This is a genomic window from Psychrobacter sp. TAE2020 (assembly GCF_018919485.1).
In the GTDB taxonomy this organism is placed as follows: Bacteria; Pseudomonadota; Gammaproteobacteria; order Pseudomonadales; family Moraxellaceae; genus Psychrobacter.
The window spans coordinates 1,444,076-1,496,792 of the sequence record NZ_JAHLMU010000001.1 but is presented as its reverse complement, the minus strand read 5'-3'; the positions used below and the strand labels follow the sequence as shown (position 1 = coordinate 1,496,792).

Below are 52,717 nucleotides of genomic sequence, written 5' to 3'. Positions count from 1 at the left end.
GTCTTCGCTTCGCTATTCGTGAAGGCGGCCGTACTGTAGGCGCTGGTGTTGTTGCTAACGTAAACGTTTAAGACTTAACCTCTGGGTTAACGCTTAATCAGTTAGTCAAAAGCCACTCTCTTTATTGCGGGTGGCTTTTTTTGTGGGATAGAAAAATGTTAAACTAATTGCTTTAGCTTTATTATTCGCCATAAAAGCTCAAATGGATAATATAGTCAATCCTATTTATAAATAGTATATTGCGAGTTGTTGATATAAATTTTCTGGCTAGAAGTATAATATAACTGACGCAGGCGCAATCTTATGCCAGTGACTCTGTGCCAAATCTTGAGTGGACTGACTGTATTTGAATGATAACAATAAGAAAGGAAGGTCAATGCTGACTATGAAGCAGTTATCAGGCGCTAGCACTGAAAACCAAGCTGATATACGAGCAGTCGCTGCTATTGAAGGCATTATCCAAGCGCAAGATGCTTGGGACTATCAGGTATTAAGCGATCTGCTTGCACAACCAAGTATTAGCTTGTTAGTTGTCACTAGAGCAGACGACAATAAGGTCGTAGTCGTAGGATACTGTCTGTATCAAGTGGTGTTTGAGCAAGCAGAGATATTGCGGATAGGTACTCACCTAGAGTATCAGCGCCAAGGCATAGCTTCACAGCTGTTTATTAGATTAAATAAGCAGCTACAACAGCAGCAAGCTGAAAGCTTATTATTAGAAGTCAGAGCTGATAATGGAGCAGCAATAGCTTTATATCAGCAGCAAGGGTTTAAGGTAATTCATCAGCGCCAAGGCTATTATCAACAGCCTCAGCAGCCAGCTATAGATGCATTAATAATGCAGCTTCAGTTATAGTTATAGAAAAATGAGGTAGGTTTTGTTATAAGACCTATTCTATTACAGTGCCTATTCTATTATGAGACAGAGTGATAGCAACAGCTTAACAAGGAGGCAGTGATAGAGGTGAGTTTTTACTTTTTTTAGTATTAAAAATATAACTGTCATCTTCCTTCATCTGCTGAAGTGTAGTAATGCGCTGGGACAACAGCTCAACCATCAGGTTGACAGTGTCTTGTTGTTTTTTAACTTGCTCAAGCTTTTGTTCAGTAAGCAAAAGTTGCTCATTAAGATTAAGATAACCGTCATAATAATCATTAAGACTATCTTTGATTTCAGTCAAAGTAAACCCAATTGCTTGCGCACTTTTGATCAACTCAATACGCTCGATACATTCAGGATGGAACTCAGTATAAAACCGCGATCCTGCTTGGCGCTTGCGGGATTTTAGCAGGCCGAGTTCATCATAATGACGCACAGTATCTTTGGTAGTATTAGCTTGGCTAGCTAATTTACCGATGAGTAAAAATGAGGTATCTGCTGTCATGTGCGAACCTTATTATCATAATAGTTTATGCAAAAGTCATACAACTAGCTATAAAAAGCTCATTTAAAACTTCAATAATGGCAAGTAATGTAAATAACTAGCTTCTTTAAAACCGCAACTTCAGTCCTGCAACTGCCAAGGTGCAGCAGTATCTAACTGAGTAACGGCTAATGGCTTATGCGAGCTGCGCTGCCATTTTACTGAAGGACTAGCGATCAAGTCATCCAGCTGAGTCAAGAAGTCTTTACGTGTCATTGTTATAGCTCCTAAGCTCAGTAAATGATCATTAGGTAACTGACAATCTACTAATGCCACCTCGCTTTGTTCGCATAAACGCATCAGGCCCCAAAAGGCTATTTTAGAAGCATTAGAGGCGGTATGAAACATTGATTCACCGAAGTAAATGTTACCAATCTTCAAGCCATATAGGCCACCAATCAGCTGTCTATCGGCATCCCAAACTTCAATACTATGAGCGAACCCATAGTCGTGTAGCTGGTTATAAGCCTCAATCATCTCAGCGTGAATCCAAGTGTGCTCGCCTTCAGGCTGCTGGTCATTGAAGCCATCACAGCGTGGTAAGCTACAAGCCTGTATAACTTCATCAAAAGCTTGATTAACCGTTAATTGCCAGCGCTCACGTTTGGCTTGCTTAAGTAACGATTTACTTGGCTGATAATCAGATGGCACTATCACGCAACGAGGGTCAGGACACCACCAAGCAATAGGTTCATCTTCATTAAACCACGGGAATAATCCACGCGCATAAGCAGATATAAGGGTTTCAGGCGCTAAATCAGCGCCCACAGCTATGATACCGATACCGTCAGGATCGACAGCTATCGGATTTGGAAAGTCATAGCGCCCAAGATTTTTGAGAGTATTAGTAACCGTCTCAGGGGTAAAATGCCCATTATTGTCAGCGTGACCAACAATGCTAGCGGACGATTCGCGCACTTTTAAACCTCTGATTCTTTATCAGCAGTCTCTTTATCAGCGGTTAAAGTTGAAGCATAAGTATGATCGGTAGCAACAGCTTCACCTATAGCATCTAAATACTTTTCGGCATCAAGCGCGGCCATACAACCAGTGCCTGATGAAGTGATCGCTTGACGATAGACATGATCAGCGACGTCACCTGCAGCAAATACTCCTTCCACACTAGTTTGGGTCGCATTGCCATTAAGACCGCTATTCACTACGATATAACCATCTTTCATCTTCAGTTGATCTTTAAACAGCTCAGTATTGGGCTTGTGACCGATAGCGACGAACATACCGAAAACGTCTAGTTGCTTAGTGCTACCATCAATAGTAGATTCGATAATAACGCCGTTAACGCCCATATCATCACCCACAACTTCTTTTACGCTATGATTCCACTCAATCTTGATGTTGCCATTTTTAGCTTTTTCAAACAGTTTGTCTTGTAAAATCTTTTCAGAACGCAGACCATCACGGCGATGTACTAAAGTCACTTCAGCAGCGATGTTGGATAAATAAAGTGCCTCTTCAACCGCAGTATTACCACCACCGATCACCGCTACTTTTTGATCTTTATAAAAGAAACCATCGCAAGTAGCACAAGCAGAAACCCCTAAGCCTCTGAATTTTTGTTCTGATTCGAGGCCTAAATACTGGGCAGAAGCACCCGTTGAGATAATTAATGCATCACAAGTATAGCTGCCATTGTCACCCGTTAACTTAAAGGGACGCTCGCTAAGGTCAACGGCATTGATATGATCATAAACTAGGACTGTACCGAAACGCTCAGCGTGGGACTTCATCCGCTCCATCAGTGCAGGACCTGTCAAATCGTAAGCATCACCAGGCCAGTTATCGACTTCAGTCGTTGTAGTCAGCTGCCCACCGACTTCTAAACCAGTAACCATTACTGGCTTTAGGTTGGCACGAGCGGCATAAACAGCAGCAGCATAGCCTGCAGGGCCTGACCCTAGAATGATAAGTTTTTCGTGACGTGGGCCTTTTTCATTATCTTTATTGGCATTATCTACAGTTGAATCAGTGGTCATAGTATTTCCTTGTTGGGATGAAGAATGATAATTGGGATGTATAGTCTAGATTTATAGCCAAAATTTATAGTTAGAATTTATAATTGTAGGCAAGTTAGACTAAATGCAAGTTAGCACTAACATAAGCGCTGTAAGCAAAAAGTGCAAGTTTGCTAAAATAAACATAGGTATTGTTATAATCAAAGCCTAGGGCGCTCAGTAGACTATCAAGGGGCAAGGCTAGTTTCTTAAACGATTTTACTACCCTTAATACTGTAATTAACTGTTATAAATGAGTTATTTTTAAAAGTTAATCAGTTTATTATCAACACAGTCGCCACCTACCTCAGGTATTTGTTATTATAAGCAGTTATGCCGCAGCTGACCTAAGTTTAGGTGGAAAAGCTTAGGCTGAGCAGTAATTATTTGTGACCGTTGAACCCACTTTAGTAATAGTAGGTTCGACCCGTTTTAAGCAGCACTTGACCATTATCCAGCATCAATTATACAACAAGGCAGATTTTACGTGATATCAGCAGCGACTATCGATTATTTAAAAAAAGGGATATTTACTATTTTAGGTCTAATGGTGGCAGTTTATCTGTTTGTCATTTTGTTGACTTATACTGGTAACGATCCTAGCTGGTCACATATCAGTAGCGATATGACCACCATCAACAATATGGGTGGGGCGATGGGCGCTTGGTTATCTGACTTATTGTATAGCTTTTTTGGCTTTGGCGCGTGGTGGTTACTAGCGTTTTTAGTGTATGAGTCTATCTTGATTTGGTGGGATAACAAACCGACGTTTTGGTTATTGCGTTTAGTGGCTTACGTATTCTTGCTGTTAAGCGCTAGTGCCTTGTTTGCACAGTTGATCGCATTGATTCAGCAAGTAGTAGATCCTATATCTACTGGTCTACAAGGGGTAGCTGGTGGCATCATAGGTCTAGAGCTACAAGCCCGTTTAGCGCACCTACTATCAAAGTGGGGCAGCATGGCATTCTTGACGGTATTCGTTATTATTACCGCCACTTTTGCCTTTAATATTCATTGGCAAGCGCTTTATTATAAATTAACTCGTCTGTCTTGGTTAGGTTCGGGGTTGAGAGTGACAGCGAGTTCTCAGTCGTCTATTACTGTAGCTGACGATCTGCCACAACAAGGCACTAACCTTGGCGATAAGTCTGTAACGGCTAAAGATGATTTAGTGACTAGCAAGATGAAGCGTAGTAAACTAGATTTCGGTCAGTTGCCACTTGAGCTGGATGCTACTCAGCTATCCACAGCGCCAGAGACGCATAAGCAAAGTCGCTTTGGTAATGTATTAACCGACTTCTTAACTAAGTCAGGATTGGGCGAGAGTGTTAAGGCCTCTATGGCAGCAGCTACAGAAGCAGCAGCCAATAGTAGAATGCGGAATGATAATTTGCAAACGGCAACGGTTATGCCTAACAGCAATGCTAATACAAAGGCTAGCAACAGTATTAGTAAAGAGAATGCTAGCAACGATAATTTCAGTAACAACAATACTAATTTAAATCCAACGGTCGCCAGCTCTTCAGTCGCACCTCTACGCAAAGTTGAGCCAAGCTTTGCTTGGAACGATCCGAATATGGTCGATGATTTATTGACCAATCAATTCGCCACCGACCAGCAGGCAATGGAGTCTTTAACAGTTCCCTCAAGCCCCGAGTTTTTGAATTCTGGATTTGCTGATGCTAGTCAATCAGCACCGGTCGAGTCAGTGTCGGATCAAGCAATGCCAGTCGATGATCTGGCTGAGTATAACTCTGTAGAAGAAAGCTATGTAGAACCAAGCTATGTAGAACAAGGCTCGGCAGCAACAGATAGCACCGATACCTTCAGCAACTCGTCAGCGATAGATAGTGCAGTTGTAAGCAGTCCAGCTGCTATTAGCGCCGCCGCTATTAACACCGTAGAGAGTGCCAGTACTACGGCGTTAGAGCAGGAGATCACAGCAGCTCTAGTGCAGCCAACTGTAGCAAGAAAAGTGCGAATCATAGTACCATCAGAAACTGAGGCGCAAATAAAGTCAGCAGCTCTTAGCACTGAGCAACATTCAACAACCGTTGATATGACACCGACTAATACGCCACCATCCGATCCAAAAGCTGCGCCTACGGCTGACGTTAAGCCAACTTTCAGCTTTGCGGTACCTGATGGAGATTCTAGTAATCATATCGAGGATATGATGCCTGAAGACTACAGCACAGTTGATGATATGCCGGTGCCAACGATGGCAGCTATCCATGATGATGCGGCTTTTACTACGCGCTCAAGATCAATGCAAACAGCTGCGTATCGCGCTAGCTTGTCACCTATTCCCTCGATAGCTATCCTTGATAAACCTGATCCTAACCGTCAGCCTAGCTATACTGAGGCTGAGCTTGAGCAGTTATCAGAGTTGTTAGAGATTAAGCTACAAGAGTTCAATGTCAAAGCCAACGTAGTCAATGCTATTCCGGGGCCAGTAGTGACTCGCTTTGAGGTTGATTTGGCTGCTGGCATAAAAGCTAGCAAAGTCACTGGTATCTCACGCGACTTAGCACGTTCATTATCGATGGCGTCGCTACGAGTAGTCGAAGTTATTCCAGGTAAGCCGTACATTGGTATTGAAGTACCGAATAAACAGCGTGAAATGGTACGCTTGATTGAACTACTAGACACCGAAAAGTTCAAAGACTCTAGCGCTCAAATCAGTATGGCTATGGGTAAAGACATCGGGGGCAAGGCGATTATTACTGATTTGGCACGCGCGCCACATATGCTAGTTGCTGGGACGACTGGCTCTGGTAAATCAGTACTAGTCAACGCTATGCTACTATCGATGCTGCTCAAATATACCCCTAATGAGCTGCGCCTTATCTTAATTGACCCTAAGCAGCTGGAGCTGGCTAATTATAATGATATTCCGCATTTATTGACTCCTGTAGTCACCGATATGACCGAAGCCGCTAGTAGCTTGTCATGGTGTGTGGCCGAGATGGAGCGCCGTTATCAGCTGATGAGTTTGCTCAAAGTGCGTAAGCTTAACGAGTTCAATAAAAAAGTCATTGCCGCTGAACAGGCCGGCAACCCGATGTTAGATCCGTTATGGCGACCTAACGATAATGTGAGTATCAGCCAAGCTCCTAAGCTGAAGACTCTACCGATGATCGTAATCGTCGCTGACGAATTTGCTGATATGATTATGCAAGTTGGTAAGCAAGCCGAAGAACTAATCACCCGCTTGGCGCAAAAGTCGCGGGCAGCAGGTATTCACTTAATTCTAGCGACTCAGCGTCCCTCTGTTGATGTCATTACTGGTTTGATTAAAGCGAATATTCCGGTGCGTGCCGCTTTGCGAGTGAACTCAAAAGTCGATTCTCGTACTATCCTCGATAGCGGTGGCGCTGAGGACATGCTAGGTAATGGTGATATGTTATTCTTAGGGCCAGGACAGATCGAGCCGGATCGGGTACATGGCGCTTATGTTAGTGATGAAGAGGTTAATAGTGTCTGTGATGCTTGGCGCGAGCGTGGTGCCCCAGATTATATCGATAATATGGCTGGCAATTTTGAACTGTCTAGTCCTGGTGGCGGTAGCACTGGTAGTCCATCCGGCGAAGATGATGATCTGTATAATGAGGCAGTAGGTTTTATTATGGAAACCCGCAAAGTGTCAGCTTCGAGCATCCAACGCAAATTTAGCATTGGTTATAACCGTGCCGCCCGCATCGTTGACTCAATGGAAGAGGCTGGACTAGTCAGCTCGATGGGCAAAAGTGGTAAACGTGAATTACTAATGTAGTGTTTTAGCGAACTTTTATTTGCTACTGTTAAGGCGAATTACGATTAGATAATTTGCCTTTTCATTAATTTCTCATTATGGCTGGTTTTTAATCAATAGACTTTTCCCCTTTGTGTGCATAGAGGAGTTCGATTAGCCTACATCATTTTTTATATTATCAAACACCTTAGTTTTTAAGGCGGGTAAATCAATAAAGGTCATTAATTTGTCGCCATCTTGCCAACACCATTTCAAAATAAAAGAAACTTAATAATCCGGATTGAGGAAGGTGTTGAGCATACGCATCTACTCGTGGTATTTTAGCCAAGTTTAGTTACCCAATCAAAAGATAATGAGTCGCCTTCGGAGTTTTTGGTACCCTCTTCCTAAAAGCCATAAACGATTCGAAAATCTAGCAAAGCTTGGTTAAAGCCGCAGCCTACAAAAGCTAAACCTTACCTAGATTAAGCAAGTTTGCGTAGGCTGGATTTTTAACCCTGCACTGTCTAAGATTACCCTTCTTGCATCTGCTCAGTAAGCGCAATCGCCTGATCCACCAACTCACTAATGAAGCCAATAGTATCAATCAAAGTGGCTTTGTCGGTTATATCCACGCCAACCATTTGCGTCAGCTCGGCTGGAGTTTTGCTGCCGCCTGCACGAAGTACCGCTAACCAGTCATCGATGATATTGTCATTCAATGAGTCACCGCTACGCAGCTTTTTAAACAGTTGGGTGGCGATACTGAGACCAGCACTGTAAGTATAAGAGTATAAACCCAAATAATAGTGCGGTTGGCGCATCCAAGTGAGGGCGGCATCGTCATCAATCTCTACCGTATCACCCCAAAACTGTTGCAAGGTGGCTTTTTTTAGGGCATGTAAGTCTTCGGTGCTTAGATTTTTGCCACCATCGACAGCGCGGTAGACTTCACGCTGAAAGTGCGCTTCTAGGTAATGGGTAACGAAATTGTGATAGTAGGTGTTGGATAGCAGCGAGGCGATGACGTAACGCTGGTAGGCGCTGTCTTGCTTTTGTTCTAATAAGTGATGACCAAGCAGTAGCTCATTGCAGGTGGAGGGGGCTTCGATAAAGTAGAGCGAGGGCTCGTAGCTTAAGTAATTTTGCTGCTGACCTGCATTATAGAAGTGCCCTGCGTGACCGATTTCGTGAATGAGGGTGAAGACGTCGCCTAGGTTTTCGGTCCAAGATAGTAAGATATAAGAGTGCTCACCATAAGGGGAGGCGCAAAATCCGCCGGTGCTTTTGCCTTGGTTTTGTGCAAAGTCATACCAGCGCTCGCTAAATGAGCGCTTGACCATGTCAGTATAATCATCGCCCAATAGCGTTAAGGCATCCACGCAATAGTCACGGGCCTCGTCAATGCTGACTTTGGCGACGAAGTTGGCATCTAGTGGCACTTTTAGATCAGAAAAGGTCATTTTATCGATGCCATTGGCCGTTTGTAGCAGGCGGGCATAGCGGCGCATCGGCTCAGCTAGATGAGTCATAATCGTGTCGATGTGTTCATCATACATAGCGCGCGGGACTTTTTGCTCGTGCAATAGATAGTCAAATACCGAGTCAAATCCGCGCATGTCCGCGAGGATTTTCTCTTTTTTGACCTGAGCTAGATAGTCGCTGGCGATGGTGTGCTGCGATTGACGTAAACGTGATGAAAAAGCTTTGAAAGCAGCGCGGCGAAAGTCGGTGCGCGGATCACTTTCGTATTCGTTTTCGAAGGCTGAAAAGCTAAGCGGATAGGTTTTAGTATTACCTTCAGAGTCATTAACTTTGAAGTCAGGAAAGCTCATGTCGGCCAGCTTACATTGCTCATAATTGTTATAAGGTAAGTCTAACACTGGTGATAAGGAGACTAATGCTGTCTCGACCTCTAAGCTTAGGGTGTAGGGCTTTTGCGCTAGTAAGTCGGTCAAAAAGGCCTTGTACTTGGCATTAAGGTCAATGGCTTGGGTTAATAAGGTCTCATCGGCCTGTTTGAGGGTTTGCAGCACAATAGTGGTTTGGCTATTAAGCTTAGCCACGGTTGAGTCAAAGTCGCGGGCGCGGATTTGTAGCTCGCTGTCGGTCATGTCAACCGCGCTTTGTGCCCCAGCATAAGTACCCGCTTTAGATAGAATGATAAGATAGCGCTCATACAGCTCTAGCAAACGAATGATACTGGCGGCATCGCCTAAGCTTAGCATTTGAGTACTGCTAAGCTGCTCAGCAAGTTGGCTTGCTTGCTCTAGCTCAGCATAAAAGTCATCAGGCGTGGCATAAAGGGCTGTCATGTCCCACGTTAGATGGGTGGGCACGTCTTTACGTAGTGGTAGGGCTTGCGGTTTGGCTGTGGTATGGGCTGTGGTTTGGTTCATGATTGTCCTTAGTATTATCGTTTGGATCATTTGTAGTTTTAATAAGTTTATGGCTTTGATTAACTTACCGCTTTGATGACTTTATAGTTTGGCTGATAGGTTGGCTGATAGGTTGGTTAATAGTTTGTTGCTAAGTAGAGTTTTAGTCTTCTGCTTCCCACCAAGCCTCAGTAGGTAAGTTAACCAAAGTAAACCCTTCTCCAACTCTTGGTGATGCTAGTTTGATTTGCCAGTCCTCTAAGACCTTTTCATTGCCTTTAGCAACGGCTTGCTTAATCCGGCGCACCGGATCACGCCAATGATGCGTCGATAAGTCAAACTTGCCCCAATGAATGGGCAGCACCACTTTGGCTCGTAGATCAAATCCTGCTTGCGCTGATTCCTCGGGCAACATATGCACGTCACGCCAGCGCTCGTTATAAGCACCATCTTCCATAAAGGCGATATCAAACGGACCATAATGTTCGCCGATATTAGCAAACTCATTAGAGTAGCCGCCATCGCCACTAAAATAGACATTCAAGGGCGCTGATTGTACTACCCAGCTGCCCCACAGCGTGGTGCGATGGCCTTTAATGCGCCGACCACTAAAGTGACGGGTAGGAGTAAAGACTAGTCGCAGCTCATCGGTAGCAAGTGGCCGTTTGTTTTGTACCGAATTTTCTATTAACGCTGGATTGCTGGGCTTTAACTGGCTGGGCTTTAACTGGGTGAGGTCATTATCGCTAACGGTTATTTCTTCGTACCAATCAAACTCGGTGACGCTATCTGCGAGCACGCCCCAACGCATTAAATGGGCTTTCACGCCTAACGGCGCATAAAAGTGCCCTACTTTGTTTTGCTTGACCAGCTGCTTGATGACTTTGTGATCTAAATGGTCGTAGTGGTCATGCGAGATGAGCACTATATCAATGAAAGGTAAGTCGTCTACGCTTGGCATATGCGTCATGGCAAAGGGCTTGCCGCTAATGGGCACTGGGGAAGCTCGATGAAAGACGGGGTCGGTAATGATGATCTTACCTGCCATGCGAAAGATCACAGTAGAGTGACCGAGCCAGACAAACTCACCGTCTTTTAGGGTAGTGGTTAGCTTTTTGGCGTCATCAATGAGCGTCAAGCTGCGACTGGTAATGGGCTGGCTCGGATTTTTACCTTTTGGCGGGAATAAAAACTGCAAAAGCAAATGCCTTTCATCATCATTAACGCCATCGGTAATGTCAGCTATATCAAGGGTGCTGGCATGAGTGGGTATTAGATTAACAAAGGTCTCACCGTTAAAATGCTTTGATGCCTTAATTCTTGCTAAGGTGGTCGTATCAGGCCTGCCGCCAAAAGTAGGCGCAAACTTTAGAAATAATACCGTACCGACAGCACTCACTACCACTAGAATGACGAGAAAAATAAGCACCCATTTGACTAGCATCAACAGTAAATAAATCATCAATCAAGTTCCAATAGAATAAGTAAACTTGCGCGTATTAATCGGTTAATGAGGACGAAAGTCGTTATTTAAAACAGCAGCAATAGTTTTAGACAAGCTGCTCTATATTAAACCAGTGTAAGATAAAATTTGTATAACTTTAGGATGGCTTTGAGGTTAATAGGATGACGTTCCTATTGAAGCGTGATACTAGTAAACACTTCATGAATGGCAACGGTTTTATAAAGCTAACTAATTATTACTGCTTAAATTTTTATCTTTAACACAGAAAACTACTCAGTAAGACTGCTACTGTTCATAAGGGTAAAAAGCTATACTTTGCGATGACATACCACTAAGGAAGGTAAATTATGTTTAAAGAATATACTCAATACGATGCTTTGGGATTGGCAGGACTAGTTAATTCTGGACAAGTCAGTGCCAAAGAATTGCTCGATGCTGCGGTCGAGCAAGCCAATAAGTTGAATCCAAAACTCAATGCCATTATCCACCGCTTTGATCAGCGTGCTTATGAGGCAGCGCGAGCAGGACTGCCAGCAGGGGCTTTTACTGGGGTGCCTTATCTGCTCAAAGACTTATCATTTAGCTTAGCAGGTGAGCCGATAACTATGGGCAGCCGTAGTGTCAATATAATATCAGAGAGTGATAGCGAAATAGTCAAACGCATGAAAGCCAGTGGAGTCAATACGTTTGGTAAGACTAATACTCCTGAGTTTGGCCTGATCATCACTACTGAGCCTAAATCATCAGGCGCAGCGCATAATCCGTTTAAAAAAGGCTATAGCACGGGTGGCTCATCGGGGGGTAGTGCAGCGGCAGTGAGCAGTGGCATCGTACCGATGGCAGGGGCCGGTGATGGCGGTGGCTCAATACGCTTTCCAGCAGCTTGGTGCGGTGTATTCGGTATGAAGCCTAGCCGTGGCCGTAACCCGATGGGTCCAGCTTTTGGTGAGGGCTGGGATGGTGCAGTCGCCGATCACGTTATTACTCGTAGTGTGCGTGATAGTGCCGCTATGCTCGATGCTACTAGTGGCGCCGAAGTTGGCGCGCCTTATGTGATTGCGCCGCCTACAGGCAGCTTTTTGCAAGCGGCTATGCGTGCGCCTAGACCGTTGACAATAGCATTGCACACTCAGCCTTTGATAGCCAATACCGTAGTGGATAAAGAGGTATTGGCCGTGTTAGAGCAGACTGTCAAGCAGTTAGAGGCGATGGGTCATCGGGTAGTCGCTGCTGAACCTGCGATCAATATAGAGAAGTTTTGGCATGATTTTATAGTAGTAGTCTGCGCTCATACTGCTTTTACTATTGATAATATTGAGCGCAAATTTGGCGCAGAACACGTCCGAAATCTTGAACCGCAAACTTATAACATGGCGCTATTAGGACGCTCGCTATCAGCGGTAGATTTGGTACATGCTAAACATGGCTGGCACGACAGTCAGTATCAGACTGGTAAGCTGCTCGAGCAATACGATATGATCTTGTCCCCGACAGTGCCTAGTGCAGCCGTCAAGCACGGTATTCTACCGCCAAGCCGTATGGAGGAGATGTTGATGCGTAGCTCATCTGTGCTCAATAAAGGCTTTGATATGGGTAAGTTTGCTTTTAGTTCTGGAGCGATCGAGAAGCTTAGCCAACCAGTATTGGGTAAGATGGCCTTTACTTTATTAGGTAATATCACAGGACTACCAGCGATGTCGTTACCTTTGGGTATGAGCAAAAAGGGTTTGCCTATAGGCATACAGCTGATTGGGCGCATGAATGATGAGAGTACGTTATTTAGCTTAGCCGGAGAGATAGAGCGTGCAGGCTTGTTTAGCAAACCTGCTTTTGAGAAGTAGCTTTTATGGCTTAAAGGTTATTACTCAGCTAAGCTTAATAAATAGTAGCTATCTATTAATAATGACTAAAATTTAGAAATAATTACAGCGGCAGCTCAATTATTAGGCAAAGCATTAATCAAAGCGATAGATATCCATTCCTAGGCTATGATGCGCCATGCTCTGATGTACTACGCTGACTCGCTGGGCAGCACCTAAGGCGAAAAACAGCGGTAATAAGTGCTCATCACTAGGATGGATGTTTTGATAATCGGGGTATTGCTGCCAGTCCAAAGCAGTAGGGATATCTATTTTGAGCTGTTGCAGCAGCCACAGCTTGAAGTCTTTAGCGGTTTGATCAATGCTATCCGCTTGCCAGCGCATCGCTTGCAAGTTATGAGTGATATTGCCTGAGCCGATAATCATTATCTGCTCATTGCGCAATTGTGCCAACTGCGCGCCTAACTGGTAACAAGCCACGCTATCATAATTTTGCGGCAAAGATATCTGTACGATAGGGACATCAGCTTCAGGGTATAGATGGCGTAGTGGCGCCCAGACCCCATGATCACAAACCCTTATCGGATTGACTCGGCAAGTAATGCCACGTTCGCTTAACTGCTGCGCTAGAGACTCAGCCAGTAGGGTATGACCAGCCGCTGGGTACTGTATCTCATACAGCTCAGAGTCAAAACCTGAGAAATCATGCCAAGTTTTAGGTAGTGGGTTACTGCTGATCTCAAGCTTAGAGGATTGCCAATGGGCCGACATAATGACAATGGCGCGCGGCTTAGGTAAATTATGTCCTATGCGTGCTAGTGCACTAGTAGTCGCTGACTGTTCGATAGCTAAGGTAGGAGCACCATGCGAGATGAACAGCGCTGGCAGGCACGCCGCAGCAGTAAAGCTGGCAGGAGCATCGATCCAAGCCACTGAACCAGTAATCGGCAAGTTAGGCGTAAGCGCACTGTCAGTCTTACCTTGCGGTACTGGCAACGAGGGCGAAGAAAAGGCTTTAGTAGTACTTGATTTTGGGTAGCTCATGGTACATCTATTAGGGCACTTAAGGGTTTTTCAATCTATTTACTGTCCGATATTTCTAATGCTTCACCCTGATGTCTACTACGGCCATGCTTACCACTACAATAAGTATTAATAGGCACCCTATTACTGAGTTGACTAGTTACCACGGTGATAGGGATGGTTATTATTGATACTCATTGCACGGTATAGTTGCTCCATAAGCACTACCCGTACCAGCGGATGCGGGAGAGTCAAAGCCGACAATGACCACTTCATATCAGCTTGTGCCAATACTTCAGGCGAGACACCATCAGCGCCACCGATCACTAGCGCTACGTCATCACCTTGTTGCATAGCATCAGCCAGTTTTTCTGCTAAGCCTTCAGTCGATAGCATCTTACCTTTCACATCCAGTACCCATAGCTGTTCACGACCACTATTATTACGGGCAGCTAGAATAGTCTGACCTTCTTGCTCACGATACTGAGCTAAATTAGCGTCAGAAGGGTTTTTGGCGCGCTTAGCGGCAGCAAGTTCAACGATATCGGTAGTTAGCATTGGCTGAATACGTTTGTGATACTCATCAAAACCGCTTTGGACCCAACTAGGCATTTTATTACCTACGGTTAAAATTCTTATTTTCATAATAGCGACCATTTCTATAGATAAATGAAGTAATAAAACTTTTAAAATCAGTATTTTACTGAATAATTATTTTACAAATAAACAATTGTTTTTTATTTTAGTACCCTTAATAATAGCTTTATTACGGTTACAGCAAATTTTTTCTTTGCTTGCTGTTTTGCATTGCTGCTGTTAATTATTTTCTAATTGTTGTCTGTTATTTTTATATTTAATTACTATACTCATTGCTATAAGAAAGGAATCGACTATGAAGCGCATTATACCAAGCCTACTAACCGTTATCACTGGTAGTTTACTATCCACTGCTGTTTTTGCTGCTTCTTTGAATGGTAGCCAATGGCAAACTATAGATGATAAAACTGGCGAAAAAAAGGCTATTGTTCAGCTCAATGAAAATGCTGGTCAGGTCACAGGAAAAATCATAAAAGTAGCCGATAAAAAAGAGGCTAAAGCTAACTGTGAAAAATGTACAGGCAGTCTTAAAAATAAACCTATTGAGGGCTTACAAATATTGACAGGTATGAAAGCTGATGGTGAGAACCAGTGGAGTAACGGCAAACTGGTAGATCCTGAAACTGGCAAAATATACTCAGGTAAAATGACTTTGAGTGACAATGGGCAAAGCTTAAAACTTAGAGGCTATGTAGGCTCTCCAGTGTTTGGTCGATCGCAGACTTGGCAACGTATTAAATAGCTAGAAGGTCTTACTAGCACTCGTTATAAAAGCATTGCCAGTGCTTTATTTATAATAAAAGGGCAAGTTGCTATCTAATAGCAGCTTGCCCTTTTTGTGGTCGGTCAGATGGATTGTAGCTATAGTTTTACGGGCTTAATTCTGAATGATAGGGAGTAGAGTTTCAGGAACCACATCAGCTGGTACTTTCTCGTCCCTTTTTATTACCGTAAGCTTAGCATCAGATTCAAAAACAATGGCTTCAACCTCAGATAAGCTATGAATACCTTCGCTGCGCATGGCACATTCAAGCTCCTGACGATTCAAACGTTCAGCTTGCATAGCTTCCGGTAAAAACTGCCCTTGATAAAAGACAATACGTGGCTCTGATAAAATAACACTACTAAACTGCGGAGAAATAGAGGCATATTTGGTCACTAAATACTGCAGTAGATAAAGGATAACAATAGAGGAGGCGCCCTCAACTAGCGGTATGTCTTTGAGCAAAATAGTACTAGCGCCTAATGAACCAATCATCACCGTGACTATCCAATCAAAGTTATTAAGCTGGGAAGTTGAGCGCTTTCCTGAGACTTTAGTAACTAAGACGATAAGCAGATAAATTATCACTGTGGTTAAAGCAATGCGACCAAGCTTCTCGATACTATCAAAAAATATCATATCCATGATGCTTACTCCTATAGATGCTAGCTAACAAATGGCAATAAAGACAATTTGTATTAAAAGTGATTGCTGATAAAAGCTTATTACCTAAAACAGTTGGTCAGTTAATATAGCTACCTAACTAAAAACACTCACTCAAACTAAAAACAATCACTATTTAAAATAGCTTAACGGATTTTTCTATAAATAGTACAAAAGCTTTGTAGCTACTCTGAGTAGTAGCTAACACTCTTCCCTTAACCTAATAGTCATTTACGTTTAGGATCGAGCAGGCGATTAAATAATCCTAAGCTGAAACGGTTAATCAGCAAAGTAAATATAATCATCATCATTAAGGCGAACAGTAAGGGCAAGGGCTGCTGCTTAGTCATTTCTATCAGTACTTCACGATTAGCAGTATCGAATAGAAACAACCATAGTCCCAAAAAATACACCGCAGTCAACATCCATAGGACAGCGGTACTGCCTATAGTCAATCGATTGGTCTCCTCTTTAGTGAGCGCTCGCTGTTGATGCTTGATAAATTTATATACCGCAACATAAGCGCCTACTACTATAGACAGTCCCGTCACTAACTGCGCATTCAAGGCAAACTTGCTTTGTATCAGCATGAATAGAATACTAGCTATGATAAACCCTAAGGTAAAAAAACCGATATATAAGGTCAACTTGGCGGTACTTTTATTGGTAGTCAAGGTTGCTTGTTGATTAGCTTTGCTGCTGTTAGGGGTGATGCGCGCCATAATTTTACCTGTCCGTGGGTATAGCTATAAGTAGAGTAATAGTCCGTCTATTGTCCCATGCTAATGGATAACATAAGCGGCTATTCAAATAATAAAGTAGCTGAGGTCATCGGCAGCTTACTGTTGCGCGGTCCAATCAAGCATGGCATCTAGTACTGGTCTGGCATTATCAGCATTTATAGCTTGCTCAGTATTAATCAAGCCTACTACGGTATAGTCCTGTCCGGACTGCCCTTTGACATAGCCTGCCATTGCGGTGACGTTATTTAGAGTGCCGGTTTTTATCCAAGCGCGTCCAATAGCAGCCGAGTCCGGCAAGCGTTCGCTATGATGAGAAATGGTCCCACTAACGCCGGCGACTCCTAAAGAATCAACATAAGCGTTGAAGCTTGGGTGGCTATAAGCGTAGGTCAGCAGCTCGCTCAAATTAGCCGCCGTAACCGTACAATCGCGGCATAAGCCTGAGCCATTAGTCAAATAAGGGAGCGGAGTCTGCAAATGGCTTCGCCACCACTGGTTGATAGTGGTTAATGCTCGTGGATAGTCGCTAGTTTTGGGTTTATCGAACTGATACAAGCTAGTGCTATTATCCACATCTTTACTAAGCTTTACTTGCTCAGATGAAGTACTGGATACAGCAGCTTTAACCGTATTAACCGTATTGACCGTCTGATCATAAGACCCTATAGATAACGCCACTTGTTCAGTCATCACGTTATTGGAGAAGTGATTAATATCGTAAATCTGCTGGGTTAGATTTAGCGAAGGATAGCTGATAATAGGTAATGGTGATAATGGCAATGAAGCACGCTGGCGATAGGGTTGCTCATTATTAACGGCTAATGGGGGCTTAGAGGCGCTAGCAGTATTTATAGCGTTATAAGACATTTCTTGGTTAATGACTTTTCCGCTTAAGGTGTTGCCTAGCGCTTGCCATTTGGCAGCAACCACCCGAGTAGCAAAGTCCTTGGCGTCTGGATAAGCCACATAAAATATATGCTCACCGCAGCTTTCTGGTAGCTGGGTATTAAAGGTGAGCTTATCACTATGCCAATGCGGTGCTAGGCTATAGCTAGCATTTGAGCAACGTGAGGCTCGAGTATTAATCAGGGTTGGCAGTTGATAATTTGCTAGTTGTGGGGTGTAAGTTAATCGCGCTTGGCCATTATTTGGCAAATGGCTATTGATACTTATACTATTAAAATTAACCAAAAAGCCATCGGGACTAGCGTTATAAGGTTTCAAGGGTGCGTTATCAAAAGCAGCAGGGTTTTTACTGACCTTAGCAAAAATAGCGCTATCGATAATGATGTCGCCCTGAATATGATCAATACCTGATTTTTTTACTCGATAGAGCAGTTGCTCTAAGCGTTCATGAGTCATCTTTGGATCGCCACTACCCTGAATGATTAAGTCACCGTACAGACGGTTACCTATGATTATGCCGCTATGATAAACCCTAGTAAACCAAACAAAATCAGCACCCAAAGTATCCAAGGCGATAAAGGTAGGTATCAGTTTCATTGTGCTGGCAGGTGTGCGAGCGGTGGTAGGGTTGTGGCTAAACAGCGGCGCTCTTACAGGGTTGGCAGTAGCTAAGTTGGCAGCAGTAGCTACGTTAGAATGGTTACTAGTAGTTTTATTGGCGTCGCTGTTATCAGTAATAGAGGGATTAGCGCGGTTGGTGCTCGGCAATACAGGAGCCGTAGACTCTAGACTCTGATAAGTGTAAGGGTCATCAGTATAACTATTTAACACTCGCTGTTGCTGTTTGATAGTTTGTTTGTCTAGCGTAATCGAGGCTGGAGCTGACTCATCTTGACTGCTGTTTTTGACGACGCTGCTTTTAGGGCTGTTGCTAGGACTGCTATTAGAATGGCTGGTTTTAACAGGACTATCTATAGTTTTTGGGCTGTTTGAGCTGTTTGGATTATTAGTAGCGGTTAGCAGTTGGCTATTGGCAACTTTATTAGTAATGTTAGCACTTTTTGCGCTATCAATCACTACTACTATTGGCGGTAGACGACTAGTAGCTTTGTCCCCTACAGGGCTGATAATGATACTGATATTACTAGGCGTTAATGCGGCTTTATCCAGTGCTAGTTGTATAGGTTCTGGTAGCGCCGCTTGCACACTCACAGAGAGGCCCAGTGCGCTCGTCAAAATAACTAAGCGCCTACAGTAAACAGTATAATTACTATAAAGGGTACCAATAGGAGGGAGAATAGGAAAAATAGACATGACAATTCTGTGGTCGATTAACTAAAGCCAGCTATAGTAACATGAGTTGCAAACTAGGCGTAACTACAGCAGTATTGTCGAAACTATTTCAACGGCCTTATTGGCAAATTCAGTAACCTTATAAAATTATTTAAATAGTATTAGGCGCTTTAACTAGCGATGAAGTTTAACGGAGATGCATAAAAGCCATAGCTGTCATCACCGCATCATTATAAGCATCGTGATTACCAAGCTCGGGAATATCATAATGAGTCAGTATTTTGGCCAATTGCTGTGACTGCTTGGGAATATTAGGGTTATGATCACCCATCCGTTGACCATATAAGCGCCGCACATCGATGACTTCATTAGGTAGGGTAGTACCCATATACTGCTTAACTAAGGGGTTTAAAAATGCCATGTCTATTTGTGGACAGAAACCCACAATAGGTCGGTTGTTAATAAAAGGTAATAACAGCGCTAACATTTCCTCATAGCTCATACCTTGTGCCACATCGGCACTACGCAGACCATGAATGACAATAGTATCGCGCTCAGGCATCACTGGTGGACTACAAACCAAATGCAAGCCGTTACCAGTATCTACATAATCGCCATTAATATGAATAGCAGCTACCGACAATAAATAATGTTTTTTTGGATTGAGTCCAGTCATTTCACAGTCAATCGCCACCCACTGCTGCGCTACGGGCGCTTCGAACATCGATAGCAGCTCCGGGCGCTGGAGCTGCTTCTGCTGCCATGATGAGGATAATTGTTTAAACCAGCTCATAAGATTTCTCATTCCATTTTTCTGTCTTTTAGCCATTAGTTGACTACGATTATTTAACGGCTAATAGCTATCCAAGACGGTAGCTAACCAAGATCTAATTGATAGTGCTGGCGCAACTGGGTCTTAAAACTTTTGACTACAGCGAGACACTCTTTTAACACATCTCGTTCTAGAGCAGACAAAGTGGTTGGATCAACTTGATGGGCATACTTGTCTTCATTAATGAGGGCTACTGACAAGCGTTGGGCCATAAAAAACTCTAATGCTTCGCTCAAGGTATCGGCACGCTCTTGAGTCAAAGTGCGCGCATTAACTAGCAATTTGAGTCGGTTTTTAGTGCTAGGAGCTTCTAAGATATCGTGCTCAAGTGCCATAGCACGAATGCCATGCACTAATGGAAAAATACCGGCTTTTTTTAGGTCAATATCATTAGCTTTTGGCTTACCTAATAGTGGAACAAACTTTTGCCACCACTGATTGACTTCACCAAACTGTAAGGCTGCGCGTGCAAACTGACGGATAAGCATAGGGTCCGAGTGTTGATGGGCAAATTTTAGATGTTTGCGTATTTGGGTTAGCAGTGACTCGTCACCGCAGACATATTCACCGTCAAGAATAGCAGACAGATAAATACTATGCATAGGGTCAGTATTTCTAAACCACAAGCTAATCTGCGCTTTAAAAGGCTTGAGCTGTTGACGCCACATAGGATTAGTCATCATGATGTTGCCATTACATAATGGATAACCAAAATTAGCCAATTGATTATTAAAGGTTTCGGCAAACTCTGCTAATCTTTCATGACTATAACCATCACGAATAATAAGGGCATTGTCCTGATCAGTACGCATGATTTGCTCACCGCGACCCTCTGAGCCCATCACTATCACACAACTATTATTCATTACTTCTTCTGGCACAATAAGCTGCCACAGCTTAGTAAAAACTTGCGCATTTAAAGTCTGTACCATGCGACTAACGATACCGATCTTAACCCCATTCTGCTGTTGAGCACGAATATAGCGACCGATTAGCTCTACAGCTGTATCTAAGCTGGCTAAGTCTTTGGCTTGTTCGATCTGAATACTAATAAGTTGTGAGTGATGACCAATATGAGCCAACATATCGCTTTGACCTAATACGCCAATGGCCTTACCGTCGTCATCAATAACTGGCAGTCGATGGATACGATAGCGAGTCATAGTCAGCAGCGCATCGCCAATCTCATGATCAGCATCGATAGTGCGTAAATTGAAGCTAGCGTAGTGCTGGCAAGCAGTGTTTGCAGGATCACGCTGATCGCTGACCGCTCGGCAAATATCAGTATCAGTTAAGATACCTAAAGTACGGTCGGAGCGAGAGCCAAAGGTAGTAGAAGGGTTATTAGTAGAGGAACTATTATTGGAATAAGTATCGAAAGTAGCCATCGTTTCCGAATGTTCGGTAGGGCGCACTAATACGTGTTTGAGACCAGCTTTAGTCATAATCTGTGCCGCTTGATATAAGCTCTGCTCAGCATCGATAATATGGATAGGTAGCAAGGTCACATCAGTCACCGGCTGCAACATGATTTGCTGCACTTCTTGCTGTGCAGTATAACTAGTGGTTCCTAAACCTAGCGCTTGACCTTGGGCACTACGCCGCTGCTGTAAGGCTTTTAGGCGTTCTGGTAGCTTATCCGATAGTAATTGGCGTATTAGATGATTTTGGGCACTGATTCTATCGATAGCCGCACCGTCAACTTGTAGGAGCAAAGTATCTTCGCCAGCTCGGTATTGATAGCGTTCTGATAGCTGAGAGTATTGTGATGACTGAGGGTTATTAAAGTCAGAATCCGCAGTAGTGTTGCTAACTGATGCCATTGAAGATGTAGCTGTTAGCGGTCGCTCAGGGCTACGACGACTGTCAAACCAATCATTACTTTGTACATGATCAGTATGATTACCGCCTAAATAATTAGCCACAAACTCATCATTGTGGGTTTGTTCAACTTGGCCTTTTATCACCACAAAAAAACAGTTTAAATCCGTGGTCGGCAGAATTTCATCAGCGGCTAAATATCGTACTTGGGTATGCTTTTTCAGGCTTTGACGCTCAGCGAGGCTCAATACATCAAAGGGGGGCTGAGCAAAATCAAGATGGGGCATAGCATTATCCTTGACAGTATGACAAGTAAAGTTACTTTACTATAGCACCATCTACTAATTAATCCTTAATAACTTTGTGGTTATACTTTATAATAGCTCAAAGTCGCAGTTTGTAGCGACCGTTTGATTATAACAGTCACTAACCGCTGGCCAGTTGCAGGGAGTCAGTGATAGGAAAATATTAGTTAAATACTTTCATACTTACAGCAGCAATAGCTAGTAGCGGCAGTGGCTAGCTAAAAACACACTGCTTAATAGTAAAGGACTTAACAACTAAGTAGCTTGCGAATACGACTGATAGCCTCACGACTCTCAGCAACACTAGCTACTAGCGCAATACGCACGTAACCTTTACCAGGATTATGACCATTAACTTCACGAGATAAGTAACTGCCAGCTAAGGCATAAATATTAACTTGTTCATATAAAGCTTTGACAAAAATCTCATCATCGCCATTGAAACGGTCAGGGACTTTTATCCAAAAATAAAACCCAGCATCCGGCATACGCAGTTCTAATAGCTCACCGAGTTCCGCCATCCATAAGGCAAATTTTTCTTTATACAATGCTCGGTTTTGCACTACATGCTTTTCATCTTGCCAAGCAAGGATAGAAGCCAGCTGATGGGGTATCGGCATAGAACAGCCTTGATAAGTGCGGTATTGCAAGTAGCTTTGCAGGATCTTAGCATCACCAGCGATAAACCCCGAACGTAGACCTGGTAGGTTTGAGCGCTTAGATAAAGAATGAAAGACTACGCAGTTTTTGAAGTCATTACGACCAAGAGTAGCGCAAGCTTGTAACAGACCAATAGGGGGCTCATCAAAATATAGCTCACTATAACATTCGTCGCTGGCAAGGATGAAGTTGTATTGATCCGACAGACGAATGAGTAGCTCCCAATCTTCCATAGTCATGACAGTACCCGTTGGATTGTTCGGATTACAAACAAACAATAACTGTGTTTGCTCCCAAACCTTTTTAGGCACAGCACGGTAGTTTTCTTTAAAGTTATTCTCTAGGGTACAAGGAACAAAGTAAGGGGTTGCTTGGGCTAATATCGCGGCACCTTCATAAATTTGATAAAAAGGATTAGGCATAACTACTGTAGCATTACTGGGCGGTCGCTCACTACTATCTAAACCATCAGCACGGTCAACATTGTCAGTTAAACCGCTATCATCATGATTCACCACCGCTTGTACAAAGCTGAAGATAGCCTCACGCGTACCCATTACTGGTAGTACTTCAGTATTAGCATTGACATGATGCAGAAAAAACCGTCTCTCAAGCCAGTGAGCGATAGTCTGGCGTAGCTCAAACAGCCCATTAGTGGTCGGATAACGACATAGACTGTCCAAGTTTTCTCTTAGCTCGTCCAACACAAAAGCGGGTGGCGTGTGTTTTGGCTCACCAATACCAAGCTTGATCTCGTAGTAGGCGGGGTCTGGCGTACTATTAGCCAGTAGATTACTCATCTTGCTAAAAGGATAAGGATGCAGCTTTGCTAGATTGTGATTCATAAGTGGGCTGACTATAATAAGTAACGGTTAGTAAATATAAGGAGCTATCTGTATCTGTAATTGATAAACCTAAAAGATGGACAGTAATGACATTTTATTAATAGAGCTATACCGTCGCAGTGTAGCACTTCTTCTATTTATTGTCTTTTGGTAACGCTTATCTATAACTATAAAATAATAACCCTACAAGGGTTGCTACCCTAAGGATAGCTCATTGATATGCTGAATATTTCCAGTAGTAGTATGCAGGGCTCTAAAGTTTATAAGCAGTTAATACGCTGCGAGCAGCAGTGGTGGAAAACGCGTCAGCGTCTAGTGATACTTAAGGAGCGCCAGCTGTTTTGGTATGGTGATAATAGCCTGAAAATGTGGCTGCTCTGGCAATTACTCAGTTATATAGTAATAGCCATTGTGCTTATGATGTTGAGTAAACTATTACAACTGCACTTGACCTTATGGCAAGGGGTTATGGTGTTTGGTTTACAAACGCTATTTTTTGTAGGGATGTTGGTTTCTAAAACTAAGCTGTCTAAACACATGCAGCATAATATCGACCAACAAAGTTTAATACGTGAGCAAGCACTCACTGAAATGAATATCTTAGCTAGTGATAGCATTTTGCCAGATATTCATGCTAATACGCCAATCTCCCTACAACATATTTATGAACGCTATGACGCTCAGCTACGTAGAGCCAGTTTACAGCGTTTATTACAAATAGAGGTCGAAGCGGGGCGGATGATGTTAGGGGCTCAGAATCTGCTAGTGGAGATTTTACCACCAGAGTTTGCTGACAATGAGTTAATACCTTATGCCCGCAAGATGGTCTATACAAGCACATTGTAAAATAGACTAAAGTAAGGTTAGTTATCAGCAGTGTTTACTTGCGAATGTCCAACACCACCTAATAGACAGTTAGGGTGCCGATAGAAAAACTTTAATGTTTGTATCGGCAGCCCTTAACTGCTTACTGTTTTTTACTATAGCGGCTATTTTTAACCATAGCTACTATCAGCCAATACCGCCAAACAGTCTATCAAAGCTTGCTTTAACGCCTCAAGCTTAGCTTGGGTTAAGCGCTCATCATTACGATCACTGATATAGAACATATCTTCTGCACGCTCGCCTAGAGTAGTAATGCGAGCCGCATGTACTTCGATACTTTGTTGCAAAAATACTTGGCCTACGCGCGCGAGTAATCCTGGTTGATCTAAGGTTTGTAGGCTCATGATGTGTTGATCAGAAGCTTCGTTAAACTCAAAGCTAATCACCGTAGGCACATCAAAATGTCTGAGCTGGCGTGGTATGCGCTTATGAGTGAGCTTTGGTACTGTGGGGTTCTTAAAAGCATTGATTAGTTTTTGTTTAAGCTCATGCTGACTATCTTCATCAGCCAGTAGCGTCCCACTGCGGTCTAGCAATACATAAGAGTCTAGAGCGAAGTCACGAGTAGCGGTGATGATACGCGCATCTAGAACATCCAAGTTCATCTGGTCAAACACCGCCATAGTTACGGCGAACAGATTGACCTGATCTTGAGTATAAATAAAGACTTGCACAGCATCCAAAGCCAGCTCTCGATGCTCACGCAATACCACTAGCGGTGTACTATCAGCATTTGAGGCACGACCTATAGGGGGGTGATTCAAGATGGCCTCAGTATGCCATAAGATATCCTCAGCAATCTCGCGTAAAAAATACTCATCACCTAAGTCATCCCATAAGCTGAGCACCTCTTCACGATTCATACGCTGGTTATCGACATTATCGAGCATAATGAGGGCCTGTTTTCGAGTGGCACTGATCATATCTTGACGATTAGTTGGGGCATCAATATCGGCGCGCAAAATACGCCGAGTTTGTGAATACAACTGTTTCATGAGCGTCGCCCGCCAGCTATTCCAAAGCTGAGGATTAGTAGCATTCATATCAGCGACTGTTAGTACATATAAGTGATTAAGATGAGTGACGTTACCGATTAGATCGGCAAACACCGTGACTACTTCTGGGTCAGAGATATCTTTCTTCTGCGCAGTCATCGACATGAGCAAGTGATAGCGAGTCAACCACCCTACTAAATTTGCATCCGCCACACTCATACCATGAGCCAAACAAAAATCAATGGACTCGCTTTCGCCGAGCTGACTGTGATTACCACCGCGACCTTTGGCAATATCATGGAACATTGCGGCTAGCACTAAGATTTCTTTACGCTCGATCCGCTGATACAAGGCGCTAACTAACGGAAATTCATCCTGAAAACGAGGATCAGTGAAACGATGTAAAATCCGAATCAAAAATAGCGTATGCGCATCGACAGTATAGCGATGGAACAAGTCATATTGCATCAGCCCAGTAACTTGAGCAAAAGCGGGAATATAATTACCTAATACCCCATAGCGGTTCATGGCACGCAGACGATGGAATAGATAGTTTTGTTCTTTCAAGTTTTCTAAAAACAGCGCTTGGTGCTCGGGGTTGTCACGATAGTTTTGATCGATACCACGCGCAGCGATTTTCAGTGCACGTAAAGTATGAGTACGCACATTCTTAATGCCATACTGACCCATCAGCAAAAACATCTCTAAGATAGCTTCAGGGTGTTGCGCAAAAACTCGGTGATGCGCTACTGCTATTTGATTGCCGATTTGATTAAAATGAGCGTTTAAAGGGTGTTTGTTAGGACGCTCATCATCTGGCAGATCTGGCTCTATAATAGTTTCATAATAATGATTAGTCAGCATCTCGGACAAAGTCGATATCTGCATAGCACAGCGATAATAGTCGCGCATAAAGCGCTCAACTGCTGCATTTGGCTCGTCGTCTGGCTGAGTCTCATAACCCATAAGCTGGGCAATCTCACGCTGATAATCAAACAACAGCTTATTCTCGTTACGACCAGTCATCTCATGCAAGTAATGACGTATTTGCCATAAATAAGCTTCTGCAAAACTAAGCTCATCGAATTCTTTTTCAGTCAAAAAATCTTGCTGTACTAAGTCATAAAGTTTACTAACTCTAAAGTAGCGCTTAGTTACCCAGCCAATAATATGAATATCGCGCAGACCACCTGGTGCAGTCTTGATATTAGGCTCAAGGTTATATTCCGTAGCATTATGCTGCAGATAACGCAGCTTTGCTTCGTGTATTTTTACCTCAAAGAACTCACGCTGCGACCATAGCTGATTGACAATGTCACTGGGGGTATTGTGCAAAGTCTCATTGCCAATCAGTAGCCGCGCCTCTAATAAAGTACTAGCAACCGTATTGTCTTTTGCCGCCTCCAAGCAGTCCTCAACAGTACGGACAGACAATGAAGGCTCAAGACCTACATCCCATAATAATGCCACTAAACTGTCAATCCTGGCGCTAGTTTTACCATTAATAGCAGTAGGAGCTAGCAGTAAGATATCAATATCAGAATGCAGTGATAGCTCGCCACGTCCATAGCCACCAGTAGCAAACAGCGCTAAGTCAGTATCATCAAGTTGATACCAATTAAATAAAGCTATAAGTAAACTATCGATCGCACAGGCACGCGCTGCTACTAGCTGTCGAATAGTGACTCCACGCTCAAGCGCCCGACTAATATCATCCTTTATTTTTGCCAGCCACTCAGGGATACCCAGCAGTGGGTTATTGGCCGGGTTAGTTACCGTCAATGAAGGCGCAGCAGGTGCCATAGGCGTTGGCGAAAAGAGGGGTAATGGGGTGATATAAATAGAGGCGACATCGCAAGTAAACATGAGTATTATCCGGTTAAGCTAAGTAGTTAAGTTTATTGATTATTTAAAATCTAAATCTATCTTAGGTCGATAATAGTTATAGGAATTGGCCATATAAGGTAGCCTTTTTAAACGGCTTATGAACCTGTAATGAAAGCTTATCGCTATTGAATGATCATAAAACCAAATGATCACTCAACGCAAGGTGTTACTAAGCGTTCCATAAAAAAAGCCCTAAAACTTGTTTAAAATCTCTAAAAATTCTGTAAAAAAAAGACCGCCTAAGCGATCTTTTTTTTATTATTACTGAGTCAAGAAGCTTAAGTCTTCTTCAGGGCGAGTGGTAAACACCTCACAGCCATTATCAGTGACGACCATCGTATGCTCCCACTGTGCTGAGAGCTTACGGTCTTTAGTAATAGCGGTCCATTCATCCGGTAAGATTTTGGTCTGCCATTTACCTTCATTAATCATCGGCTCAATAGTAAAAGTCATACCAGTCTTGAGCTCAAAACCAGTACCCTTTTTACCATAGTGCATCACTTGGGGCTCGTGATGGAACTCATTACTGATACCGTGACCACAGAACTCACGTACGATACTGAAACGCTCGGGCTCGACTACTTCTTGAATAGCCGCCCCTACATCGCCTAAACGCGCGCCATTTTTGACAACGCTCATGCCTGCATAGAGTGCCTCTTGGGCCACTCTGCAAATGCGTTCAGCCATGATAGAGCCGTTGCCTACTATCCACATCTTAGAGGTATCGCCGTAGTAGCCATCTTTGATAACTGTCACATCAATATTAATGATGTCGCCGTCTTTGAGAAGTTTATTCTCAGTTGGGATACCGTGACAGACTACATGGTTGACTGAGGTACAGATTGACTTCGGAAAACCATTATAGTTAAGTGGAGCAGGGATAGCGTCTTGCACATTAACAATATAGTCATGAGCGATTTGATTCAACGCTTCGGTACTGATGCCTACCTTCACGTGCTGGTCTAACATAACCAGTAAATCGCTAGCAAGTTTACCGGCAATACGCATTTTTGCTATGGCTTCAGGGGATTGGATAAGGGATTTTTTAGTCATCATTATTGATCTTATAGTTATAAAATTATAGTAGGCAAATTATATCATAAATGAGCTAGCAACAGTTTTGCTATCATTAATGACTGTGATAAGTGTTTATCAACGTCAAAACTACTATTAAGATTATTTACATTAATGTCAGGGTAAATGCCAATAGCAACTATTAATACCAGCATTAACATAATTACTAATATAATTACCAACGCTAAAACTGCTAAATAAGGCTATTAATTAACCAAGCTTTATTGGCTTAACCTTGCGCCATTAAAAGCTGATCTATGACTAGTGGGTCATATAAGCGGTAGGCTTAACTGAAAAATAAGTTGAATGTTACACTATATAAAAGTAATGTAAATTTGATTGCTAAAGGAGATGGCAATTATTTTATAGCTTTTGGGTGGTTCGATTTTGGGTGGTTTGATATAGCCAAAAGTGGATAAAGCTCTTATTAGATCTTGTCGCTATACCTCAGGGCAACAGTTAAGATAACTCTTACAATGACAAGGATGTTGTTATGACCCTAAATACTCTCCTACGCGCTGCTACAACCCCAAGAAAATTTTTCCCAGCCTTTAGTGCTATCGGAGCTGGTATCCTGTTAATGACGCTACAGACTACGGCTGCCCAAGCTGCTGGATAGTATTATAACTGTGCCAATGCTAACGGCTGTCAAGTAGTGGAAAGTAGATATTTTACTACTAGCTATACTAAAACTCAGTACCCTGTAGTATTGGCTCATGGAGCGAGTGGCTTTACTAAACTGTTTGGAGCCGTAGACTACTTTTATGGTATCCCGCAAGACTTAATGAAAGGCGGTTCAACGGTATTTGCTACTAAAACTTCAGCTATTCATAATAGTGAGATTCGTGGAGAGCAATTATTAAAGCAAATCAAAACCATCATTGCGGTTTCGGGTGATGCTAAAGTCAATTTATTCGGACACAGTCAAGGCGGTATCGATATCCGCTATGTCGCGGGCGTGGCTCCACAATATGTGGCGTCGGTAACCGCAGTCGCTAGTCCAGAGCAAGGGTCAAAAACAGCAGATAAAGTGCTGGAAGAGTTTTAGCAAGACAGTCTAATCACTAAAGCTACCTTGAGTTTCGCTGAGCTGTTTGGAGGCTTTACCGATGTAGGTTCGGGCATTCCTTTAGCGCAAATCCAACAGCAAGATGGCTGGAAAGCTCTGATAGCCTTGTCTACTGATGGGGCAGCCAAGTTCAATGCAAAATTCCCAGCAGCGCTGCCAAGCCGTTACTGCGGTCAACCAGCTGATACTCAAGTCAATGGCATTAACTATTATTCATTCAGCGGTGTGGGTCAGATAACTAGCGTACTCAATCCTAGCGATTACTTACTAGCAGCCACTAGCATACCGTTTGCAGGTGAGCCGAGTGATGGCTTAGTCTCTGCTTGCTCGAGTCGATTAGGCTATGTGATTCGTGACGATTATAGGATGAACCATTTACACTCAGCGAACCAAGTTTTTGGCCTTACCTTTTGGGGAGAGTCTGAACCAAAATCTATCTATCGTAGCCAAGTGAATCGGTTAAAGAATGCCAATCTTTAAGCTAGCTGTTAAGCTGGTTTTTAAAGTAGAAGTTACTTATTAATAAATGATCAATAACACATCAATCAAGACATAAGGCTAATAATGGATGGCCGATAACCGTCGTTTGTTATATCTTATTTATCATTGCCGCAGTTATTAGCTTGACTGGGGCTGTTATTGTCTGCTTGATGCCTGACGATAAATATAGGGCGTAAACCACAGCTGCCAAGGTTAAAAAGGATAAGGGTGATAATGAGTAGCAGGTAATACTATAACTAGCAATAGACAGTAGCAAAACGCCTATACGGGAGAACAATATTTGAGTGAAGTCTATACATAAGGAGGGATGACAGTGATCGGCGTTAAGTCCATAATAGCCACACTATTTATTAAGACAGTTATTGATAAAGTTGATTAATCAGCTGTGGTTGTTGATTAAAAATAAAAAGACTAACAAGCTTAAGTACAGTAGTAACATAGATACTGTATAGTGTGCCAAGTTGATTAATGCAGCAGTTTTTAGATAATTGCTAAACTTTATAAAAGCAAAATCTTTTAACACTATTATCAATTAAAACCTTTTTTGATACCTCTAGGAGTTTATATGAAAAATTTGACTAAAGTAATGATGGCTAGCGTATTGGCAGTAGGTACCCTTGCAGGTTGCCAAACCAGTCCAACCGTTACTGCACAAACAACTCAAGCTATCAGTAACACTGAACTACAGTCTTATGACTGGCAGTTAGTTGATGCTAAGCGTACTAACGGTGTTAAGATTACTCAGTTATTCTTTGATCCAGCTAAGCCGTTAACTTTAAGCTTCAATAACTACAATGGCGAAAACCGCGTTACTTTCAAGAACACTTGTAACAATATGGGTGCTGAATACAGCGTAGTGAATAACAATGTACAGTTGAACAACGTACTGAGCACTATGATGGCTTGCCCTGAGCCACAAGCAAGCTTTGATACCGCTACTATGGCTACGGTTCAAGGTAGATATAGCTTGAGCAAAAGTGGTAACAATGCGCCTACGTTGACCATTACTAACGCTAATCAAGTTGCGCAATTTAAAGCCGTTGCTAAGTAATTTTTTATAAAAACAGACTATAAAAACATAAGCTGTCAGCTTTAGAGCTAATAGCTTTGATTTATAGCCAAAATGACAGTCGATTAATACTAGACTGCTATATAGAAAAGGCCTCACTACCTAGTGAGGCCTTTTTTTGTGTAAAAATCATCATGGTTTACGCTACACTAAGGTATTCATTAAATATTTCAAGCTTAGTCAAGCGAAAATAAAACGGCATCATTGCTAGTTAGATTCAACCGATAAAGGCAATTAATATAAAATTTGCTACCCTGCATTTATCGGTGTTTGCCTAACAGCAATTGCAAAAATATTATGGCAGCATGGCTATAGCAGTTCTAAAGCTTATGACTTTTAAATTAGACAGCTTTTAAATTAGACGGTCTTTAAATTATCGACCCCTCAAAGTAAATAAATAAAGGCTATAAGTTTTCCCTTTTTCTCCTTTTTCCCTAACGCTTGGCGAGATATTATTTTATGGTTAATCCTATTGGCTCTACGCATACTATCAGTAATGGTTATACGCTGAGGAACATAACCGCAGTGGTTATTACCATAACTTTGTTTGCTTTGAGCGGTTGTCAGACATTATCGACTTCTACTGGTTCTAATAAAAATAACTCTAGTAGTAATCCTCTCGCTGCAAAAATGCCAGCCATAGATCGACAAGGGCGTATTGCTTATGTAGAAGAGCAAGGCTTAGGTAGTGCCAAAATATCATCTTTATATAGTATCCGCCCTGATGGGAGTGACAGACAGCTGCTTGATCAGCTTAACGGTTATATTTATGCCCCTGCTTGGTCTGCCGATGGTCAACTTTTAGCTTATAGCAAACAAGCAGCACGCCAACATCCATTTATTTATATCTATGATCACCGCAAGCAAACTCGTAAGGTAGTGGTCGATGCTAGCGGTAGCAATCTATCGCCAGCGTTTTCACCAGATGGAAAAACCTTACTTTATAGCTCATCGGTTGCTGGCAATGCCGATATCTATCAGCTGTCCTTAACTGACGGGACTACTAAGCAGCTTACTACCTTGTCTAGTACTGAGGTACAGCCAAGTTATGCTGCTGATGGACAGAGCTTCCTGTATGTTAGTGATAAAGTTCGCGCTGGGCGGCCTAGTATTTATCGCTATAGCTTGACTACGGGTGGTGCCACGCAGATATCTTCTGGTGGCTACGCTGCCAGTCCGCAGTTGAGCTTAGATGGCCAGCTTATGAGTTATCTCAATGGTCGCCAAGCTGCGGTTATGACTTTAGCCAATAAGCAAGTGATTAACCTTGCAGAGACTGGCCTTGATGAGCCGGCCCGTCTTTCTCCAAGTGCTCAATACGTAGTTTATGCTATGCAAAACCGCAACATAAATGGTCAAGGCGGTAGCAGTCTAGTGATTCGCTCTTTAGCTGGCGGTAGTAGTTATACCATTAGCAGTAAGTCAGCTGGATTAATGCGTTCGCCAGTATGGAGTCGTTAACTAGCTGCTATTTTTTTTATAACTTTTATAGTCTTTATGATTTTTATTACGTCGACCTCAAGCTATCGATCTATTAATGGCGAATTAGATGTATTGGCTAATTATTTATATATATACTTAATACCAAATAGAGAAACATAAGTCGACCTTGTTAGATTAAGTTGTTATTAAGGTTTTGACGGTACTATGAAAGTATAAAAGTATAAAAGTTGGCTGCTATTGCTTAGTATTATTGTTTATATAGCCAAATAAATAGCTGGTGACCCTAGCGATTATTAGATTAGGGGGTCAAAAGGAGCGTGGGTACGATGCAAGAATCTTTTTTAATATTTATTACTAAAATTAGCTTATACCCTACGGTTATCTTTACTGGTCTAGTGATGTTTGTCACTTTATATTGGCTAGTCTCTTTGCTAGGCGTCACTGATATGGACAACGTAGAGATTGGGGACTCTGGCGCTGACTCTAACTTATCTAATCTAGCCTCCACAGGAGTTTTTACTGGGCTGGCGCTGAAGTTTGGTCTCTATGGCGTACCCTTAATAGTGATACTTAGCTTAGTGAGCTTGATTGGTTGGCCGCTTAGCTACTTATATAGCAGTTTGCTACACCAATGGTACGACTCAGGTCTACTCTATTATGTATTTGGCACGGGAGCACTAGTATTAGTGCTAATAGTGTCTATGTGGCTAACTGGCCTTATCATCGCTCCTATTCGTAAAAAAGTCACCAATGTCCCCAAACGTAATGCTTCTAGCAACTTGGGTAAGACGGCTATAGTGCGCACTCTTAGCGTTACTGATAAGCACGGCGAGGCTGAACTAAGCGATGGCGGAGCAGGATTGATACTTAGAATTCGACCTGATATGGATAGTAAGGCGCTGCCGCTTAAACAAGGCGATAAAGTAGTATTAGTAGAATATTTACAAGAGACTAATGCTTATCGGGTGGCGGTAGTCAAAGACCTATAACGGCTTAGGCGATTTACTAAATCATTATTAATAATAAATTGAACTAATAAGTATTTGCTGACTACTTAGCCGCTGATAAATGGCTAGCTATTTGTAGGCATAGCGTTAAATATTCTAAATTTGGTTGAACGGTTTACATTAAAGGAGTGAATATGGACATACTCATTATCGTTGGCGTAGTAGTAGTGCTGGCGTTTATTTTTATTATGGCAATGCTTTTAATGCTGAAAGCCTTTTATTATAAGGTTGAGCAAGGCACAGCACTAATTATTAATGGCGTTAGTAAAATTGACGTACGTTTCGACGGCGGTATTATTTGGCCGATCATTAATAAAAAAGAATTGATGAGAATCTCACTAATTACCTTAGAAGTAGATAGGCGAGGTAAAGAAGGGCTGATTTGTGCCGATAATATGCGCGCAGATATCACTGTAGCGTTTTATTTACGCGTCAATGAGACTGAAGAAGATGTCCTCAAAGTTGCTAAATCTGTTGGGGTTGAACGCGCTTCGGACAAAGTCGCTGTTAATGAGCTGTTCAATGCTAAGTTCTCTGAAGCGCTAAAAACAGTTGGTAAACAGATTGATTTCGTCAAACTTTTTGAAAATCGTAGCGAGTTTCGTGACAGTATTGTCAAAGAGATCGGCAATGATTTAAATGGTTATGTTCTAGAAGACGTGGCGATTGATTACTTAGAACAAACGCCAAAATCATCGTTAGATTCAAGCAATATCTTGGATGCTGAGGGTATCAAAAAGATCACTCAGTTAACGGCTGCTCAAAACATTATCACTAATGAGCTTGAGCGTGATGAAGAGTTAGCGGTTAAGAAGAAAAACGTTGAAACCAGAGAAGCTATGCTGGAGTTAGAGCGTCAACAAGCCGATGCAGAAGCCAAACAACGTCGTGAAATAGCTTCTGTCATCGCTCGTGAGACCGCAGAAACTCGTAAGATCGAAGAAGAAGAACGTAAGAAGTCTGAAACTGCGGTCATTATGGTTGAGCAGGACTTAGCCATACAACGCGAGAATCAACAGCGTGAGATTGAAGTGGCTGGCCAAAACCGCTTGCGTGCGGTAGTTATTGAAGAAGAGAAAGTGACTCGTGCTCGCGACTTAGAAATTGTCTCCCGTGAGCGTGAAGTGGATCTACAGCGTATCGAAGCCGAAAGAGCCATTGAGCTTGAGAAAAAAGAAATCGCTAACGTTATTCGTGAGCGTATTGCAGTAGATAAGACCGTTGCCCAAGAAGAAGAGCGTATTAAAGAAGTTCGTGAAGTTAGCGAAGCAGAGCGTTCTAAGCAAACGCGCGTATTAGCCGCTGAAGCGGATGCTGAAGAAATCAAGGTACGTCAAGTCAAAAAGGCTGAAGCAGATGAGATGGCGGCTAAGCATAAAGCTGTTGAGATCACCACTTTAGCTACTGCTAATCTAGAAGCTTCCGCTAAAGAGTCGGAAGCTAAAGTTAGACTGGCTGAAGGTATCAAAGCCGAAGAGTCGGCCCATGGCTTTGCAGAAGCAGCTATTCAAGAAGCCAAGGCGTCATCTTTAGAAAAAGAAGGTCTAGCCAAAGCCAATATCGTTAGAGCTACCGGACAAGCGCAAGCTCAGGCCGACCGTGAAAAAGGCATGGCAGATGCTGAAGTGATTGCCGCTCGCGGTGAGTCTAATGCTAAATCAGAGCGTGACATCGGTTTAGTCAATGCTGAAGTTATTGCTGCTATTGGTCAATCTAATGCACAAGCAGAGCGCGAAGTCGGACTGGCTAAAGCAGAAGTGACTCGTGAACACTTTAAGGCCGAAGCTGATGGCTTAGTTGAAAAGTTCAATGCTATGGGTAGCATGAGTAAAGAGGCGCGAGAGCACGAAGAATTCCGTATGGGTCTTGAAACCGCCCTGCAAGAAGCCATGGCATCGATCGAAGCGGGTAAAGAGATTGCTAAAGAAAATGCTGAAGTATTAGCAGTCGCCCTACAAAAAGCCAAAATCGATATTGTCGGCGGTGAAGCGCACTTCTTTGATAACTTTGCCAAGTCATTGTCTATCGGCAAAGCTATCGATGGTCTTGCCGGCAAGTCGGATACTTTGAGCGGTATTATCAATACTATGATGGCCAATCAAGCGATGTCTAGGGCCAACCAACAGGAGCATGATAAGCCTGTTGAGCATAATGACTAATTGGCGATCGGTAAATGTCGATAGAATAAGCTTTTGTAGGGTGTGCCTAGCGCACCAGTAGCTAAGGTATGACTAAAGTTAGACAATCCTATTTAAAGGATTATCCTTGCAAGTCTAACAAAGAAGTACTTTGTTTTAACGACTTTCAGGTGCGCATGGCGCACCCTACGCCTACTTATCAAAATCACTCATATAAATAAATGGTAATTTAAATTGCCATTTATTTCTACTAACTTAAATTCGTAATAACATTGAGTTAGCTATTTTAAGACAATATCAAACCGCTTGAAACTGCCTTAAAATAGTTAATTTTAATCCCTATTATCAAATTTTTCTTATTGCCTAAAAGTAGAGAATAATAGCAATGGCAGATATGCAAAATCCGACAGATCTTAGTAGCACCGGTAGAGTTGAGCAAGCTGATCAAGCCGTTGCTGCAGGCAATGCCTATGAGCTGATCAAAAAGCGGTTAACTGAGCAAGGCAATCGATTAGAGCAGCAGACTGCCAAATTAAATAATGCGCGTCTAGCAGAGTTTGGCAGTACCCAGATGCAAGTTATTGCCCGCACGCGTGTTCGTACTGAATACAATTGTGTGGCACAAGACATGGTACAAGTCGGTGACTATCTGCTGTTTGGCTATAATGTATTTATGGGTCTAAAACGGGCAAGCAATATTAAGGATGTACTATCGCTGTATCGCCTTATAGAGCCTGCTGATGGCAGCAACAGTAACAATAGCGATGACAGTAATAGCAACAGTAGTGATAGTAGCAACAGCAGCGATAAAGAGTATGCGCTAGAAGAAGTCGATTTGACTGATACGTTTTTAGATCAAACTGCCTTTGTACAAGATTTTAATGAGCTGTACCGCTATTACAAGCAAACGCGCTTGATACAAATTACCGTCAAGGACAGCAAGCTGCTATTGGCGTTTCAGATCGGTGAGCGTATCACTGACATTCGAGTATTTCGTTTTGCCTTAGATTTTAGCGAAAATATCCCAAAGGCGGCACAAGTAGCTTATGTAGACAATCGCGGTGAGCGTGATATTGAGTTGCCATCCGCCCATGATTTTGATTGGATCGTGACTACACGCGAGCAGATGGTCAATGGCAAACATCCGCATATGAATATCTTAGATACCATATTTGTAGAAACCGTCAATGGCGACTTGACCATCAAGATTGAGGATAATACTCAATCAGGGCTAGGGATCTATAGTGAGCTTGTCAATGACAGCACTCAATCTCTAACCGATGCTGAGATTGCTTATGCCAAAGTCGGTAGTCTAATACTGCTGAAGATTTTGCCTTATCGAGAAGATAGCTATCGTTATTTTGTCTATAACACCCTGACCGAGACGGTATTACGTTTGGATGCTATCGGCCAGTCTTGTGTGCAGCTACCAGAAGATCATGGCATTATATTTCCTAGTGGTTATTACTTACAGACCGGAGAGCATAAGCTATTTGATAGCCAAAATAATAGTGCTATGGATTTAAGATTTAAGCGCAAAATAATATCACCCAATGGTGAGGATGTGTTGTTCTTATTCTATGATATAGCCTTAGGGGTCACCGGATTATTCCCTTATAATTTGATCAAAAAAAGACTGGCAAATCCTATTTACTGTAACGGGATGGCGTTAGCAGAGAGCGGTCAGCTAGTACTATTTAGTGCCCAAAGTGAGCCGTCACGTATTCACCCTATGCAGATATGGCATACCCCGTATGCCTCGCAAGAGTATATTAGCGAGCTGCCTGAAAGCAGCAGTTTTTATGGCAAAATTGGTAATAAGGAATTGGTTCGAGGCATCTCAGACCTCTACAGTATTACTCGCCTAATAGACAATCAAACGGTGTCGCAAAAGCTCTACGAGGAGCTTGTCGGTAATACCAGCAGGCTGTTCGATAGTTATTATTGGTTGTCTGAGCCTGATCTTGCTGAAGTGGCAGATAGTATTCGTGAGGTCACAGCGACGGCTGAGTTGGTAATCGATGAGTTCGCTAAAGTACAAAGCATTCAAAAGCAAACCCAAACTGCTTTGAGCGATGCCGAGGCTAAGCAAAACCAGATTGCTCAGCAGATAAAAACAACCACTTTTGATTCGGCGAGTGACTACGTGGCGCAATTGTCTGCAATCAGACAGCAGAAGGGCCAGTTAGTCAGTTTAGAGAATTTGCGTTATTTAGATAGCGATAAGCTACAAGCGTTACAGGCTCAATTAGAAACTATCGAAAGCGAGCTGGCTGAGCAGACGGTAGGCTATCTGAGCGCTGAGAAAGCGTTATCAAGTTATGAAGACACTTTAGCGGAGGTCAGTGAGGGCTTAGATGCGGCTGAAACTAATGCTGAATTAAAGCCAGTGTTAGACACTATCGATGCAACGGCACAAGGTCTAGATCTATTGACTGAACTGTTAGGCACGCTAGATGTTGCTGATGCCACCGTGCGCACCCAAATTATTGATGATATCTCTGCTATTTACTCGCGTCTTAACCAGAGCAAGGCCAAGCTTAATCATAAACGCAAAAACTTAGGCTCTGCTGAGGCAGTAGCGCAGTTTGGTGCCCAGTTTAAGCTGTTTGGTCAGTCAATTGCCAATGCTCTATCCATCGCTAATACGCCTGAGAAGTCAGATGAGCAAATGGCTAAGTTGCTAGTGCAGTTAGAAGAGCTGGAGAGCCAGTTTTCTGATCCAGAAGCTAATATAGGTGATCAGTTTTTAGCAGACATTATTAGTAAACGTGAAGAGATTTACGAGGTTTTTGAAAACCATAAGCAGCAACTGCTCGATGCACGTAACCGCAAGGCTCAGAACTTAGGTGATGGCGCGCTTAGGATGCTTGAGAGTATCAAGAAGCGTACCCAAAGTGCTAGCATTACTGGCTTTAAAGATGAAAGTGCCCTAAATACTTATTTTGCTGCGGATGGCTTAGTACAAAAGGTACGTAGCATCACCAAGTCTCTGCAACAGCTAGGCTTTAGTGTCAAAGCAGATGATCTGAATGCTCGCCTTAAAGCCATTCAAATTGAGAGTTATAAGAGCCTAAAAGATAAGTCAGACTTATTTGAAGAGGGTGGTCAGATTATCAAGCTGGGCAAGCACCGCTTCTCGGTCAATACTCAGCCTTTAGATTTGACCCTTCTGAGTCGCCAGCAGGCTAATGGCCAACGGCTGCTCAACCTACATCTGACGGGCACCGACTACTATCAAGTATTAAATAATGATGAGCTTAATTCGCTACGCCCGTATTGGGATATGAATATAGCTTCCGAATCAGACAAAGTGTATCGCGCTGAATACTTAGCCTATAGCATTATCGAAAGTGCCAAAGATAGCAAAGACGGTTTGAGCGAAACCCGACTTTATCAAGCTTATGATGAGACAGCTAGCACTATTGATAGCCATGGCAAGATAGCTGATGACAGTGCGCTGGCTAAGGTAGTCAGAGCTTATGCCACGCCTCGCTATCAGCTCGGCTATGAAAAAGGCATTCACGATCATGACGCCACCTTATTGTTGATGCAGATATTGCCAACCTTACGTGAGGCGGGCCTGCTTATTTATACCCCGCAAATACGTGCTCTGGCACAACTGTTTTATTGGCAATTAAACTTAGTACAAGCGTTAGGCTTAACCGCACTGACCCAATTTAGTTATGATAAATGGCTGGATGCACAAACGCTGACTAGCGTTAGCAATTGGACGGATCGAGCGCTCACCGCTGAGCAACTGCATCGTACTTTAGGTAGTGATAGCGCAAAAGCTTTGCTAGTCAATGATATAAAGGCGGTAATGAGCAACTTTGTAGCTGCCCATGATGGTAATGCTGAGATACAGGCTAGTAGTGCTAGTAGTATTGACAACGCTATTGATAACGGTGTTTATACCGATGCCCAGGCTGATAGCGACAACCATGCTAACCATAATAATAGCCCTGCTATTTTAAGCTCAGACAGCAGTATATTCTCCCAAAGTTATGTACAGCTTGCCTGCGAATATTTAGTCAATGTGCTGGGGCAAGGTACTGAGCCTACTGTCAGCTTAGCGCAAGGGCTAGAATGGCAGACTAGTCAAAAAGCGCAGCAACTCTGTGATCAATTGACTCAAACGCTCAACAGTTCACCAGTTAGCAGCCAAAACAATAATCAAAACAGGGCTAGCTTTGAGCAACTACGAACCTCTGTCGCTAGGCTCAGCTTTCAGCCAAAAGCGGCTTATGAGCTACTAGCGACTTGGTTTGATGCTCTATTAGATAAAGCTTATGAGGATAATCACCTTGCTAGTGCACAAGCCATCAATAGTAAAGTTGATGATCATGGCAATCCGCTTAGTGCAGAACAGTTGGCTAAGAGCGAGGATGCAGCAGTACTAGCTAAACTGCAGTTGCAGAGCGGACGTCATTTTGTACCAGAAGCGATTGCTGTGCTACTGACTCAATTAAATGATGCCCAACGAGAAGCTTTAGTACAACGCCTGATCAACTCTGGGATAGCGTTTGACAAGCAAGCTAGACTATCTACGCCAACATCTACACTGGCAACATCACTATCAACATTGCCATCAACATCACTATCAACCGCATCGAGCGCGCTGACGCCGGCACTGACGAGTCTTAATAATCCCCTTAATCAAGCGCAAAGCTTTGAGCGCAGTACTAGTAAAGTATCACTTGAGATACAAGTGAATAACTTATTAGGCGAGCATCAACGCATCCATCAGCAAACGCTAAGCTTCGCTGTTGATGATTTTATGAGTCGGTTGCACGATCATCATACGCAAGTCATTCCGGCTTATAAGCGCTATCTGTCACTACGCTCAGAGCTATTAAATGAGTCAAAAGAGGCGCTAAGACTAGACGAGTTTATGCCACGTCCGTTATCCTCGTTTGTGCGTAACCGTTTGATCAACGAGAGCTATCTACCCTTGATTGGGGACAACCTCGCCAAGCAGATGGGTACTGTAGGCGATGACAAGCGTACCGACTTGATGGGTATCTTAATGATGATATCGCCACCAGGCTACGGCAAAACTACTTTGATGGAATACGTGGCTAATCGCTTGGGTTTAATCTTTATGAAGATTAACTGTCCCTCACTAGGCCATGATGTTATGTCTTTGGACCCAGCCAAAGCCCCTAATGCAACGGCACGAGAAGAGCTAAATAAAATTAATTTAGCCTTTGAGATGGGCAATAATGTCATGTTATATCTGGATGATATCCAGCACACTAACGCAGAGTTTTTGCAGAAGTTTATCTCCTTAGGGGATGGCACACGCCGTATCGATGGGGTTTGGCAAGGCAAGACTAAGACTTATGATATGCGTGGCAAGAAGTTCTGCGTGGTGATGGCGGGTAACCCTTATACTGAGAGTGGCGAGGCCTTTAAAGTGCCTGACATGCTGGCCAACCGTGCCGACATTTATAACTTAGGCGATATCATGAGCGGTATGGAAGAAGTGTTCGCCCTTAGTTATATCGAAAACTCATTAACCTCTAATACGGTACTGGCGCCTTTAGCCAATCGTGATCTTGCTGACGTGCATCGACTTATAAAAATGGCTAAAGCCGTTGCTGCTGATAGTGCTAGCAACACTGCTAATAGCGCTAACATGATGCAAGCGCAAAGTAGCGAGCTTATCTACCCTTATAGCACGGCGGAGATTAATGAAATTATCGCTATTCTACGGCACATGTTTACGGTACAAGCAGTGATTCTTGAGGTCAACCAAGCCTATATTGCCTCGGCATCGCAAGATGATAAATATCGGCTTGAACCTATCTTTAAGCTGCAAGGCAGCTACCGCAATATGAATAAGATGACTGAGAAGCTATCAGCGGTTATGAATGATAATGAGCTGAACCAGCTGATAGATGATCATTATCTAGGAGAGTCGCAGCTGTTGATTTCAGGGGCAGAGAGCAATCTACTCAAGCTTGCCGAGATGCGTGGGGTGTTAGATGCCGATGAAGCACAGCGTTGGCAGCAGATCAAAACTGACTTCCTACGCAACAAAGCTATGGGCGGCGCGGATGGCGATACGGGTGCACGCATCGTCGCGCAATTAGTTGACGTCGCTGGTGGCTTTAAAGCTATCAACCAGCAGTTTGCTAGCTACTTAAGCCAGCATGATCCTGAACAAATCGCTCGCTTACAAGAGGCGGGGCAGCAGATACAGCTAGCCGCGCAGTTAGAGGCGCAAAAGATTCTCGCCGATAGCATGGCTAATAGTGTGGCTAACAGTATGCTGAACAATGCCAATGTGGTGAGTAAGAGTATCGATAATGGTTTTGAGCAAAGCATGGATAAGCTGGTACAAATCTATCGGCACGATCATAAAGCCGATGGCGAGTATCAAAAGCTGAACCAAGATATACAAAAACAGTTGATGGTCAGTCTAATCAATGCTGTCGAGCAGCTGGCAGTGCATATGACAGGGGATATGGCAAAGAATATAGGCAACAGTCTATCGGAGAGTATGCTGGCGAGTGGCGTTAGCGGTGCAGCTACTACGATTACCGAGGCGTCAAAGACTACTATTACCGATGTCACTGAGCAGACAACGCTGATGGCTACGGCGTTAAAACAAGCGTTGCAACCTTTAGCTAGGCGTCTGGATGAAAAGCTTATCTTAGATTCCAGTACCGAGCAAACCGGCAAGTTGATTGTTGATTGCCTAAATCGACTTAATACTATCTTTGACAACTATAAATAAGAGCGGTGAATAATCACTAGAGTATTTGAACAAAGTTATTAGTAAGAAACAAATGCTTGGCAGGTTAAAAAAGATATTTAGCTGATGGTTAAATATCTTTTTTTACGTTAGGGTGTTTTAGAGCTATGTCCCGCTTTTCGCTCCTATCAGCGCCAAAGCGCATTGCAAGGCAACCATAGAACCCTTGATTGGTTTTGCTATACAGGAAGTTTTAGAGTAGGTTGAGTGCAGTTTACGGCCCCCAACGATTTTAAGTTCATAAGTTTAAAGTAGTGTTAAAATTGTCGCAGTGTTGCAAAAAATACAGGCAACAGCTAACCCAGCACTGGATATAAAAATTATATATCTAGTGGGTTAGGCTTTACTAATTCATTCTACCAAGCGATATAAGGAAAAATAATGGCGCACAAAAAGAAGAATGTACGCAAAAAAGAATGTCCTGTCTGCGAGCGCGAATTCAGCTGGAGCAAGAAGTTGGATAAAAACTGGGAGAGTATGGTGTATTGCTCCGACCAATGCCGGCGTGTAAAGAAGTATGAGAATGTCGAGCATCAGAAGCAATAATTTAAGTCTAAATTAGATTCGTTGTAGGCTGGGTTTTTAACCCAGCATCTTATAACCTTGTAGGGTGAGTTGGTAGGGTGCGTCTCGCGCACCATTTTGGAAGACCTGACTGTCAATATGATATCAAATAATTAAAGAACTCTTGGTCGTCGTAGGGTGGGTTAGCTCAAGCGTAACCCACCGACTTTAAACTCATAACTTGTCTAATCTCGCTCTTCGACAGCACCCTATAATTTGATTCAAGGAAAACCGATGGCCCATAAAAAGGTAAATCTACCACAAAAAATCTGCCCAGTTTGCCAGCGTCCTTTTATATGGCGTAAGAAGTGGGAGAAGGACTGGGAGCAAGTGATTTATTGTTCTGAGAAGTGTCGACGAGTGAAAAAGAGCGATTAAAAAAAGCGTTACTCTTCTAATAATATAGATACAGAATAGGTGTAACCATGACTTCAAAATTAACTTTAAAACTGACTAGTATCAAAAAAAACTATGACAATAAGGTCTTGCCTATACTCATAGATAAAGCCTGTAAGTTGGACGTTGTTAGCAAACAAAGAGCGCTTGTGGTACCTAAAGCCCATGGCATAGTGCTAGAAGTCGGTGTGGGCAGTGGACTTAATGCAAAGTTTTATAATAAGCAAAAGGTCAAACGAGTAATAGGGGTTGATCCGCACTTGCAGCCATTGGCACGAGAAAGGTTTGATAATGAGGGTATTGAACTTATTTCGCAGCCGTTGTCTGCTGAGACGCTACCTCTTGAAGATAATAGCGTGGATAGCATTGTAATGACTTTTACTTTATGTTCTATCCCTAATCCTATGCAAGCGTTACGTGAAATGAGACGAGTGCTAAAACCTGCTGGTACGTTGTATTATGCTGAGCATGGCCTAGCACCACAGCCTAAATTAATCGGCAAAATACAACAGCTCATCACCCCAGCATGGAAGACGGTATCAGGCGGTTGTCATCTTGATAGGGATATCGAACAGCTGATAGCGCAGGCTGGTTTTGAGGTGTCGGGTCAGCAGAGATTTACTCAGGGTGTAAATATCGTTGGTTATTACTATTGGGGCGAGGCGAGTGTTGCCGCTAGTAAGTTGGGATAAGCTTGATTCTATTTTTAGATTAAATTTTGGTACGTGCCCATCAAATGGTGATAGTAAATAGCTACTTCACGCTTTTCGATCAATGAGCTTTATTATAGAAAAAGGTTAAGGTAGGTTGGGTGGAGCTTGCGACCCCCAACAGTTTTAAATGCAATTTGTTGGGTCTCGTACTTCGACACCACCCTACAACGGTAGACAAGGACAATCATGGCTCATAAAAAAGTAAACCTACCGCAAAAAATCTGCCCCGTTTGCCAGCGTCCTTTTATATGGCGTAAGAAGTAGGAAAAGGACTGGGAGCAAGTGATTTATTGCTCTGAGCGCTGTCGGCGAGTTAATAAGAAAGACATTATTAATTGAGTTAGAATAATGCTTTAGCAAATAATTTACGAGTAAAATTATATATGGAATTAATTAGACCAAGACTGACAGACTTTCATGGGATACATAAATCTCAATCTGAATTAGATTTTGCTATACAATTTTTTGACGAAGATATTCCTCTTTACGTAGATCCATTCCTTCTCTGGAATTCACCATCACAGCAAGACCAAGCCCTTCATACCACGATTACTAATTCATACAATCAACTGAATTATCTGATTAAAAAGAATAAAATCGACGAAGCTATAGAAATTCTCGTAAATATTTCTGAGTGTTCTGAAGTTGGTCTTGGCGTTTCTAAAACCCGAAAAGGTGTGAGAATGGGCACCAAACAAGCAAAAGAAATACTAGATTTGTTCTCTGATATTCCAGAATACAGTCAATTTGGTTTTAGTCATTTCGAAGTCATACAGCTTTACGTTGCTGGAATATCAAAAGATAGAGTCAGTGATATTGCTTGCAATTACATCAAATCGTTTTTGATAGATTATACGATGGAGCAGTGTGAAACGCATGCCATACCTATGGAGGGCGTTATTCTCGACACTTTATATAACTATCGAACTAACAAAGTTGATTCAAACGTTAAGCATAGATTGCCTGTTAATCCTATTACTAAAGAGCCAATCATATTTACTCCAAAAAGGTGGTTAAAGTTTAACCCTTGGATTAATTATGAAAATTACTTTGAAAAGTACTGCCCTAGAGATGAAGTGTTTAACCCTAATGAACCAATTGAAAGAGTTAAAGTTTTAAATTTTAATCGAGATAACTATGGAGTGGTTGAGGATTATATTAAGTATAAAGAAAAAAATGCTAATGATTGTCACAATGACCCTCTTTTCAGCCAAATTCCTGTTTTATCTGCTAGAAGAAAATTAAATGATATCCTCAAGTTAAATATAGGTAAGGATAATGGAGCGGATATGAAGTATGAAGAGTTAGCTACTCAACTCTTAGCGTCATTATTTTATCCACATTTAGACTTTGCTCAGACACAAAGTAGAACTGATTCGGGACGCCATATTCGTGATTTGATTTTTTACAACAATAGGGATGTTGATTTTTTAGATGAGATATTCACAGAGTATGAGAATAGACAGCTTGTATTTGAACTTAAAAACGTAAAAAAGATAGAAAGAGATCACGTTAACCAGTTGAACAGATACTTGCAACCAAATATTGGACGATTTGGTGTATTCTTGACAAGGAATCCTTTACCTAAAGCCATGGAATCAAATATTGTAGATTTATGGTCATCGCAAAGGAAGTGCATTATAGCTATTACGGACGAAGATCTTAAGCTTATGGTTGATGTTTATGAAAGTAAACAACGTGCACCAATTGAGGTTCTTAAGAAAAAATACATAGAGTTCAGACGTTCATGTCCCTCGTAGCAAATAAGGAAATATATTATGAATAGAAACGACGTTGATACATTTGAAAAGCTATCAATGCAGTTATTAGGGGTTTACGAAGAAGTATCACATTTATCAAAAAAAAATCCAAATGATGCATTAAATAAATTCAAATTGAAGTTCATAAATAAATTACTAAACCAAAGTAATAGTTTTTTATCTGATAAATACAAACCTTTTGACGATTTTGAATTATTCGAAGAAGACGATATGCCACAAAATAGCGACATAGTCTTTATACTATCTCAGTATCTTCAATGCTTTGAAAAGCAGAGAGCAGATAATGTCATAATAAATATGGGTAAATGGTATTGGTATGTAAAAGCTAATGAAGGTCAGAAAGGAGATGAAAGAGGTAAAGTTAAAATACGTACTATTCAACCGAAAAAGCTTAAGGAATAGTTATGAAAGATATTGAACATTATACAACTCAGTCTAAAGCGCAGATGCATGATGCTATGACGCCTCTAATAAAGTCGATGTATTCAGAGTTTAAAGAGATATCAAAGAAGAAGCCAGAATCAGCTGTTAGTAAAAACAAAATTAAAATAGCTAATCGTCTATTAGAGAGATTACGTATAATACTTGCTGATGAAGATACTATTGAGTTCTTGGACATACTTGATGAAGATGATGTACCTCAAGCAAGTGATGTAACATTAATACTTTCTCAGTATGTAGCCTCTATGGAAGCTTTTCACGATAAATATTTTGGTTGGGATGGTTCTAATAGAACTTGGTATATAAAATAATTTATAGAGGTAGATGATTTACTTAGAAACCATCTACCTTACTTCGTGTTTAAAAACCTAGGCCAAATTTAGATTGAACCACTTCTTAGCCGTTTTCATATCCCAGTCCTTACGTTCAGTACGGCTCTTTTTTAAAGCCAGCAAAACCTACACCCCATCACGCTTAGCAAAAACATTCGCCACTATCGCGCCACTAAAGTTATGCCACACGCTAAATATCGCACTCGGTAGCGCGGCAACAGGATTGAAGTAAGTGGCGGCGAGGGCAGCACCAAGGCCAGAGTTTTGCATACCCACTTCAATCATAATGGCGCGTCTCTGAGTTTCAGTAAAGCCTAACAATCTAGCAAGTAAATATCCTAAGCTATAACCGAGCATATTGTGTAAGGCTACTACTACAAAAACGATAGCACCACTATCCAAGATCGTAGCTTTAGAAACGGCAACCACAGCTGCTATGATAATAGAGATACCTAATACTGAAATCATTGGTAGCACCGTAATAGCTGACTCGATCTTATCACCAAGAAATTTATGGACGATAATCCCTAATAAGATAGGCAAGATAACTATCTTAGTGATAGTAACCATCATGCTGAGCAGATCGATATCGATCAATTGACCCGCAAATACTTGTAATAGAATAGGGGTCAAGAATGGCGCTAGCAGGGTAGAGATAGAAGTAATAGCCACACTCAAAGCCACATCGCCTTTGGCCAAAAAGGTAATGACGTTGCTAGAAGTCCCACCAGGGCAACAGCCAACCAAAATCACCCCAACAGCAATTAGCGGATCAAGGCTGAAGACTACTGTTAATAAATACGCTATTAATGGCATGATAGTGAATTGTGCTAAAAGACCTATGATCACTGGCTTTGGTCGCTTGATGATTTCTAAAAAGTCTGAAGTTTTAAGAGTCATGCCCATACCAAACATGATGATGCCAAGTATTGGCACGATAAGGAAGGCCAGCGAGGCAAAGAACTCAGGGAAAACAAACCCCAATAAGGCACTAAGCAGGGCCCAAATTGCAAAGGTTTTACCAATCCAGTTAGAGAGTGCGGCAATCTGATTCATAAGGCTATTCACAACAGGGATAATTTAAATCGTAATTTAACACGTCTGCTATTGGTGATTGATAAAACTATTTTGCTGTAGAGCTAGCGATAAGTTTGCTTAGTATTCATAAAAGCATAAAAGCATAAAAGTATAAAAAAAGGCGTACTAACTTTTGGCTAGTACACCGTAGACACTCAATAATCGCTGCTTAGATCAGTTCAACTAATATTCCTACAAATTCGGACTCAACCACTTCTCAGCAGTATTGATATCCCACCCCTTACGCTCAGCATAGCTCTCTAGTTGGTCAGTACTTATTTTACCAACATTAAAGTACACGCTTTCAGGATGCGAATAATAGAACCCGCTAACCGATGACGCAGGCCACATCGCATAGCTTTCCGTCAGAGTAGTACCGATAGCATCGACCGTACCTAGCCACTCAAACAGCTTGCCTTTTTCCGTATGCTCAGGACAAGCAGGGTAGCCAGGCGCAGGGCGGATACCAACGTATTTCTCTTTGATCAGCTCATCATTACTGAGGCCTTCTTCAGGCAGATAACCCCAATACTCTTTACGGATGAGTTTATGCAGATGCTCAGCAAAGGCTTCTGCCAAGCGATCAGATAGCGCTTGTACCATGATAGCGTTATAGTCATCACCATTGGTTTTGTATTGCTCAGCGATGGCTTCTGTACCCGCTATCGAAACGGTGAAGCCACCGAGATAATCAGTATAGGCGTCCGACGGTGAGATAAAGTCGGCCAAGCTATAGTTGGGCGTGCCGCTGGCTTTGTCGCTTTGCTGACGCAAATGTTCAAATTGATATTCTGCACTGCCGCCATCAGTCGGTGCTTTGTCATAAACGCTGACCGTATCTGCACCAGTACGGCGTGCTGGAGCGATTTTAAACACTCCTTTGGCAGTGATTAACTTCTCATCAATCAGCTTTCTAAGCATATCTTCGGCATTACTGAATAAGTCACGCGCCGCTTCACCGACTACCTCATCTTGTAAGATTTTAGGATATTTACCAGCCAGTCCCCAAGAGATAAAGAACGGTGTCCAGTCAATAAAAGGAATCAACTTATCAATAGGGTAGTCGTCAAATATGACTTGGCCTAATTGGTTAGGGGTAGGCGGCAAGTAGTTGTCCCAATCATACTGAAAGCCAATCTTAACTGACTCAGCATAGGATAGCTTGGCAGCTTTGGGTTGGCGTTTGGCCAGACGTTCACGTACCGCGACATATTCTGCACGTGTCTCATCGATTAGCTGCTGACGGTTCTCTTTTGATAACAGCTTAGTGACCACACCGACTGCTCGTGAGGCATCAGAGACATAGATGACGCCATTGTTCTGATATTGTGGTTCAACTTTGACCGCCGTATGGGCTTTAGAGGTCGTTGCGCCCCCAATCATTAGGGGCAAAGTTATGCCACGCTCTTGCATTTGCTTGGCGACATAGACCATCTCGTCTAGGCTTGGGGTAATCAAACCAGACAGCCCAATGATATCGACTTTCTCGCTAATAGCAGTATCGAGGATTTTTTCACAAGATACCATTACGCCTAGATCAACGATGTCATAACCGTTACAGCCGAGGACCACGCCGACGATATTTTTACCGATATCGTGCACATCGCCTTTGACCGTTGCCATGAGGATTTTACCTTTGGTTTCGCCTTCGACTTTTTCCGCTTCGATGTATGGGTTCAACCAAGCGACAGATTGCTTCATCACTCGGGCGGACTTGACCACTTGCGGTAGAAACATTTTACCAGCACCGAATAAATCACCAACGATGTTCATCCCATCCATTAATGGCCCTTCAATAACCTCTAATGGACGTGGATATTTCTCCCAAGCCTCTTTAGTATCGGCTTCGATAAAGGTAGTAATCCCCTTCACTAGAGCATGGGCAATACGATCTTCAACAGTGCCTTCACGCCAAGTCATATCGACGGTGCTGTCTTTTTTCTTACCACCATCTTGATAGTTCTCAGCAGCGCTCATTAGTCGTTCAGTAGCGTCCTGTCCGCTCTCTCCTTGATTGCGGTTGAGCATCACATCCTCAATCGCATCACGAGCCTCTTTGGGGATGTCGTCATATAGCTCAAGCATCGCTGGGTTGACGATACCCATGGTTAGACCATTTTGTATGGCGTGATACAGGAATACCGAGTTGATGGCTTCACGAATAGGGTTACCACGGAAGCTGAACGAGACGTTGGACACGCCGCCTGACACCATAGCATTAGGTAAGTTTTCAGTAATCCACTTAGTGGCATTAATAAAGTCTGCGCCGTAATTATTATGCTCAGTAATACCAGTGGCAACCGCAAAAATATTAGGGTCAAAGATGATATCTTCACTAGGGAAGCCGACTTCATTGACTAAGACGTCGTAGCTGCGCTGACAGATTTGAGTTTTACGCTCGTAAGTATCAGCCTGCCCATTTTCATCAAAAGCCATAACGATAACAGCCGCACCATAGCGCATGCACAAACGTGCGCGCTCAACAAACTCATCATGACCTTCTTTTAAGGAGATAGAGTTGACGATGGACTTACCCTGAATGCGCTTGAGCCCCTCTTCAATGATGTCCCATTTAGAGGAGTCAATCATTAATGGGACTCGGCTGATATCGGGCTCGCCTGAGACTAAGTTAACAAAGTGAATCATCGCCTGTTTGGAGTCGAGCATGCCCTCGTCCATATTGATATCGACGATTTGTGCGCCCCCTTCAACTTGGTCACGTGCTACATCTAGTGCTTCGGTATAAGCTTCGGTTTTGATTAAGCGTAAGAATTTTTTTGAGCCGGTAACGTTGGTACGCTCTCCGACGTTGACGAATAAATTATCAGGAGTGATGTTAAACGGTTCAAGTCCTGACAAACGACAAGCCGGTGGGATTTCAGGAATTACCCGTGGGGGAAATTTTGCCACCATATTAGCGATTTGGCGAATATGTTCAGGGGTAGTACCACAGCAGCCACCGACGATATTCAAGATACCAGCTTTAGCAAAGCCCTCTAGCAGCGCTGTTGTCTGCTCAGCGGTTTCATCATACTCACCAAACTCATTGGGTAGGCCAGCGTTTGGATGGGCAGAGACATACATATTAGCGATGTTTGATAGCGTTTGAATATGAGGTCTTAAGGCATCGGCCCCTAAAGCGCAGTTAAAGCCCACTGATAATGGTTTGGCATGGCGAACGGAGTTATAAAAGGCTTCAGCAGTCTGTCCTGACAAAGTACGACCTGAGGCATCAGTAATAGTACCCGAAATCATAATCGGCAGCTCAAAGCCGATATCTATAAATACCCCAGTCACCGCAAAGATGGCGGCTTTGGCATTCAAGGTATCAAAGATAGTTTCGATAAGAATGATATCGACCCCAGCTTCTATCAGCGCGAGCGTTGATTCACGATAGTTAAGCACTAACTCATCAAAAGTAATATTACGAAAGGCCGGATCGTTCACATCAGGAGATAACGAGCAAGTTCGTGAGGTTGGTCCTAAGACTCCAGCGACAAAACGTGGTTTCTCTGGGGTCTTAGCATTGAATTCATCAGCAGCCTCACGTGCTAATCTAGCCGCTGCCTTATTTAGCTCTGGCACTAGATACTGCATATCGTAGTCGGCCATCGACAACCGTGTACCGTTAAAACTATTGGTCTCGATAATATCTGCACCGGCTTCTAAATGGGCAAGATGAATCTCTTTAATCATATGCGGTTGTGAAAGCACTAATAAATCATTATTGCCGCGCACATCTTGGCTAATATCGGCAAAGCGCTCACCACGATAGTCAGCCTCTTCAAGCTTATAGTTCTGAATATGGGTACCCATGGCCCCATCGAGCATCAAAATCCGCTTTGCCATCTGTGCAGTGATGCGAGTGCGCGCGCTAAGCTGCTGCTCTTTATAAGGAAACACGGCAGGCGGTGTTAATATGAAATCATTGGGACGAGAGTTATCAGTCGCTGGCGCAACACTATCAGCCATTAGAGTAGAATTTTTGGTCATGGCAGTAGCTGCTAGAGAGTCGGTCATTGAAGAGGTCTTTTCAGTCATAGTAAAGGGCTTATATCGTCAAGATCATAAAAGGGAAGATAAGTAATAGGGGCGATCATTTAGCTTAAAATATAAAAACATAGAGGATATTAACATGAAAATTATAATAGTCAGTGGTAACACAGCTTTGACTTTCGATTCTGCAAAGTAGGAGCAAATACTACTAATATTTATCATTAATAATAACTAGCATTGCCACTTATTTGAACTATGAATAGGGTGTTCAAGCAAAAAATACAGTTTAAAAATGGGCTTTATTAAAACAAAAAAACACAAGATTAACAGTGATTTATAAACAATAAGCTACTTTAAACCAATATGGCTTACGCTAGTGTCTACAAAGCAGACAAAGTTTACAAGCGTATTACAAAAAGTAGCGTAATCATAAGATGATGTCGCAAGTTTATATGTTAGTTTAAGTTCATAAGAATAGTTATCTAATAAGCATTACTTATGAATTTAGGTATTACTTATCAATTGTTCAGCCTTTTTGTGTGATCGATAATTAGTATTTGTTGTTGTGAAGGCTCTTCTTCTTATAAGAAAAGCTTTTGGTAAAATAAACGTAGGATACACTCCATCATTAAGGATATGAATATGAAATTTACAAAAATCGCAACAATTAGTGCTCTAGCGGTTTCAATAGCTGGTCTTTCTGCTTGTAATAATATGATGCCACAAAAAGACACAGCAATGAAAGCACCTATGCATAGTCAAACTATGGCAAAAATGAACGTAGTGCAACTTGCACAAAGTAATGCCGATTTTTCAATATTAGTTGAAGCAGTACAAGCAGCAGGATTAGCAACCGCTTTATCAAATCCTGATGCCAACTATACAGTCTTTGCTCCCACTAATGATGCCTTTATGCAGGTATTGACTGAGACTAAAATGACCAAGGCCCAACTGTTTGCCAATAAGCCTTTATTAACTAAGATATTGGGCTATCACGTCATTAATGGTGATATGCCTATCTATGCTAAAGACGTCAAGCCTGGTAATGTTATGGCACTTAGTGGTGATACTTTAATGATTACCCCACAACTAAAGCTAGTTGATGAGAATGGTCGTATCGCCACGCTACTTAAAACTGATTTAGCCGCTACAAATGGTGTAGTCCATGTTATTGATAAGGTATTATTACCCAAATAAATATTAGTGATCAGTCGTTATCATTTGCATACCTTAAACATTAGTATTTATGCTAAGCTGATTGATGGATTGCCAATAATAGACATAGTCTCTATTAGCAATTTTA

At 42.5% G+C, this 52,717-nt stretch carries 37 protein-coding genes and 2 pseudogenes; 22 read left to right on the top strand and 17 right to left on the bottom strand.

All coding sequences use genetic code 11. From position 1 onward, the window contains the following. Positions 1 to 71 (top strand): annotated as a pseudogene (locus KPY62_RS14025) (elongation factor Tu); the annotation flags it as partial. Positions 72 to 376: 305 nt separating this feature from the next. Beyond that, the gene (gene rimI, locus KPY62_RS06035) at positions 377 to 856 is read left to right on the top strand and encodes a ribosomal protein S18-alanine N-acetyltransferase (protein ID WP_216581222.1); all 480 of its coding nucleotides are present in this window, start codon (positions 377 to 379) and stop codon (positions 854 to 856) included. A gap of 85 nt (positions 857 to 941) precedes the next feature. On the opposite strand, the gene KPY62_RS06030 is transcribed toward rimI, so the two are convergent. The 3 genes from KPY62_RS06030 to trxB form a co-directional block, all read right to left on the bottom strand. Then, positions 942 to 1,385: a MerR family transcriptional regulator gene (locus KPY62_RS06030; RefSeq protein ID WP_216581221.1), complete on the bottom strand. Its 444-nt coding sequence runs from the start codon at positions 1,383 to 1,385 to the stop codon at positions 942 to 944. Positions 1,386 to 1,505: 120 nt separating this feature from the next. Next, complete coding sequence (gene aat, locus KPY62_RS06025; RefSeq protein WP_416384028.1) at positions 1,506 to 2,342, bottom strand: leucyl/phenylalanyl-tRNA--protein transferase; 837 nt, start codon at positions 2,340 to 2,342, stop codon at positions 1,506 to 1,508. Positions 2,343 to 2,344: 2 nt separating this feature from the next. Beyond that, positions 2,345 to 3,418 (bottom strand): thioredoxin-disulfide reductase, encoded by a 1,074-nt coding sequence (gene trxB / locus KPY62_RS06020; protein WP_216581220.1) that lies wholly within the window; start codon positions 3,416 to 3,418, stop codon positions 2,345 to 2,347. Positions 3,419 to 3,923: 505 nt separating this feature from the next. Between trxB and KPY62_RS06015 the strand changes: the two genes are divergently transcribed. Further along, on the top strand, positions 3,924 to 7,211 hold the full coding sequence (locus KPY62_RS06015) for a DNA translocase FtsK 4TM domain-containing protein (RefSeq protein WP_216581219.1): 3,288 nt from the start codon (positions 3,924 to 3,926) through the stop codon (positions 7,209 to 7,211). 491 nt (positions 7,212 to 7,702) lie between these two features. On the opposite strand, the gene pepF is transcribed toward KPY62_RS06015, so the two are convergent. After that, positions 7,703 to 9,568 carry an oligoendopeptidase F gene (pepF, locus tag KPY62_RS06010; protein WP_216581218.1) on the bottom strand — a complete coding sequence of 622 codons (1,866 nt, stop codon included), beginning with the start codon at positions 9,566 to 9,568 and terminating at the stop codon, positions 7,703 to 7,705. A 142-nt stretch (positions 9,569 to 9,710) separates the two neighbouring features. Beyond that, positions 9,711 to 11,009, bottom strand: a complete 1,299-nt coding sequence (locus KPY62_RS06005; RefSeq protein WP_216581217.1) for an MBL fold metallo-hydrolase — start codon at positions 11,007 to 11,009, stop codon at positions 9,711 to 9,713. A 350-nt stretch (positions 11,010 to 11,359) separates the two neighbouring features. Here KPY62_RS06005 and KPY62_RS06000 point away from each other — a divergent pair, with 350 nt between their 5' ends. Beyond that, positions 11,360 to 12,853: an amidase gene (locus KPY62_RS06000; RefSeq protein ID WP_216581216.1), complete on the top strand. Its 1,494-nt coding sequence runs from the start codon at positions 11,360 to 11,362 to the stop codon at positions 12,851 to 12,853. 114 nt (positions 12,854 to 12,967) lie between these two features. Here KPY62_RS06000 and KPY62_RS05995 read toward each other — a convergent pair whose 3' ends face one another. Both KPY62_RS05995 and rlmH read right to left on the bottom strand, forming a co-directional pair. Beyond that, entirely contained in the window at positions 12,968 to 13,876 is a 909-nt protein-coding gene (locus KPY62_RS05995) for a DODA-type extradiol aromatic ring-opening family dioxygenase (protein ID WP_201621902.1), read from the bottom strand. Between the two features lie 135 nt (positions 13,877 to 14,011). Then, entirely contained in the window at positions 14,012 to 14,500 is a 489-nt protein-coding gene (gene rlmH, locus KPY62_RS05990; protein ID WP_216581215.1) for a 23S rRNA (pseudouridine(1915)-N(3))-methyltransferase RlmH, read from the bottom strand. A 247-nt stretch (positions 14,501 to 14,747) separates the two neighbouring features. Between rlmH and KPY62_RS05985 the strand changes: the two genes are divergently transcribed. After that, positions 14,748 to 15,194 carry a DUF2147 domain-containing protein gene (locus KPY62_RS05985; protein ID WP_216581214.1) on the top strand — a complete coding sequence of 149 codons (447 nt, stop codon included), beginning with the start codon at positions 14,748 to 14,750 and terminating at the stop codon, positions 15,192 to 15,194. Between the two features lie 135 nt (positions 15,195 to 15,329). Here KPY62_RS05985 and KPY62_RS05980 read toward each other — a convergent pair whose 3' ends face one another. The 6 genes from KPY62_RS05980 to dapC form a co-directional block, all read right to left on the bottom strand. Continuing rightward, on the bottom strand, positions 15,330 to 15,860 hold the full coding sequence (locus KPY62_RS05980; protein ID WP_216581213.1) for a DUF421 domain-containing protein: 531 nt from the start codon (positions 15,858 to 15,860) through the stop codon (positions 15,330 to 15,332). 245 nt (positions 15,861 to 16,105) lie between these two features. Next, positions 16,106 to 16,600, bottom strand: a complete 495-nt coding sequence (locus KPY62_RS05975; RefSeq protein ID WP_216581212.1) for an ABZJ_00895 family protein — start codon at positions 16,598 to 16,600, stop codon at positions 16,106 to 16,108. Positions 16,601 to 16,717: 117 nt separating this feature from the next. Further along, the gene (locus tag KPY62_RS05970) at positions 16,718 to 18,841 is read right to left on the bottom strand and encodes a D-alanyl-D-alanine carboxypeptidase/D-alanyl-D-alanine-endopeptidase (protein WP_228730585.1); all 2,124 of its coding nucleotides are present in this window, start codon (positions 18,839 to 18,841) and stop codon (positions 16,718 to 16,720) included. Between the two features lie 166 nt (positions 18,842 to 19,007). After that, entirely contained in the window at positions 19,008 to 19,613 is a 606-nt protein-coding gene (locus tag KPY62_RS05965; RefSeq protein WP_216581211.1) for a 3'-5' exonuclease, read from the bottom strand. A gap of 83 nt (positions 19,614 to 19,696) precedes the next feature. Continuing rightward, on the bottom strand, positions 19,697 to 21,760 hold the full coding sequence (locus KPY62_RS05960; RefSeq protein WP_216581210.1) for a DUF294 nucleotidyltransferase-like domain-containing protein: 2,064 nt from the start codon (positions 21,758 to 21,760) through the stop codon (positions 19,697 to 19,699). A 266-nt stretch (positions 21,761 to 22,026) separates the two neighbouring features. Further along, positions 22,027 to 23,283 carry a succinyldiaminopimelate transaminase gene (gene dapC / locus KPY62_RS05955; protein ID WP_216581209.1) on the bottom strand — a complete coding sequence of 419 codons (1,257 nt, stop codon included), beginning with the start codon at positions 23,281 to 23,283 and terminating at the stop codon, positions 22,027 to 22,029. 219 nt (positions 23,284 to 23,502) lie between these two features. Between dapC and KPY62_RS05950 the strand changes: the two genes are divergently transcribed. Beyond that, complete coding sequence (locus KPY62_RS05950; protein WP_216581208.1) at positions 23,503 to 24,129, top strand: hypothetical protein; 627 nt, start codon at positions 23,503 to 23,505, stop codon at positions 24,127 to 24,129. A gap of 149 nt (positions 24,130 to 24,278) precedes the next feature. On the opposite strand, the gene glnD is transcribed toward KPY62_RS05950, so the two are convergent. Together glnD and map are read right to left on the bottom strand one after the other, a co-directional pair. Then, the gene (gene glnD, locus KPY62_RS05945; protein WP_216581207.1) at positions 24,279 to 27,029 is read right to left on the bottom strand and encodes a [protein-PII] uridylyltransferase; all 2,751 of its coding nucleotides are present in this window, start codon (positions 27,027 to 27,029) and stop codon (positions 24,279 to 24,281) included. A 282-nt stretch (positions 27,030 to 27,311) separates the two neighbouring features. Continuing rightward, on the bottom strand, positions 27,312 to 28,103 hold the full coding sequence (gene map, locus KPY62_RS05940; RefSeq protein ID WP_416384058.1) for a type I methionyl aminopeptidase: 792 nt from the start codon (positions 28,101 to 28,103) through the stop codon (positions 27,312 to 27,314). A 514-nt stretch (positions 28,104 to 28,617) separates the two neighbouring features. On the opposite strand from map, the gene KPY62_RS13880 reads away from it, so the two are divergent. From KPY62_RS13880 to KPY62_RS05875, 15 genes and pseudogenes are all read left to right on the top strand, one after another. After that, positions 28,618 to 28,743 carry a hypothetical protein gene (locus KPY62_RS13880; protein ID WP_267459606.1) on the top strand — a complete coding sequence of 42 codons (126 nt, stop codon included), beginning with the start codon at positions 28,618 to 28,620 and terminating at the stop codon, positions 28,741 to 28,743. 36 nt (positions 28,744 to 28,779) lie between these two features. Then, positions 28,780 to 29,172: an esterase/lipase family protein gene (locus tag KPY62_RS13700; protein WP_324033868.1), complete on the top strand. Its 393-nt coding sequence runs from the start codon at positions 28,780 to 28,782 to the stop codon at positions 29,170 to 29,172. 27 nt (positions 29,173 to 29,199) lie between these two features. Next, positions 29,200 to 29,673, top strand: coding sequence for a hypothetical protein (locus KPY62_RS13695; RefSeq protein ID WP_228730584.1), 474 nt, complete (start codon positions 29,200 to 29,202; stop codon positions 29,671 to 29,673). Positions 29,674 to 30,259: 586 nt separating this feature from the next. Further along, a complete protein-coding gene (locus tag KPY62_RS05930) occupies positions 30,260 to 30,745 on the top strand; it encodes an META domain-containing protein (protein ID WP_216581205.1) in 486 nt (161 codons plus the stop codon). A gap of 477 nt (positions 30,746 to 31,222) precedes the next feature. Continuing rightward, positions 31,223 to 32,224 (top strand): Xaa-Pro aminopeptidase, encoded by a 1,002-nt coding sequence (locus tag KPY62_RS05925; RefSeq protein WP_216581204.1) that lies wholly within the window; start codon positions 31,223 to 31,225, stop codon positions 32,222 to 32,224. Positions 32,225 to 32,532: 308 nt separating this feature from the next. After that, positions 32,533 to 33,195 (top strand): hypothetical protein, encoded by a 663-nt coding sequence (locus KPY62_RS05920; RefSeq protein ID WP_216581203.1) that lies wholly within the window; start codon positions 32,533 to 32,535, stop codon positions 33,193 to 33,195. Between the two features lie 152 nt (positions 33,196 to 33,347). Next, positions 33,348 to 35,372 (top strand): hypothetical protein, encoded by a 2,025-nt coding sequence (locus KPY62_RS05915; protein WP_216581202.1) that lies wholly within the window; start codon positions 33,348 to 33,350, stop codon positions 35,370 to 35,372. A 364-nt stretch (positions 35,373 to 35,736) separates the two neighbouring features. Further along, positions 35,737 to 42,096, top strand: a complete 6,360-nt coding sequence (locus tag KPY62_RS05910; RefSeq protein ID WP_216581201.1) for a DNA repair ATPase — start codon at positions 35,737 to 35,739, stop codon at positions 42,094 to 42,096. A gap of 399 nt (positions 42,097 to 42,495) precedes the next feature. Further along, positions 42,496 to 42,660, top strand: a complete 165-nt coding sequence (locus tag KPY62_RS05905) for a DUF2256 domain-containing protein (protein WP_201621919.1) — start codon at positions 42,496 to 42,498, stop codon at positions 42,658 to 42,660. A gap of 252 nt (positions 42,661 to 42,912) precedes the next feature. Beyond that, positions 42,913 to 43,056 (top strand): DUF2256 domain-containing protein, encoded by a 144-nt coding sequence (locus KPY62_RS05900; RefSeq protein WP_216581200.1) that lies wholly within the window; start codon positions 42,913 to 42,915, stop codon positions 43,054 to 43,056. A gap of 47 nt (positions 43,057 to 43,103) precedes the next feature. Beyond that, a complete protein-coding gene (locus KPY62_RS05895) occupies positions 43,104 to 43,766 on the top strand; it encodes a class I SAM-dependent methyltransferase (protein ID WP_216581199.1) in 663 nt (220 codons plus the stop codon). 207 nt (positions 43,767 to 43,973) lie between these two features. Then, a pseudogene (locus KPY62_RS05890) lies at positions 43,974 to 44,126 on the top strand (DUF2256 domain-containing protein). Between the two features lie 44 nt (positions 44,127 to 44,170). Then, a complete protein-coding gene (locus KPY62_RS05885; protein ID WP_216581198.1) occupies positions 44,171 to 45,547 on the top strand; it encodes a hypothetical protein in 1,377 nt (458 codons plus the stop codon). A gap of 18 nt (positions 45,548 to 45,565) precedes the next feature. Then, a complete protein-coding gene (locus tag KPY62_RS05880) occupies positions 45,566 to 45,970 on the top strand; it encodes a hypothetical protein (RefSeq protein WP_216581197.1) in 405 nt (134 codons plus the stop codon). Between the two features lie 2 nt (positions 45,971 to 45,972). After that, positions 45,973 to 46,320, top strand: a complete 348-nt coding sequence (locus KPY62_RS05875; protein WP_216581196.1) for a hypothetical protein — start codon at positions 45,973 to 45,975, stop codon at positions 46,318 to 46,320. 147 nt (positions 46,321 to 46,467) lie between these two features. Here KPY62_RS05875 and KPY62_RS05870 read toward each other — a convergent pair whose 3' ends face one another. Beyond that, on the bottom strand, positions 46,468 to 47,397 hold the full coding sequence (locus tag KPY62_RS05870) for a bile acid:sodium symporter family protein (RefSeq protein ID WP_216581195.1): 930 nt from the start codon (positions 47,395 to 47,397) through the stop codon (positions 46,468 to 46,470). Positions 47,398 to 47,610: 213 nt separating this feature from the next. Then, the gene (gene metH, locus KPY62_RS05865; RefSeq protein WP_416384057.1) at positions 47,611 to 51,390 is read right to left on the bottom strand and encodes a methionine synthase; all 3,780 of its coding nucleotides are present in this window, start codon (positions 51,388 to 51,390) and stop codon (positions 47,611 to 47,613) included. 666 nt (positions 51,391 to 52,056) lie between these two features. Between metH and KPY62_RS05860 the strand changes: the two genes are divergently transcribed. Then, positions 52,057 to 52,611 carry a fasciclin domain-containing protein gene (locus KPY62_RS05860; protein ID WP_216581194.1) on the top strand — a complete coding sequence of 185 codons (555 nt, stop codon included), beginning with the start codon at positions 52,057 to 52,059 and terminating at the stop codon, positions 52,609 to 52,611. Positions 52,612 to 52,717: the final 106 nt, after the last annotated feature.

Excerpts from the sequence above, each read along its gene's own strand:
- KPY62_RS05980 (WP_216581213.1), bottom strand. The coding sequence starts at position 15,860 with ATGGATATGATATTTTTTGATAGTATCGAGAAGCTTGGTCGCATTGCT.
- map (WP_416384058.1), bottom strand. The coding sequence starts at position 28,103 with ATGACTAAAAAATCCCTTATCCAATCCCCTGAAGCCATAGCAAAAATG.
- KPY62_RS06000 (WP_216581216.1), top strand. The coding sequence starts at position 11,360 with ATGTTTAAAGAATATACTCAATACGATGCTTTGGGATTGGCAGGACTA.
- KPY62_RS13880 (WP_267459606.1), top strand. The coding sequence starts at position 28,618 with ATGACCCTAAATACTCTCCTACGCGCTGCTACAACCCCAAGAAAATTT.
- rimI (WP_216581222.1), top strand. The coding sequence starts at position 377 with ATGCTGACTATGAAGCAGTTATCAGGCGCTAGCACTGAAAACCAAGCT.
- KPY62_RS05970 (WP_228730585.1), bottom strand. The coding sequence starts at position 18,841 with ATGTCTATTTTTCCTATTCTCCCTCCTATTGGTACCCTTTATAGTAAT.
- KPY62_RS06005 (WP_216581217.1), bottom strand. The coding sequence starts at position 11,009 with ATGATTTATTTACTGTTGATGCTAGTCAAATGGGTGCTTATTTTTCTC.
- KPY62_RS05915 (WP_216581202.1), top strand. The coding sequence starts at position 33,348 with ATGGACATACTCATTATCGTTGGCGTAGTAGTAGTGCTGGCGTTTATT.
- dapC (WP_216581209.1), bottom strand. The coding sequence starts at position 23,283 with ATGAATCACAATCTAGCAAAGCTGCATCCTTATCCTTTTAGCAAGATG.
- rlmH (WP_216581215.1), bottom strand. The coding sequence starts at position 14,500 with ATGAAAATAAGAATTTTAACCGTAGGTAATAAAATGCCTAGTTGGGTC.
- KPY62_RS05905 (WP_201621919.1), top strand. The coding sequence starts at position 42,496 with ATGGCGCACAAAAAGAAGAATGTACGCAAAAAAGAATGTCCTGTCTGC.
- KPY62_RS05910 (WP_216581201.1), top strand. The coding sequence starts at position 35,737 with ATGGCAGATATGCAAAATCCGACAGATCTTAGTAGCACCGGTAGAGTT.
- trxB (WP_216581220.1), bottom strand. The coding sequence starts at position 3,418 with ATGACCACTGATTCAACTGTAGATAATGCCAATAAAGATAATGAAAAA.
- KPY62_RS05920 (WP_216581203.1), top strand. The coding sequence starts at position 32,533 with ATGCAAGAATCTTTTTTAATATTTATTACTAAAATTAGCTTATACCCT.
- metH (WP_416384057.1), bottom strand. The coding sequence starts at position 51,390 with ATGGCTGATAGTGTTGCGCCAGCGACTGATAACTCTCGTCCCAATGAT.
- KPY62_RS05870 (WP_216581195.1), bottom strand. The coding sequence starts at position 47,397 with ATGAATCAGATTGCCGCACTCTCTAACTGGATTGGTAAAACCTTTGCA.
- KPY62_RS05925 (WP_216581204.1), top strand. The coding sequence starts at position 31,223 with ATGGTTAATCCTATTGGCTCTACGCATACTATCAGTAATGGTTATACG.
- KPY62_RS05950 (WP_216581208.1), top strand. The coding sequence starts at position 23,503 with ATGCTGAATATTTCCAGTAGTAGTATGCAGGGCTCTAAAGTTTATAAG.
- KPY62_RS05895 (WP_216581199.1), top strand. The coding sequence starts at position 43,104 with ATGACTTCAAAATTAACTTTAAAACTGACTAGTATCAAAAAAAACTAT.
- KPY62_RS05900 (WP_216581200.1), top strand. The coding sequence starts at position 42,913 with ATGGCCCATAAAAAGGTAAATCTACCACAAAAAATCTGCCCAGTTTGC.
- KPY62_RS05860 (WP_216581194.1), top strand. The coding sequence starts at position 52,057 with ATGAAATTTACAAAAATCGCAACAATTAGTGCTCTAGCGGTTTCAATA.
- pepF (WP_216581218.1), bottom strand. The coding sequence starts at position 9,568 with ATGAACCAAACCACAGCCCATACCACAGCCAAACCGCAAGCCCTACCA.
- KPY62_RS05930 (WP_216581205.1), top strand. The coding sequence starts at position 30,260 with ATGAAAAATTTGACTAAAGTAATGATGGCTAGCGTATTGGCAGTAGGT.
- KPY62_RS05975 (WP_216581212.1), bottom strand. The coding sequence starts at position 16,600 with ATGGCGCGCATCACCCCTAACAGCAGCAAAGCTAATCAACAAGCAACC.
- KPY62_RS05960 (WP_216581210.1), bottom strand. The coding sequence starts at position 21,760 with ATGCCCCATCTTGATTTTGCTCAGCCCCCCTTTGATGTATTGAGCCTC.
- KPY62_RS05880 (WP_216581197.1), top strand. The coding sequence starts at position 45,566 with ATGAATAGAAACGACGTTGATACATTTGAAAAGCTATCAATGCAGTTA.
- KPY62_RS05985 (WP_216581214.1), top strand. The coding sequence starts at position 14,748 with ATGAAGCGCATTATACCAAGCCTACTAACCGTTATCACTGGTAGTTTA.
- KPY62_RS05885 (WP_216581198.1), top strand. The coding sequence starts at position 44,171 with ATGGAATTAATTAGACCAAGACTGACAGACTTTCATGGGATACATAAA.
- KPY62_RS05875 (WP_216581196.1), top strand. The coding sequence starts at position 45,973 with ATGAAAGATATTGAACATTATACAACTCAGTCTAAAGCGCAGATGCAT.
- KPY62_RS05965 (WP_216581211.1), bottom strand. The coding sequence starts at position 19,613 with ATGAGCTGGTTTAAACAATTATCCTCATCATGGCAGCAGAAGCAGCTC.
- KPY62_RS06030 (WP_216581221.1), bottom strand. The coding sequence starts at position 1,385 with ATGACAGCAGATACCTCATTTTTACTCATCGGTAAATTAGCTAGCCAA.
- glnD (WP_216581207.1), bottom strand. The coding sequence starts at position 27,029 with ATGTTTACTTGCGATGTCGCCTCTATTTATATCACCCCATTACCCCTC.
- KPY62_RS05995 (WP_201621902.1), bottom strand. The coding sequence starts at position 13,876 with ATGAGCTACCCAAAATCAAGTACTACTAAAGCCTTTTCTTCGCCCTCG.